This is a genomic window from Streptomyces sp. DH24 (genome assembly GCF_029813775.1).
Taxonomy (GTDB): Bacteria; Actinomycetota; Actinomycetes; order Streptomycetales; family Streptomycetaceae; genus Streptomyces.
Genome location: NZ_JARVKW010000043.1, coordinates 1 through 55,458, shown reverse-complemented (window position 1 = coordinate 55,458; position 55,458 = coordinate 1). Strand labels below are relative to the sequence as shown.

43 protein-coding genes and 2 pseudogenes are annotated in these 55,458 nt (G+C 71.2%); 15 read left to right on the top strand and 30 right to left on the bottom strand.

What is annotated here, in order from left to right; translation table 11 throughout:
- Window positions 1-534: 534 nt before the first annotated feature.
- Both QC282_RS27055 and QC282_RS27050 read right to left on the bottom strand, forming a co-directional pair.
- Window positions 535-1,381, bottom strand: a pseudogene (locus QC282_RS27055) (IS256 family transposase); the annotation flags it as partial.
- A gap of 175 nt (window positions 1,382-1,556) precedes the next feature.
- Window positions 1,557-1,805, bottom strand: a pseudogene (locus tag QC282_RS27050) (helix-turn-helix domain-containing protein); the annotation flags it as partial.
- A 133-nt stretch (window positions 1,806-1,938) separates the two neighbouring features.
- Here QC282_RS27050 and QC282_RS27045 point away from each other — a divergent pair.
- The 3 genes from QC282_RS27045 to QC282_RS27035 all read left to right on the top strand — a co-directional run bounded on the left by QC282_RS27045 (window position 1,939) and on the right by QC282_RS27035 (window position 5,959).
- Window positions 1,939-3,489, top strand: a complete 1,551-nt coding sequence (locus tag QC282_RS27045) for an MFS transporter (RefSeq protein WP_279552186.1) — start codon at window positions 1,939-1,941, stop codon at window positions 3,487-3,489.
- Complete coding sequence (locus tag QC282_RS27040; protein WP_279552185.1) at window positions 3,486-4,127, top strand: TetR/AcrR family transcriptional regulator; 642 nt, start codon at window positions 3,486-3,488, stop codon at window positions 4,125-4,127. The genes QC282_RS27045 and QC282_RS27040 overlap by 4 nt, the downstream gene beginning before the upstream one ends.
- Window positions 4,128-4,681: 554 nt before the next feature.
- Window positions 4,682-5,959, top strand: a complete 1,278-nt coding sequence (locus tag QC282_RS27035; protein WP_279552184.1) for an NAD(P)/FAD-dependent oxidoreductase — start codon at window positions 4,682-4,684, stop codon at window positions 5,957-5,959.
- A 148-nt stretch (window positions 5,960-6,107) separates the two neighbouring features.
- On the opposite strand, the gene QC282_RS27030 is transcribed toward QC282_RS27035, so the two are convergent.
- From QC282_RS27030 to QC282_RS27015, 4 genes are all read right to left on the bottom strand, one after another.
- A complete protein-coding gene (locus tag QC282_RS27030) occupies window positions 6,108-6,779 on the bottom strand; it encodes a response regulator transcription factor (protein WP_279552183.1) in 672 nt (223 codons plus the stop codon).
- 61 nt (window positions 6,780-6,840) lie between these two features.
- The gene (locus QC282_RS27025) at window positions 6,841-7,587 is read right to left on the bottom strand and encodes a sigma factor-like helix-turn-helix DNA-binding protein (protein ID WP_279552182.1); all 747 of its coding nucleotides are present in this window, start codon (window positions 7,585-7,587) and stop codon (window positions 6,841-6,843) included.
- 285 nt (window positions 7,588-7,872) lie between these two features.
- Window positions 7,873-8,172, bottom strand: a complete 300-nt coding sequence (locus tag QC282_RS27020) for a hypothetical protein (RefSeq protein WP_279552181.1) — start codon at window positions 8,170-8,172, stop codon at window positions 7,873-7,875.
- A gap of 191 nt (window positions 8,173-8,363) precedes the next feature.
- Window positions 8,364-9,818, bottom strand: coding sequence for a DUF6851 domain-containing protein (locus QC282_RS27015; RefSeq protein WP_279552180.1), 1,455 nt, complete (start codon window positions 9,816-9,818; stop codon window positions 8,364-8,366).
- Between the two features lie 311 nt (window positions 9,819-10,129).
- Here QC282_RS27015 and QC282_RS27010 point away from each other — a divergent pair, with 311 nt between their 5' ends.
- Window positions 10,130-11,086: an aromatic prenyltransferase gene (locus tag QC282_RS27010; RefSeq protein WP_336621091.1), complete on the top strand. Its 957-nt coding sequence runs from the start codon at window positions 10,130-10,132 to the stop codon at window positions 11,084-11,086.
- A gap of 136 nt (window positions 11,087-11,222) precedes the next feature.
- Here the strand turns inward: QC282_RS27010 and QC282_RS27005 are convergent, their stop codons facing one another.
- The 11 genes from QC282_RS27005 to QC282_RS26955 form a co-directional block, all read right to left on the bottom strand.
- Window positions 11,223-12,590 carry an MFS transporter gene (locus QC282_RS27005; RefSeq protein ID WP_279552178.1) on the bottom strand — a complete coding sequence of 456 codons (1,368 nt, stop codon included), beginning with the start codon at window positions 12,588-12,590 and terminating at the stop codon, window positions 11,223-11,225.
- 249 nt (window positions 12,591-12,839) lie between these two features.
- Window positions 12,840-13,763: an RNA polymerase sigma-70 factor gene (locus QC282_RS27000; RefSeq protein WP_279552177.1), complete on the bottom strand. Its 924-nt coding sequence runs from the start codon at window positions 13,761-13,763 to the stop codon at window positions 12,840-12,842.
- 228 nt (window positions 13,764-13,991) lie between these two features.
- Window positions 13,992-15,512, bottom strand: a complete 1,521-nt coding sequence (locus QC282_RS26995; RefSeq protein ID WP_279552176.1) for an MFS transporter — start codon at window positions 15,510-15,512, stop codon at window positions 13,992-13,994.
- Between the two features lie 65 nt (window positions 15,513-15,577).
- A complete protein-coding gene (locus tag QC282_RS26990) occupies window positions 15,578-16,498 on the bottom strand; it encodes an aromatic prenyltransferase (RefSeq protein ID WP_279552175.1) in 921 nt (306 codons plus the stop codon).
- Window positions 16,499-16,630: 132 nt separating this feature from the next.
- The gene (locus tag QC282_RS26985) at window positions 16,631-17,902 is read right to left on the bottom strand and encodes a cation:proton antiporter (protein WP_279552174.1); all 1,272 of its coding nucleotides are present in this window, start codon (window positions 17,900-17,902) and stop codon (window positions 16,631-16,633) included.
- A gap of 150 nt (window positions 17,903-18,052) precedes the next feature.
- Complete coding sequence (locus tag QC282_RS26980; protein WP_279552173.1) at window positions 18,053-18,706, bottom strand: undecaprenyl diphosphate synthase family protein; 654 nt, start codon at window positions 18,704-18,706, stop codon at window positions 18,053-18,055.
- Window positions 18,707-18,793: 87 nt separating this feature from the next.
- Window positions 18,794-20,380 carry a class I adenylate-forming enzyme family protein gene (locus tag QC282_RS26975; protein WP_279552172.1) on the bottom strand — a complete coding sequence of 529 codons (1,587 nt, stop codon included), beginning with the start codon at window positions 20,378-20,380 and terminating at the stop codon, window positions 18,794-18,796.
- 63 nt (window positions 20,381-20,443) lie between these two features.
- Entirely contained in the window at window positions 20,444-21,592 is a 1,149-nt protein-coding gene (locus tag QC282_RS26970) for a DegT/DnrJ/EryC1/StrS family aminotransferase (RefSeq protein WP_279552171.1), read from the bottom strand.
- Between the two features lie 14 nt (window positions 21,593-21,606).
- The gene (locus tag QC282_RS26965) at window positions 21,607-22,164 is read right to left on the bottom strand and encodes a cupin domain-containing protein (RefSeq protein WP_279552170.1); all 558 of its coding nucleotides are present in this window, start codon (window positions 22,162-22,164) and stop codon (window positions 21,607-21,609) included.
- A 29-nt stretch (window positions 22,165-22,193) separates the two neighbouring features.
- Window positions 22,194-23,210, bottom strand: a complete 1,017-nt coding sequence (locus QC282_RS26960) for a type III polyketide synthase (RefSeq protein ID WP_279552169.1) — start codon at window positions 23,208-23,210, stop codon at window positions 22,194-22,196.
- A gap of 116 nt (window positions 23,211-23,326) precedes the next feature.
- Complete coding sequence (locus QC282_RS26955; RefSeq protein ID WP_279552168.1) at window positions 23,327-24,091, bottom strand: AraC family transcriptional regulator; 765 nt, start codon at window positions 24,089-24,091, stop codon at window positions 23,327-23,329.
- Between the two features lie 536 nt (window positions 24,092-24,627).
- On the opposite strand from QC282_RS26955, the gene QC282_RS26950 reads away from it, so the two are divergent.
- Complete coding sequence (locus QC282_RS26950) at window positions 24,628-25,938, top strand: multidrug effflux MFS transporter (RefSeq protein ID WP_279552167.1); 1,311 nt, start codon at window positions 24,628-24,630, stop codon at window positions 25,936-25,938.
- Window positions 25,939-26,046: 108 nt separating this feature from the next.
- On the opposite strand, the gene QC282_RS26945 is transcribed toward QC282_RS26950, so the two are convergent.
- From QC282_RS26945 to QC282_RS26925, 5 genes are all read right to left on the bottom strand, one after another.
- Window positions 26,047-26,412, bottom strand: a complete 366-nt coding sequence (locus tag QC282_RS26945; protein WP_279552166.1) for a DUF3099 domain-containing protein — start codon at window positions 26,410-26,412, stop codon at window positions 26,047-26,049.
- Between the two features lie 283 nt (window positions 26,413-26,695).
- Entirely contained in the window at window positions 26,696-28,399 is a 1,704-nt protein-coding gene (locus QC282_RS26940; RefSeq protein ID WP_279552165.1) for a ubiquinol-cytochrome c reductase cytochrome b subunit, read from the bottom strand.
- 407 nt (window positions 28,400-28,806) lie between these two features.
- The gene (locus tag QC282_RS26935) at window positions 28,807-30,366 is read right to left on the bottom strand and encodes an NAD(P)/FAD-dependent oxidoreductase (protein WP_279552164.1); all 1,560 of its coding nucleotides are present in this window, start codon (window positions 30,364-30,366) and stop codon (window positions 28,807-28,809) included.
- 241 nt (window positions 30,367-30,607) lie between these two features.
- On the bottom strand, window positions 30,608-32,047 hold the full coding sequence (gene pcaB / locus QC282_RS26930) for a 3-carboxy-cis,cis-muconate cycloisomerase (protein WP_279552163.1): 1,440 nt from the start codon (window positions 32,045-32,047) through the stop codon (window positions 30,608-30,610).
- Entirely contained in the window at window positions 32,044-34,122 is a 2,079-nt protein-coding gene (locus tag QC282_RS26925) for an FAD/NAD(P)-binding protein (protein ID WP_279552187.1), read from the bottom strand. The genes pcaB and QC282_RS26925 overlap by 4 nt, the downstream gene beginning before the upstream one ends.
- A 397-nt stretch (window positions 34,123-34,519) precedes the next feature.
- Here QC282_RS26925 and QC282_RS26920 point away from each other — a divergent pair, with 397 nt between their 5' ends.
- The 10 genes from QC282_RS26920 (at window position 34,520) to QC282_RS26875 (ending at window position 44,168) form a co-directional block, all read left to right on the top strand.
- The gene (locus tag QC282_RS26920) at window positions 34,520-35,146 is read left to right on the top strand and encodes a hypothetical protein (protein ID WP_279552162.1); all 627 of its coding nucleotides are present in this window, start codon (window positions 34,520-34,522) and stop codon (window positions 35,144-35,146) included.
- Window positions 35,143-35,328 carry a hypothetical protein gene (locus QC282_RS26915; protein ID WP_053666114.1) on the top strand — a complete coding sequence of 62 codons (186 nt, stop codon included), beginning with the start codon at window positions 35,143-35,145 and terminating at the stop codon, window positions 35,326-35,328. The genes QC282_RS26920 and QC282_RS26915 overlap by 4 nt, the downstream gene beginning before the upstream one ends.
- Before the next feature lie 489 nt (window positions 35,329-35,817).
- A complete protein-coding gene (gene mvk / locus QC282_RS26910) occupies window positions 35,818-36,825 on the top strand; it encodes a mevalonate kinase (protein ID WP_279552161.1) in 1,008 nt (335 codons plus the stop codon).
- On the top strand, window positions 36,815-37,867 hold the full coding sequence (gene mvaD / locus QC282_RS26905; RefSeq protein WP_279552160.1) for a diphosphomevalonate decarboxylase: 1,053 nt from the start codon (window positions 36,815-36,817) through the stop codon (window positions 37,865-37,867). Before mvk ends, mvaD begins: the two co-directional genes overlap by 11 nt.
- A complete protein-coding gene (locus QC282_RS26900; RefSeq protein ID WP_279552159.1) occupies window positions 37,864-39,018 on the top strand; it encodes a phosphomevalonate kinase in 1,155 nt (384 codons plus the stop codon). Before mvaD ends, QC282_RS26900 begins: the two co-directional genes overlap by 4 nt.
- A complete protein-coding gene (gene fni, locus QC282_RS26895; protein WP_279552158.1) occupies window positions 39,015-40,106 on the top strand; it encodes a type 2 isopentenyl-diphosphate Delta-isomerase in 1,092 nt (363 codons plus the stop codon). The genes QC282_RS26900 and fni overlap by 4 nt, the downstream gene beginning before the upstream one ends.
- Window positions 40,103-41,164, top strand: coding sequence for a hydroxymethylglutaryl-CoA reductase (locus tag QC282_RS26890; protein WP_279552157.1), 1,062 nt, complete (start codon window positions 40,103-40,105; stop codon window positions 41,162-41,164). Before fni ends, QC282_RS26890 begins: the two co-directional genes overlap by 4 nt.
- Window positions 41,165-41,167: 3 nt before the next feature.
- Window positions 41,168-42,337, top strand: a complete 1,170-nt coding sequence (locus tag QC282_RS26885; RefSeq protein ID WP_279552156.1) for a hydroxymethylglutaryl-CoA synthase — start codon at window positions 41,168-41,170, stop codon at window positions 42,335-42,337.
- A gap of 155 nt (window positions 42,338-42,492) precedes the next feature.
- The gene (locus QC282_RS26880; RefSeq protein WP_279552155.1) at window positions 42,493-43,506 is read left to right on the top strand and encodes a ketoacyl-ACP synthase III; all 1,014 of its coding nucleotides are present in this window, start codon (window positions 42,493-42,495) and stop codon (window positions 43,504-43,506) included.
- Between the two features lie 71 nt (window positions 43,507-43,577).
- Window positions 43,578-44,168, top strand: a complete 591-nt coding sequence (locus tag QC282_RS26875) for a malonic semialdehyde reductase (RefSeq protein WP_279552154.1) — start codon at window positions 43,578-43,580, stop codon at window positions 44,166-44,168.
- Window positions 44,169-44,208: 40 nt separating this feature from the next.
- Here QC282_RS26875 and QC282_RS26870 read toward each other — a convergent pair whose 3' ends face one another.
- The 8 genes from QC282_RS26870 to QC282_RS26835 form a co-directional block, all read right to left on the bottom strand.
- Entirely contained in the window at window positions 44,209-44,481 is a 273-nt protein-coding gene (locus QC282_RS26870; RefSeq protein WP_279552153.1) for a DUF6059 family protein, read from the bottom strand.
- Between the two features lie 100 nt (window positions 44,482-44,581).
- Window positions 44,582-44,719: a hypothetical protein gene (locus QC282_RS26865; RefSeq protein ID WP_279552152.1), complete on the bottom strand. Its 138-nt coding sequence runs from the start codon at window positions 44,717-44,719 to the stop codon at window positions 44,582-44,584.
- A 152-nt stretch (window positions 44,720-44,871) separates the two neighbouring features.
- Window positions 44,872-48,603 (bottom strand): condensation domain-containing protein, encoded by a 3,732-nt coding sequence (locus QC282_RS26860; RefSeq protein WP_279552151.1) that lies wholly within the window; start codon window positions 48,601-48,603, stop codon window positions 44,872-44,874.
- 773 nt (window positions 48,604-49,376) lie between these two features.
- Entirely contained in the window at window positions 49,377-50,330 is a 954-nt protein-coding gene (locus tag QC282_RS26855; RefSeq protein ID WP_279552150.1) for an aromatase/cyclase, read from the bottom strand.
- A 203-nt stretch (window positions 50,331-50,533) separates the two neighbouring features.
- Window positions 50,534-51,283, bottom strand: coding sequence for a thioesterase II family protein (locus tag QC282_RS26850; protein ID WP_279552149.1), 750 nt, complete (start codon window positions 51,281-51,283; stop codon window positions 50,534-50,536).
- Window positions 51,284-51,392: 109 nt separating this feature from the next.
- Window positions 51,393-52,214 carry an AfsR/SARP family transcriptional regulator gene (locus QC282_RS26845; RefSeq protein ID WP_279552148.1) on the bottom strand — a complete coding sequence of 274 codons (822 nt, stop codon included), beginning with the start codon at window positions 52,212-52,214 and terminating at the stop codon, window positions 51,393-51,395.
- 365 nt (window positions 52,215-52,579) lie between these two features.
- On the bottom strand, window positions 52,580-53,398 hold the full coding sequence (locus QC282_RS26840; RefSeq protein WP_279552147.1) for an AfsR/SARP family transcriptional regulator: 819 nt from the start codon (window positions 53,396-53,398) through the stop codon (window positions 52,580-52,582).
- 153 nt (window positions 53,399-53,551) lie between these two features.
- The gene (locus QC282_RS26835) at window positions 53,552-54,226 is read right to left on the bottom strand and encodes a ScbR family autoregulator-binding transcription factor (RefSeq protein WP_279552146.1); all 675 of its coding nucleotides are present in this window, start codon (window positions 54,224-54,226) and stop codon (window positions 53,552-53,554) included.
- Between the last annotated feature and the right edge of the window lie 1,232 nt (window positions 54,227-55,458).

The window sequence follows — 55,458 nt, the reverse complement described above, 5'->3', positions numbered from 1 at the left end:
GCCGGGCCCTGCGGCCCGGCCCACCCGCCTTGCTGCGCAAGGCGGGTGACGCTCCGTCCGCTGCGCTCCCGGAGCGGAGCGGGGCGTTGCCCCGCGCGGTGGCCTCCACTGTGCTCCGGCCACATGTGACGCTCTGCGTCACATGGTGAGACCGCGCTTTGCGCGGTCTCACCGCCGGCCTGCGGCCTGAGTAGCGGTAGGAGGGGGTGTGGAAGGGGGCCGCTCGCTCTCTAGGTGACGGTGTGTCAGAGGCTGTGGGTCCATCAGCCTGGGGTGTACCGCACCCCGGGCTGCGGTGTGCATCAAAATGATGTGCGGATCGGAACTGGATCTGGTGAGCCCCACCGATCCGGCCGACCGCCCCGGCAGGAGCCCGGCGGGATCGTCACCAGGACGACCGTGGCCCCCACCCCCGGGCACACGCGGCACCATTCAGTACCAAACCAGCGCCCCAAGTTCAGCGACCCGCCAACCCACCCACCCCTACCAGGCACAACCCAGCACTGAAAACCAGAAACCGACCACCACCAGGACGACCTTGTCCCAGTCCTGGCGGGCGGCATAGCGGAAGGAGTTCCGCAGCAGGTGCACCACGCAGGTCTGCACGATCGCGCGGGCCAGATCGTCTCCACGGCCTCGGGCAGAACCTTCAAGCCGTCGCAGACCAGCATCAGCACATCGTTCACGCCGCGGTTCTTGCAGTGAGGATGTGCAATGCAGTGAGGATGTACATCCAGTGCTTGGCGCCCTCACCACCGTCCCCGACCCACAACCCCACGATCTCGCGCCGGCCCATGGTAATGACGGCCAGAGCCACACAGATGGGCCAGTCGGCGACCGCACCGTCACAGATCTTCACGTGGAAGGCGTCGATGAAGAAGACCGGACAGACAACATCGAGGGATCGACTCTGCCACCCGGCCATCCCCTCAAGGACCTTGTCGGCGATGGCGGAGATGATCTGGCGGGAAACCTCGACACCATAGACCTCGACCAGGCGGGCCTGCACCCCACCGGTAGTCAAACCTCTCACGACCAGCAAGATGACCATCTCATCCACGCCGCTCAGACATTTCTACCGCTCCTTGACGATCTTCAGTTCAAAGGAGCCGTCACGGTCGCGGGACACAGTCATCTCCACCGAGCCGACGTCAGCCAGCACCGTCCTGGAGCATTTGCCGTTGCGGGAGTTGCCGCCGTTCCTGCCAGCCACATCGCGCCTGCCACAGCCGAGATGGTCGATGATCTCGCCCACCAGGACGGACTCCAGCAGGCGCTTGGCCAGCTGCTGCAGCAGCCCGCCCCCACCAATCAAATACAAACCCTCAACCCAGGCACACCCCACCAACCCGCCAATCAACCACCCCCCCCCCCACAACAAAAAAACACACCAAACACCCCACAACCCCAACAAAAAGCGTGTAGGTCGAGGTCATCCGTCGGTGCCAGTGTCCGCAGGCCGCCGGAGGGGTCGTGGGGATCCTTAGCGCGTCCGGCCGGAGTGGTTCGGTGATCACGTCGGGGTGGGGTGTGAGGGGCAAGGGTTGTTAGGCGGTGGGGTATTTCGTTGCCCAGGCTGTGAGGAGGCGTTGGTAGGCCTGGCGGCGTGGGGGGCGGGGGGTGGAGCGGCCGGATTCCCAGTTTTTTACCGTTTGGGGGGTGGCCTGGAGGATTTGGGCCAGGCGGGCCTGGGTCAGTCCGGCTGCCTGGCGGAGGCGGGAGCGTTCTGCGGGGGGCGGCAGTTGGGGTTCGCCTTCCTCCAGTAGTGCTTCGACCGCCGCGAGCAGTTCTTCCTCGGTCGCCATGGTCAGCCGTCACCTCCGGGTTTGTTTGAGTCTAGCGGGTGATTTTAGCTTTCAGTTTGGGGTTGGGCTTGCCTTTGGTTTTTACCTTGAAACTCTCTACTCACTCTCTAATAAGAGGCGCTATCATTTGACTATGGCTCTCAAGAATCGTTGGTTAGCGCTGGTCGGTCTGACGATCAGCATCCTTGTCATCGGCTTCGACCTGACGATCCTGAACGTCGCCCTGCCGACCATGGCCGCCGACATCGGCGCCGACACGGGCGAGTTGCAGTGGATCGTCGACTCGTACGCCGTCGTCTACGCCGCCGCCATGCTCCCGGCGGGTCTTCTCGGTGACCGGTTCGGGCGGCGCAAGCTGCTGGTCACCGGGCTTGTGATCTTCCTGGCCGGCTCCGTCCTCGGAGCGGTCGTGGATACGCCGGGTCCGGTCATCGCCGCCCGTACGATCATGGGCGTCGGCGCAGCGCTGATCATGCCGCTCACGCTGTCCGTCATCCCGACCCTCTTCAAGGGCAAGGAGCAGACCAAGGCGATCGCGGTCATCACCGTGGGCATGTCGGTCGGTATGCCGCTCGGGCCGCTGGTCAGCGGCTGGCTGCTCGACCACTTCTGGTGGGGCTCGGTCTTCGTCTTCAACATCCCGCTGGTCGCCATCGGCATCGTCGCCTGCCTCCTGTTGATTCCCGAGACCCGCGACGCGTCGGCCCCCTCCATCGACATGCTGAGCACGGTGCTGGGCATCCTCGGTCTGGGCGCGCTGATCTACGGTGTGATCGAGGCTCCCGCCGAGGGCTGGGGCGACCCCGTCATCATCGGCTCGATGGTCGCCGGTGTGCTGATGCTCGTCGGTCTGGTCATGCGCGAGCGGCGTCAGAGTCACCCCATGGTCGACCTGGAGCTGCTGAAGAACCCCGCCTACCGGTGGAACACGATCATCGCCACGCTGGCCATGTTCGTCTTCATGGGCCTGATGTTCGTCCTGCCGCAGTACCTCCAGGCCGTGCAGGGGCACGACGCCTTCGGCACCGGTCTGCGGCTGATGCCGCTCATGGCCGGCACCATCATCGTGGCCCGCGCCGTGCCGCCGCTGACCGCTCGCTTCGGTACCCGGCCGCTGGTCGTCGCCGGCGTGGCCCTGATGGGCCTGGCGATGCTCCTCGGCAGCACCACGGAGGCCGACACCGGCTACGGCTTCACCGCGCTGTGGATGACCCTCACCGGTCTGGGCATCGGCTTCGTCCTGGTGCCGGCCCTCGACAGCGCCCTGGCCTCGCTGCCCAGGGGCCGTGAGGGCACCGGCTCCGGCCTGATGACCACCATCCGGCAGGTCGGCGGCGCCTTCGGTATCGCGCTGCTGGGCAGCATGCTCAACGGCTCGTTCACGGACAAGCTCGACACCACGGGCGTACCGGAGCAGGCGGCCGAGGCGGCCAAGGAGTCCGTGGTGGCCGCGCAGACGGTCGCCGCGAAGCTGGACCTCCCGCAGCTGGCACAGTCCGCCGAGTCCTCCTTCGTCCACGGCATGGGTGTGGTGCTCCTGGTCTGCGGTATCGCCGGACTCGCCACCGCCGTCCTCAGCGCCTTCGTCCTGCCGAACGACCGCAAGGAGAAGGAGACGCAGGAAGCAGGTGAGCAGCCCCTGGCCGAGTCTCTGTCCGGGCCGGCCGGCGGTGTCCGACAATGAGTCCCATGCCCTCAGCCACATCCAACGCACCGTCGTCCGAGTCGCCCACAGCCGCCGAGTCCGGTCTGGGTCTGCGTGAGCTCAAGAAACTGCGCACACGTCAGGCGATCCGGGAGGCAGCGCACCGGCTGATCGACGACCGGGGGTACGACAACACCACCATCGAGCAGATCGCCGCGGCGGCCGAGGTCTCACCGAGCACCGTCTTCCGGTACTTCCCCAGCAAGGAACACATCGTCCTCACGGACGACTACGCCACCTCCAGCATCGAGTTCCTCCGCGCCCGCCCCGCGGACGAACCGCCGCTGGTCGCCCTGCGGGAAGCGATGACCGCGATGGTGCGCGCCCTCTCCGAAGAACTCGGCGAGGAATACCGGTGGCGGCGGAAACTGGTGCGTGAGGTGCCCGCAGTCCGGGCGCTGATGCGCGAGAACCAGGACAGGATGGTCGCGGCCGCGAGCGGGGTGCTCGCCGAGCGGACCGGACGGCCGGAGACCGACCTCGAACTCCGCGTCCTCGTGGGCGCCGTGACCGGCAGTCTCCATCAGGTGCTGTGGGGCGACCACAGTCAGGAGGCCACACTGCCGGAAATGATCGAACGGGCTCTGGCAGTGCTGGAACGGGGTCTGACGCTGTAGGGACGGGGCAGGGCCTCCCGGTGACTCGTCGGTGATCCGACGGTGTGCCGGGAGGCCCTGGCTCGTGGGTCCGGGGCCGGAGGGTAACGAGGCTGGTTAGTGGGGGACTTGTGTCCCTGCCTCGTCGTGCTTGGTCTGGAGCAGCTGTCGGCCCGACAGGTGCAGGTACGGGCCGAGGTGCCGGCCTCTGGGCCAGGATCACGGTGCGGTCAGGGTGGCGTGGCGATCGGATGGGCCTACTCAGCGGCTCCGGGGCCTTTCGGCCGGCGCTGTGGCTGCACACGGCGCAGATCAGGTAGTCGCAGGCGAGTGAGCCGCCGGCCGCCACGAGCGCTTCGGTGTTCTCGGCCGTGCTGTCTCCCGCGTTGCACGAGGCCTTTTGCAGGCGGGTCAGACCGGCAAGAGAACAGCTGTGTTTCGTGCTGAGCAATATCGGCGATGACACCGCCTGACCGCTCCCTGCACTCTGGTCTGTGAACGCGCTCCGCGGGAGCGGAAGAAATCTTCACGCGACTCGCGAGTGCCAGCCAAGTCGGAACTGGGGAAGGTCTCGCATGTCGTCCACTCTGTTCGGGTTTCCTGACGATTTCGACGTCATCGTCATCGGCGGCGGGCCCGCCGGTGCGACCGCCGCGGGGCTTCTCGCCAAGCGCGGACACCGTGTTCTGGTACTCGACCGGGAACGATTCCCGCGCTATCACATCGGAGAATCCCTGATTCCCGGCGTCATGGTGCCGATGGAGGAGCTCGGTCTCACCGAACGCATGGAAGCCAAGGGATTCGAGCGCAAGTACGGCGGCACTCTGGTCTGGGGCAACAACGAGGTCCCGTGGAATTTCTCGTTCACCACGGGCGGACGCATCCCGTACGCCTTCCACACCCGCCGTGCCGACCTGGACGCGCTGATACTCGACCGGGCTCGCGAGCTGGGCGCCGTCGTCGTGGAGGACGCCACGGTGAAGGACACCATCGAGGAGGACGGCCGTGTCGTCGGCGTCCGCTACGCCCTGCGCGGCCTCAACGGCAGCCAGGAGGCCAGGGCGCGCCTGGTGATCGACGCCTCGGGTCAGGCTCGTGCGATCGGCCGTAAGTACACCGAGGTCAACTGGAACGAGCAGCTGCGCAACGTCGCGGTGTGGACGTACTTCGACAACTGCCACCGCCTGCCGGGCGACGAGTGGAGCAACATCCTCATCGAGGGCACGCGGGACGGCTGGTTCTGGGGCATTCCGATCGACAAGGGCGTCTTCAGCGTCGGTTACGTGACGCGTTCGGAGCTCGCGAGCGAGTCCGACAAGTCCCTCGAGGACCTGTTCAAGTCCGAGATGAAGACCACCACCAAACTCAAGGAACTCCTCAAGGACGCCACCCAGGCCGCGGGTTACCGTTCAGCGCGCGACTGGTCCTACACGCAGGACCGTTTCCACGGGAACGGCTGGGTGCTCGTCGGTGACGCCGCTGCGTTCGTCGACCCGCTGTTCTCGACAGGTGTCGCGCTGGCCACCCTCGCTGCCAGCACGCTGTCCAAGGTCGTCGACAAGATCCTGCAGCACCCGGAAATCGAAGAGAAGGCACTCGACCGGTACTCCAACGCGTACCAGGAATTCTTCCACGACATCCGTCAGTTCGTGGAAGGCTTCTACGACCGGTCGAAGACCAAGGGCTTCTACTTCAACATGGCCCAGGACGTGATCGACCCGGACAAGAAGAACGACGCGGAAGTCGACTTCGTCAAGCTGGTGTCCGGGCTCAGCGGGCGGTCCGGCGGACTGTTCGAACTCGAGCTCGACGACCTGGTCGCCGACGCCACACCACCGGCCACGGCCGGCTGACAGCAGCGACCGTCCGGGCCAACCGGCCACGGCCCGCTGACAGCAGCGACCGTCCAGGCCAACGATGCGGCAGCCTCCGGGAACACCGGAGGCTGCCGCACTGCTCGGGCGTGGTGCTTGCCGTACCGCTTGTCGTGCGCGTTCGTGGTCAGCGGTTTTCGGGGGCGACCAGGCCCGATGCGTAGGCGAGGCCGACCAGATGGACGCGGCCGCGGGCGCGCAGTTTCGACTTGGCCCGGTCGATGTGGGACTTCACCGTGAGCGGACTGATCACCATGCGGTCGGCGATCTGACTGGTGGACAGGCCTCGCGCGACCAGAGCGACGGCCTCGCGTTCGCGGTCGGTCAGCGCTCCCAGACCCGGCGCGGTAGGCAGAGAGAGCGGCCGCGCGACAAGCCGGTTGATCAGCTTGCGGGTGACGGACGGGGCGAGCAGAGCATCACCGCGGGCGACGACACGCAGAGCGTGCAGAAGGTCGGCGGGAGCGACATCATTGATCAAAAGCCCGGCCGCGCCCGCCCTCAGCGCCTCGAAGACGTGTACATCCGAGCCATCCGAGCCGCCGGCGGTCAGCACGACGACACGGGTACGGGCCAGGGCCGGATCCCCGGTGATACGCCGGATCGCTTCGATACCGTCGACCACCGGCAGTCGGATGTCGGTGAGGACAATGTCCGGCAGATACCGGCGGACCAGCTCCAGGACCTGGCGCCCGTCGGCGGCTTCGGCAACGACTTCGATGTCGTCCTCGGCGTCGAGAAGGACACGCAGACCGCTGCGCAGCAGGGGCTGGCCGTCGGCCAGCAGGACACGGATCACGACAGCCGGTCCACGGGCGGCGCGGCCGGTGCGGTGAGGCCGTCGGGCGGGGTGTGTGCGGTCATGCCGCCTCGCCCTCCCCGCCGGGCTCCCTCTGGTCGATCACCCAGCGGACGGTATGGACACGTCCGTCGAAAATGCCGAACGCCAAGGCGCCGAGGATCGTGCCGTCGCGGTCGCGGAAGACCGCGCCGGGGCCGCCGTCCACGTCCTGCGGGCGCATGGTGACACCGATACGGAGCAGTGCGGGGACGATCGCCGCCAGAACCCGGGCCACGTGGTCCGCTCCGACGACGTAGCCCGGCCAGGGCAAGACCGTGCCGCCACCGCCACCGCCACCGCTGAGCACCGGCACCGAGGCGACCAGCTGACAACAAGCCGTGACCGAGCAGCCCACGGCCGCCGCGATCCGGGCAGGGCCGCATCCGAAAAACTCCTGGAGTACGAAGACGGCACGTTCCAGCGGGGAAAGGCGTTCCATCAGCAGGACAGCCGCTGTCGACAGCGACTGGGCCAGGTCCGGGGGTCGTTCGGGGTCCTGGCCGAGGTCACCCGGCAGCGGCTCGCAGGGCCACGGGCCGGGGTGGCTGTCCCGCCGCAGACGGGCACTGCGCAATACGTCCGCCGAGACACGGATGACTTCGGCCGACAGATACTCCTGAGCCGAGACAGGGACCGCGGGAGCGGACTCGTAGCGCAGCCAGGTCTCCTCGACGGCGTCCTGCGCATCGCTGACACTGCCGAGGATCCGGCAGGCAAGGGAAAGCAGCAGAGACCGCGACTGCTCGAACTCTTCGATCCGGCTCACGCAAGCCCCTCCTTGAACACGACGGACAGCGCCCCTCCCGCTCGCCGGGGCCGCCGCGCTCGTCGTCGTTCACGCAACGAGAAGGCCCCTGCGTCAGTGACATGAGGGAGTGAAGGGCGTTGGGACGAGACCGCCGGCAGGGCACCAACCGACGCGCCCGCCCGCCCGACGGGGGGGGGGATGGACGGGCGGGCGCGACGCCTGCAGAGCCACCCTAGAGGCGGCGTCCTGGCACATCCCCGGTGCGCCAGAGACCTTCGAGCACGACGGGAGCCGTCGTCGAGTTCAGGCAGCCGTGCCGAAGTCACACGCATCCTGCTGCCCGTAGTAGCCGGCATAGACCGCGAGGAAGACGGCCAGTCCCCGTACTCCGTCACCGCCCGGTTCCAGGCCGGTGACGGGGACGGACCGGCCAAGGCCCGCCGACAGCGCACTGTGGGCACGCAGCGCGTCAGCGGCCAGCTCGCCGAACGACCCGCGGCCGGGACCGGGACCGGGGCAGGCCATCGACAGGGCCTCACTCCAGGCCCGCGACACCAACTCGGCGCGGCACGTGTGCCGTTGGAGGTGGGCAGCAGCACTCATCGGCTTCATCTCCCGTCAGTCGGGGTGTCTCCTGCTCCAGAGATAGAAAGTGCCCGGCCGCCGCCCTCGCCGTCAGGCCCGGCCCACGGCCCCACCCGCCCGTTGCTGGGCGCCACCCGTCCGCCGCCCGCCGCCCAGCAACGGGCAGCGCCGCCAACGGCTACGGCTACGGCAACGGCAACGGCAACGGGTCAGTCCCCAACGTCACCGTTGACATGCCGCTGGATGAACTCGTGGGCCAGGTCACCGAACCGCGCACCGAACACCACAGACCTCTCGACCGTCTCCCTGAACGCGACACCCGCCCACACACGGCTCTGGGCACAGTCGCCAACGAAATCGGTCCACGTCTCCCAGCTCAGCTTGAGATCACCGGCCGGGACAAGCCCCGGCTCCGTCTGCGCAGAGCCGGCGGGGAAGGCATGCGTCCAGTCCAGGACATCGTCACCGAGCACCCGCCGGGCCGCCTGCGCCTGAGCCGAGCAGAGCGTAGTGAACGCGGACGGATACTCCGGATGGTTCCCAGCAGGCAGGTAACTGCTCCACTCGTCGGCAGGGATATCGGTGACGGTGCCCTTGCCGGGGCCGCCCCAGGCGGTCACGGGGGTGCTGCCGTACACATGCCGGACCGCACTGAACGGACGCACAGCGTCGTGGGCGTGCTTGTGATGCCAGACGGCGATCAGGTTGTCGAAACGAGCCAGCGACGTCGTGATGAACAACTGCGCCCAACCGTCCAGGTCCAGGTCGTGGGCCAGAGCAGCAGCGCGGGGCGCCCAGGTGAGGGAGACCGGGGAGTGCTCGAAGAACTCCGCCTTGACCTTCTGTTCGTCGGTGAGTGCGGCCGACGCCTTGAGGACGTCGTCCACGGAGCGCTTGTACGTCTCGGCGTCGGTGTGGTCGAGGTGGTCGGGCGGGGCCAGCTCGAACTCGCTGGGATCCTTGAACGTGACGGGCTTGACCAGCCGCAGTTGCGGGGTGGCGAACTGCTGGACGGTGAAGATGCCCTTGTCGCCGGGGCCGCCGCCGACGCGGCGCTGGTGCGGTCCGAGTGCGGGCTGCCAGCGCGAGGGATCGCGCAGTTCGTAGGCGGTGTTCACGGGCGCGTAGCCGGTGTAGTCGGCGTAGGGCCGGCCGTTGTAGACGCGGCCCTTGTCACCGAGATGGTTCATGCCGTCGTGGAGACGGGCCGCGACGACAGCCTTACCCGCGAGGTTACCGATACCGACCGGGGTGGTCGGGTCCTCCGACTCGTCGTCGGGGTTCAGACCGATAGCGGCCATGGCCATCCGCATGACCGGCGCACGCTCCGCGAAAGCAACCTTCACGACCTGATACGAAGCATGCAGGCCGGCGATGTTCTTGTTGCGGTTGGTGGCGGACTCGGCGGCGGGGCGGCGGTCGATGCGGGAGTACACGCCGACCGCGGTCGGGTGGTAGGGCGCCAGCGCGTCGAACCACGACACCTGGAACAGGTAGGTGATCCAGGTGTAGATGGAGGTGTCGCCGGGGGCGATGGCCTCTGCCGGGGGGAAGCCGCCGCCGCCGTTGGTGGTGATCAGGTCACGGATGAAGTTTCCGTTGTCGAAATCGAACTCGATCTTCAGGGCGGCCGGTGCCTCGGCAGAATGGCCGGACGTCGTCATGGGGCATGTCCTTTTCTGGATAACAGGGAGCTACAGTCGTGAACTCCGTCCGGAAACAGCGTGTACCACACCCCCCGGAGGATAACGACCTCCGCTAGAGGCGCGATGGAAAGCCGCTATATTTCCCGGCCAGGACAAATGTCAATGGACAAGATTAGTCAATAACTTGACAGGCTGTGCTCCAGGCGTTGATGCTGCCATAGAGCGGCGAGCAGGGGGCACACTTTTCACGGTGCCGGTGCGGCCCATCCGGACGATTCGCTTCCCATCCGAAGTGCCAATGATCTGCCCCGATTCGCATAGACATTGTGATGGACACTGGAGGACGACGAATGACCGGGACAGAGCAGCTGGAAAGTATTTACTCCGCCATGGAGGAAACAGCTGGGCTGCTGGACATCACTCCCTCTCGCGACACGGTCCGGCCCATCCTGAACGCGTATGCGGAATTCCTTGAGGAGGCCGTGGTCGCTTTCCGGGTGGCGACGCGCGACACGAGCGACCTGGACTGCCGCTTCACGGCGTTCCCGCAGGGCTTCGACCCGTACGCCCGCGCGGTCGAGCGGGGTCTCATCGAGAAGACGGACCACCCCGTCGGGCGTCTGCTGGCGGAGCTCGAGGAGCGCTTCCCGTGTCTGTGCCACGGCGCCGACTTCGGGCTGGTCGGCGGTTTCAAGAAGACGTGGACGTTCCTCCCGGTCAACAACCTGCAGAAGCTGTCCGACCTCGCCGAGTTCCCGTCCATGGCGGGCAGCCTGGCCGAGAACTTCGACTTCTACGCCCGTTACGGCCTGGAAGACAAGCTGAGCATGGTCGGGATCGACTACCCGAGCAGGACGGTCAACGTCTACTTCCTCGGGGCGTCCGCCGAGTGCTACGAGCCGGACACCGTCCGCGCGATGCTGCGCGACATCGGGCTGCCGGAGCCGAGCGAGAAGATGCTCAAGCACGTCAAGCAGTCCGGCGGCATCTACACGACGCTGAGCTGGGACTCCCCCAAGATCCACCGGATCACGTTCGCCTCGCTCCTGCCGGACTTCCGGGACCTGCCGGCGCGTTTCGACGTGGAGCCCAGGATCGAGAAGTTCGCGAAGAACGCGCCGTTCACCTACGACGCCGGCGGCAGGGGCCTCGGTCTCTACAACGTGGCGTCGTACTCCGGCGGGGAGTACTTCAAGCTCCAGACGTACTACCAGATCAGCAAGAGCTCGGTGGAGGGCAAGGCGCTGCTCGGTCCGGGCGCCGCGGCGGCCGCCGGCGCCAAGTAGGCCCGGGACGCGGGCGCGAGGCCTGCCCCCCCCCCGCGAGGCCTGCCCCGCAAACGGAAAAAGAGCCCCGCCCCCCGGTCCGGGGGCGGGGCTCTTGTGGGTGCCGGCGGCGAGGAGGCGTGGTCACACCCGCGGGTCACACCTGTTCGGGTGTGGGGGCCTTGAGCGGCCGGGGCAGGGGCTGCGGCTGGACCTCGTGTTCCAGGCCGCGGCTGCGGGCCCGGAGCACGCGCACGGCCAGGAGGCACAGCCCGACGGGTACGGCGAGGATCACCAGGACGGTGCCCAGGCTCCAGCCCGCGTCGACCATGAGGCCGCCGAGCAGACCGCCGAAGACGGGTCCGAGCTTGCCGACACTGTTGGCCCAGCTGATGCCCGTCGCGCGCGCGGAGGGCGGGTAGGCGACCGCGGCGATCACCTGCAGCGCGGAGTTGGCTCCCGGCAGGCACAGGCCGAGGACGAACGCCCCGGCGAGCAGCGTGACGAACTGCGCGGCCCACAGGGCGGCGGCCACGAGGCCGACGACGGCCAGGGTCCACAGTCCGGCCAGCACCTGGAACCGGTCGAAACGCTTGAGGGCGAAGGACACCGCGAGCTGCCCCAGCAGCCCGCCCCAGCCGAACGCCGCGACAGCCACGCCGGCCTGGGCGGACGTCAGGCCCATCCGCTCGATCAGCATGGGCAGGTAACTGAGGATCAGGGCCACGACCCCGAGACCCACCAGGAAGCACAGCCACAGCAGGACGGTGGTGGACGCGACGCCCCGGGCCAGTACGGCCCTGGACGCGGCCCGGCGGTGCTGCGGCGCCTCGGTGCGGTCCAGGACGACGCCGGACAGGTCCTGGCCCGGGGCGACCGTTGCCAGGGCCTCGCGGAGGTCCGCCACGGGGCGGCCGCGGGCGGCGAGCACGCTCACGGACTCCGGGACGTACCGGATGACCATCGGGATCAGCAGCAGCGGCGCGAGCCCGCACACGGCGAGCAGCGTGGGCCAGCCGAACGCCGGGATGAGGGCCGAGGAGAGGATGCCGCCGAGTGTCGTACCGGCGGTGACGCCGGCGAAGGCCAGCGCGATCATCTGGCCCCGGCGCCGGGCCGGCGTCCAGTCGGCGACCAGGGCCATCATCGTCGGCAGGACGGCACCGAGCCCCAGGCAGGCCACGATCCGCAGGCCGGCGAAGGCGCCGATGCCGTTGGTGAGCGCCATGGCGGCGGTGCCGAGGCTGAAGACGGTGAGGCCGGTGACGGTGACGCCCTTGCGTCCGTAGCGGTCGGCGAGCGGGCCGACGGCCGCACCGCCGACGACCATCGCCAGCACGCTCAGCGTGACGGTGGCGGTGATCGCGTCGTCAGCGGTCCCCCACTGTTTCTCAAGCTTGGGGTAGACGAAGGCCGCTACGATGGCATCGAGGCCTTCGGCGACCATCGTGAGCAGGCCCACGGTGACGATGAGCCACTGGCGGCGGCTCATCGGGTTGCGGTCGATGAACTGTTCTGGACTCACCGGTGCCGGGGCACCCGTGGTCGAGGAATCCGTGGTCACGGACGGACCCTTTCCGTGCGAAGTTACGTTGAAGACGCGCAGACGCGCAGACGCGCAGGCACGCCCGCGCAGACACGCAGCCACGCCCGCGCAGGCACGCGGCGTGCGGACGCGTCAGTGCGTCGGCGTGCGGCTCAGGGGGTCCGCGCGCAAAGGCCGGAGGGCCGCGCGCAAAGGGGTGTTCGCCGGGACGGCGGGACGGCGGGGACGTCAGTCCGCGCAGCGGCGGGCCTGTTTGGCCTCGCGGCTGAGCGCCCAGGCGTCCGCCACCGGGCCCAGGTGGCCGAGCTTGTCGGGGTTGGTCACCGAGCGGACCGTCTGGACCCGGCCGTCGAGTACGTCGAGAGTCCAGGTGTTGAGCACCCGGTGCTCCCGGTCGCGGAAGATCGCGCCGGGCTGGCCGTTGACCTGGCACGGCTCCAGCGTCACGTCCACCCGTGCGAGCAGGGGCAGGAGCGAGGTGAGCAGGCGGGCCACGTTGGCGGCGCCGCTGACGGCCCTGGCGAGCTGCGGGGTCTTGCCGCCGCCGTCCCCGATCATCTGCGCGTCCGCGGCGAGCAGTTCCCGCAGGCCGTCGACGTCGCCCTCGCGCAGGGCGAAGAAGAACCGCTCGGCGAGTTCGTCCCGCTCGCGGCGGTCGGCCTCGTAGCGGGGGCGGCCGGAGGCCATGTGGCGGCGCGCGCGTACGACGAGCTGGCGGCACGCGTTCTCCGAACGGCCCACCGCCGACGCGATCGCCGGGAAGTCGAAGGCGAACACCTCGCGCAGGACGAACACCGCCCGCTCCAGAGGGCTGAGCCGTTCGAGCAGGACCAGGGCCGCCATGGACACCGAGTCGGCCAGCTCGGCGGCGCGCGCGGGATCGTCGTAGGGGTCGCTGAGCAGCGGTTCGGGCAGCCACGGGCCGACGTACTCCTCGCGGCGGACGCGGGCGGAACGCAGCACGTCGATCGAGACGCGGGTCACCACGGCCGAGAGGAAGGACTTGGTCGGCCCCGGCCGGGCCGGGGAGGCTTCGAAGCGCAGCCAGGTCTCCTGGACCGCTTCCTCGGCCTCGCTCACGCTTCCCAGTATCCGGTAGGCGATCGAGAACAGCAGGGGCCGAAACTCTTCGAACTCTTCGATCCGGCTCACCGCAAGCCCTTCCTCGAGCCCGAGCTTGGTTCCAAGCCTCCGGGACGGACAGCAATCTCCCGCCGAGTTCCACCCCGGAGGCCGCGTCGTCCAAGTCCCTGGTTTGCGGCGGGAGTTCGGGCGCGGCTGGAGTGGAAAACGAAGGGAACGACGAAAGCGGCCGGCGCCGTCCGGGGGTGTTCCCCGGGCGGCGCCGGCCGGTGGACCCGTGGGTCCTTCGACGGATGGTCAGGAACGCGCCGGTTCGGCGTCCTGCGACGGCTTCTGGGCGGGCGCCTCGGCCGGCGCGGCCAGCGGGCCGCCGCGCAGCAGCAGTGCGGCGACGACCGCGCCGACGGCGAAGATCGCGGTGCACCACCAGAACACCGTGACGTCGCCGTGGATCGAGGCGAGGCCGAGCTGCTCCGCCGTCGGCTTGCCCTGTACGTGGCTGTCGAGCCAGTCGGTGGCGGCGGTGGCGGCGATCGTGTTGAGCAGGGCGGCACCGACGGCACCGCCGAGCTGCTGGCCGGTGCTGATGACGGCGGAGGCGATGCCCGCCTCCTGCGGTGCCACGCCGAAGGTGCCGGCGCTCAGGGCCGCGCCGTAGATGAGGCCCATGCCGAGGCCGACCAGCACGAGCGGGCCGAGCAGGTGGGTGGCGTAGCCGGAGTCCGCGTCGATGCGGGTGAGCAGGGCCATGCCGATGGCGGTGACGAGCAGACCGCCGGCGATCAGCGGCCGGGGGCCGACCTTGGGCAGCAGCTTGATCGCGCCGACGCTGGTGCCCACGGGGGTGAGCGCGATCATCGGCAGCAGGGCGCAGCCCGACTTGATCGCCGAGTAGCCCAGGTTGGTCTGCATGTAGTAGACGAGGAACAGCAGGATGCCGAACAGGCCGGCGCCGACGAGCAGCACGGTGAAGTAGGCGGCGCCGCGGGTGCGGTCGAGTACGACGCGGGGCGGCAGCAGGGGGTGCGCGGCGCGGGTCTGCCAGGCCGAGAAGGCGATCAGGAGTACGGCGCCGAGGGCGATGAAGCCCCATGTGGAGGCCTCGCCCCAGCCGTTGTGGGCGTTGGAGAAGCCGAGGACGACGGCGAACATGCCGCCGGAGGCGAGCAGTACACCCGGGATGTCCATGCGGACGTCGGCCCTGGGCTGCTTCTGCAGCAGCGCGAGGCCGCCGAAGAGGGCGATGCCGGCGAGGAACAGGTTGATGTACATGCACCAGCGCCAGTTCAGGCCGGAGGTCAGCGCGCCGCCGATGATCAGGCCGAGGCCCGAGCCGCTGGCGACGACGCCGCTGAAGATGCCGAAGGCCTTGGCGCGTTCCTTGGGGTCGGTGAACGTGGTGGTCAGCAGGGCCATGCAGACCGGCGACAGCAGTGCGGCGAAGGCGCCCTGCAGGGCGCGGGCCGTGACCAGCATCTCGAAGTTGGTCGCGGCGCCGCCGATGGCGGAGGCGACCGCGAAGCCGAGCAGGCCGATGAGGAAGGTCTGCTTGCGGCCGATGAGGTCGGACAGCCGCCCGCAGAACAGCATCAGACCGCCGAAGGGCAGCGCGTAGGCGGTGACGACCCACTGCCGGTCGGAGTTGCCGAAGTCCAGTGACTCCTGTGCCGAGGGAAGCGCGACGTTCATGACGGTCAGGTCGAGGCCGATCATGAGGTACGCGGTGCAGATCAGGGCTCCGATCAGCCAGCGCCGCTTCGCGTCCGCGCCCGCCCCCGGGCTCGGCCCAGCCGCGGCGGCTGCGCTCTCTGTTGCCATGATCATCTCCTTGTTCATGTTCCGACGAACGGGCGTGAGGCGCCGTCCCGTCGACGGGACGGACGTCAGGCCGCTGCGGCGTTCGCCGTGAACACCTGCAGCAGGCGAGGGGGGATCTGGTGGTACACCGCGAGGTCGAGGTGTTCGCCGGCGGACGACCACTTGGCCGCCGAGGCGTTGACGCGCTCACCGGCGTACGTGTAGGGGGAGGTCTTGAGGAATTCCACGAGTTCCGGGTCGAGCCGGGCGGGAAGTGCCGTGAGGTCCAGGCCGGGGGACGGCATGGGCGCGAACGAGATCCGGTGGATTTCCGGGGAGTCCCAGGTGAGGGTCGCGTACACCCGGTATGCCTTGGAGGCGTAGGCGAGCATCCGCTCGTCCGGGTCCGGCAGTCCCATGTCGCGCAGCAGGGACCGGATCGTCTCGGGGTCGAGGCGGCCGGCGACGGCGGCGGGCAGCTGGAAGTAGAGGTTCACGGATGGGCGCTGGTAGTTGATTCCGACCAGGGCCACTTCTTCCAGGCCGTGGCGCGCGAAGAGGTCGGCGTTGTCGGCGACCGAGCGCGGCATGGACGGGATGTCGGCGAGTTGTGAGACCTTCTGGAGGCTGCGGGGGAACTGCGCGTACACCTTTTTGAAGCCGTTGGTGATGTCGCAGTCGATGAAGTAGTCGTCGATCTGGACGCGGGTCTGGAGGTCCGTGAGCAGGCTCCCGACGGGGTGGTCCGTCGGCTGGAGGAAGCCGCCGGCCAGGGCCCGGGTGTAGGGGCCCTCGGCCCCGGGGGAGACCTGGACGGTGTATTCGAGTTCGCCCACCTGGCCGGCGTTGATCTGTGCGCTGAAAATGATCGCGCCGTCCGTGAGCAGTGCGTCGCGGAATGCGTCCAGAACGGGCCAGACCTGGTCACGCGAGAAGGATGCACCCACCAGTCGAGAGGTTTCCTCGATGGCTGCGTACAGCTTTTCTGCCTCGGTGCCTTGGGACATCAGAACTCCAGGGTTGTGCGTCAGCCGTTGATCCCACAGGAATCCCGCACTCCGTCGCTCCTCGAAGGTAGCGGGGGGCCGCTTGAGATCCGCTGGACTGTGACGGTGACGGTGACGGGGTTCGGGGAATCGTCAGACGCTGGTGCGCGCGGTTTCCGTGGGGGTCTCGGCCACGCTGTTCGGCCGGGGGGCGTCGTGGTCCTGACCGTGGTTCATGAGCCGGCTCAGCAGCGGGCCCGCCATCGCGGTCGTGACCACGGCCATGACGACCATGAGGGAGTACAGGTCCCGGCCGAGGAAGCCCAGTTGCAGTCCCACGTTGAGGACGATGAGTTCGGTCAGGCCGCGGGTGTTCATCAGCGTGGCGAGCGCGGCGGACTGCCGCACCGGCATGCGGTTCAGCCGGGCGGCGCCGAACGCGCCGAGGAACTTGCCGCCGACGGCGACGAGCAGGATCAGGCCCAGTGCGCCCAGTCCGGCCGCGTCCAGCCCGGACAGGTCGACCTTGAGGCCGGCGACGAGGAAGAACACCGGCAGCAGCAGGGTGCCGGTCAGGTGGCACAGGCGGCCCTGCATGTCGTTGCGGAACTGCTCGGTGCCGGTGCGCGGGAGGATCACGCCGAAGAGGAACGCGCCGAAGATGTAGTGCAGGCCCACCCATTCGGTGACGGCGGCGGACAGCAGCAGGCCGATCAGGACGCTCGCGAACAGGGTCGGGGTGAGCTGGAGGTGGGGCCGCCGCGCGACGTAGCGCCGGAGCAGGGGGCGTACGACGAAGAGCATGCCCAGCAGGTACGGGACGGCGAGCAGGATGCGCCACTGTTCGGGGCCGGCCGAGCCGCTGACGGCGACGACGGCGGCGAGCAGGGACCAGGCGAGGACGTCGTCGATGGAGGCGCAGGCCAGGGCGACCACGCCGAGCGGGGTGCGTGTCATGCCCCGGTCGGTGAGGATGCGGGCCAGGACGGGGAACGCCGTGATGGACATGGCGATGCCCATGAACAGCATGAACCCGGTCTCGTCGCTGGTGCCGTAGTCGTCCATCAGGTACAGCGCGAGGGCCATGCCGAGGCCGAACGGCAGCACGATGGAGCTGAACGACACGGTGGCGGCGAGGCTTCCGCTGCCGCGGATCATCCCGGCGTCCCACTCCAGGCCGACGAGGAACATGAACACGACGACGCCGACCGCGGCCAGGGCGCTGAGCAGGGGCCGGATGTCACCCGGGAACAGGGCGTCGGAGACCGCCCCGTGGAACAGGGTCGGTCCCAGCGCGATGCCGGCGAGGACTTCACCGATCACCGCCGGCTGGTTCAACCGCCGGGCCAGCGCGCCCAGTACGCGCGCCAGGAGCACGATGGCGGCGAGGCCGAAGAGAAGTGACGTGGTCTGGTGGGTGTCCATGGCGATGGGGTCTCCGTGGGTGGGGATCCGGTCCGGGGCGGCTGAGGGACGTCTGTCGTCGGGAAAGCCGAAAAAAGGGGGGAACCCCGGTGACCGCTGTCAGCGCGTCACCGGGGTTCCCCGGGTGTCCGTCCGGTCAGTGCCTAGGGCTCAGGCCGGATAGCCGCCGAAGCGCCGCTCACGCGCGCCGAGGTCCGCGAGGGCGGCGTCGAAGTCGGCTCGCGTCATGTCGGGGAACAGGCACGGGGAGAAGTGCAGTTCGGCGTACGGAGACATCAGCGGGAAGAACGACGACATACGGATCGCGCCGCCGGTGCGGATGAGGTAGTCGACGTGGGTCGGGACGTACGCGTTCTCGAGCAGGATCTCCTCGGTCATCTCCGGGATCTTGCCGTTGAGCTTGTTGAAGATGCCGATGACCTCGTGCGTGAGGGACATCCCCAGGATGTAGTGCAGGGTGAAGTCCGCGTCCTTGTCCGACTTGTCGCGCAGTTCCTCCAGTTCGGCCAGGTACGGGGCGTCCACCAGGTCGAGGGACCCGGAGAAGTCGAACCGGCAGGTGTCGTAGACGCGCCGCACCACGTCGTTGAACGCGTTCATGAACGTGGTCACCGCGGCCTCGGGACGGCTGTGGTTCGCGGCGGAGGAGGCCGTGATGTAGAGGGTCGTGACACCGGCCTCCTTGGCCCAGCCCATGAACTCGATGAGCTTGTCCCCCATCGCCGCGTAGCCGTCGTCGAGGGAGACGCCGTGCGCCTGGGACCATCGGCGCATTCCGTCCGGCAGTAGCATCAGCGTGGTCACCGTGATCTCCTTGGGTTGCGTGTGGGAGCGTTGAATGAGCAGCGGTGTTCAGCGTTCGCGTCGTTCTCGGTCGGCGCGGGGCCGGTGTCATGCCTGCTGCTCGAACCGCTCCTGGAAACGGCGGGCCAGCGCGAGGCGCTGCACCTTCAGGGTGGCTGTCCGGGGCAGTTCGGCGTTGGGGATCTGGACGGGGTCGCCGAGCTGGGGGAAGCCGGCGGCGGCGGTGCGCCAGCGCTTCAGGTCCAGCGGCTTGTCGTCGGCGGTGCAGACCACCGGGACGGGCTGGGAGTCCGGGCCCTGCACGACGACGAGTTCGGTCAGCTCGTCCAGTTGGCTCAGGACGACGTCCTCGATCTCCAGGGAGCTGCGTACGCCGGGGATCATGTCGACCTCGCGGTCGAGCATGTGCAGGCAGCCGAACCTGGTCCGGTAGCCGACGTCGCCGGTGCGCCACCAGTCGCCGTCGCGGTTGATGTCGTAGCGGTCCTGCTCGCCGTAGTAGGTCTTGGCCAGGCCGTCCCAGGCGACCTCGATGAAGCCGGGGTTCTGCTCGGACGGCGGGTTGCCGTCCCGGCTCACCACGCGGACGCGCGCGGCGCCGTTGGGCATGGCCCAGCCGACGCAGCGGCCGTTCGCCTTGTGGGCGGAGCGGCGGAAGTAGGCGCGGCCGACGGCGGGGCCGACCTCGCTCTGCCCGTAGATCTGGAAGAACAGCGCGCCGCGGCGGTGGGACGCCTTGAGGAGCTTGCTCATGGTGCCGGGGTGGATCGCGTCGAAGGTGCTGCTGAAGACCTTCACCGATCCGAACGGCGCGCGCGGGTCCTCGGCCAGTCCCTCCCACTCCATCAGTGAGTTGGGCAGCGCCTCGACGAGGGCGGGGCGGTGCCGGAGGAAGTGTTCGGCGACGTCGGCGGGGTCCGTCTCCCGCATGAGCAGGACCGGGTAGGCCTTCAGCAGGGCCAGGGACATCGCCGCGACCATCCGCGAGTGCACGAACGGCACGTGGATGGCGACGGTCTCCTTCTTCCGCATCAGCGACAGCAGCCGCCACTGCGGTACGAGGCGGATGCCCTGGGTGCGGGGTGTGTGCACGACGAGCTTGGGAATGCCGGTGGTGCCGGAGGTGTGGGTGATGACGGCGGCCTCGTCGATGGGCCGGACGACCGGCTTGACGCGGGGCGCGCCGGCGAGGTCGGCGAGGCAGACGGCTCCCGGCCGGTCGCCGGCCGAGGTGATCACCCGGCGGGTGAGGTCGGCCAGCGGCACGTCGGCGAGGACGTCGAGCTTGGTGCCGTCGGTGAGCAGGGTGGGCAGGCCGACCCGTTGCAGCAGGACGCCGACGGTCGCGGCGTCCAGGGCGGGCGACAGGTTGACGACGACGCCGCCGATGCGGGAGATCGCGGCGGCGAGCATCCAGTGGTCGGCGTTGGCCGTCTTGTAGATGACGACGCGCTCGTCGGGCCGGACTCCGGCCGCCCACAGGCGGGCCGCCAGGTCGTCCACGTGCTCGGCGTACTGGGACACCGTCAGCCGTCGGCCGGCGTCGGGGAAGACGTCGAGGTCGTGGTCGAGGGTGATCGGTGTCGACGGGTTCACGGCCGCGGCCATCTCCGGCAGGAGGCCGATGTGCAGACCGCGCTTCTGTATCGATTTGTAGGCTGTGGAGCCCTTCATGAGGTTGTCTCCTTCGGTGCACGCTGCGAGATCGACGACGTGGCGTGCGGGTGCCGGCGTGGGTTACGCGGCGCGCCGGCCGCTCGTGGCGTGGGCGCGCACGGCGCCGCGCAGGGCCTGCGCGACCTGTGCGACCTGGTCCTGGCCGAGCTCGGCGTGCATGGGGATGGCGAGCTGGCGCCGGGCGAGGTCCAGCGAGACGGGGCACTTCTGCCGCGCCTGGAACACGGGCTGGATGTGGCCCGCGAACGTGCCGTGTCCGCAGCCGATGCCCTTGCCGCGCAGCTCGGTGGCGACCGCGGCGCGGTCCACGCCCGGGTCCAGGGTGACCATGTAGGTCTGCCAGGCGTGGGTGCGGTCCTCGGGCACGTGCGGCAGCGTCAGCAGGTCCTCGTCGCCGAGCAGTTCGGCGTACTGGGCGGCGACGGTGCTGCGGCGCCGGAGCAGTTCGTCGATGCGGCCGAGCTGGACCTGGAGGATGGCCGCGGCGATGTCGGACAGCTTGAAGTTGTAGCCGACCTCGGTGAACGTCGGGATGGGCAGGCCGACGACGTTGCCCATGTCGAAGATGCTGCCGATGCCGAAGGAGGAGCGCAGCCGCGCGTCCTTGCCGATCGCCGGGTCGCGGGCGAGCAGGGCACCGCCCTCGCCGCTGGAGGCGCCCTTGCGTCCGTGGAAGGACAGGCAGCCCACTTCGGCGAGCGCGCCGGCCTGGCGGCCCTGGTAGGTGGCGCCGACCGCGCAGGCGGCGTCCTCGATGAGGAACAGGTCGTGGCGGTCGGCGATCGCCTGGAGTTCGGTGTAGTCGGCGGGCATGCCGACCGTGTCCACGGCGATGATGCCGACGGTGCGCGGGGTGACCAGGTCGGCCACGGCCTGCGGGTCGACGGTGTAGGTGTCGGGGCGTACGTCGGCGAAGACGGGGGTGGCGCCGACGTAGAGCGCGGCCTGGGCGGGGGCGGGGAAGCCGTAGTCGGCGACGATCACCTCGTCGCCGGGGCCCACGCCGAAGGCGAGCATGGCCAGGTGGAGCGCGGCGCCGCAGTTGCTGACGGCGACCGCGTCGGCGACGTCGTACTTCTGGGCCAGCTGGGTCTCCAGCGCCTTGCCCCTGGGCCCCTGGCCGGCCGGCCAGCCGGAGGCGAACACCTCGGCGACGGCGGCCAGTTCGCGCTCGCCCAGGCTCGCGTGAACGAGGGGTATCGAATCCATCGTGCTCATCTCCGTCAGCTCTCGCGCTCGGTTGCCGTCTGGGCGGGAACAAGGGTGGGAGGTTCGAAGCGCAGGGGCGTGAGCTGCTTGACGTCGTAGCGCTTGCGCATCTCCTCGACGGCCGCGGGGTCCACCGCGGTGCCGCGCGACCAGATCTCCGCGATCTCCTCGAAGTAGTCCTCGTGGTCGGGCGAGGGCAGGCACTGGAAGAGCATCTTGGCGGGCTTGTCCGTGGCGTTGCGGAACGCGTGCGGAGTGCCGGGGGGCACGAACATGCAGCTGCCCTCACCCGCCCGGACGACGCGGTCGCCCTTGGGGGACTGCCAGGAGTGCCAGGTGTCCTTCGTGCGTTCGGTCGGCTCGAAGCACAGCAGGTCGAGCTCGCCGTCCAGGACGTAGAAGAACTCCTGGGAGTGGTCGTGCACGTGCGCCCCGACGTCGAAGCCGGGCGGGACGACCACCTCGAAGATCGACACGGAGGATCCCATCTCCGCCGTGGCCTTGAAGGTCACCTCCTGTGCCGGGGTGATCAGTTTCCGCCCCGCACCCGCCGGGAGGATGAGGTCAGTCATACTCGTCGCTTCCTTGTCCGCGCGCGGGTTCAGTCGATGGTCTGGGGCGTGTGGTCGGCCCAGGTGCCGAGCGCCATCTCGGCGGTGATGCCGGGACCGAAGCCCGCGATGAGACCGGTGGCGCCGGGCGCGGGGGTCTCCTCCTCGATGAGCCGGCGGGCGGCTTCGAGGACGACGGCGCTGGCGATGTTCCCGTACTCGCTGAGGGTGGACCAGCTGTGGCGGAACACGCTGCGGTCGACCTCGAGGAACTTGGCGAGGTCGTCCAGGATGCGCGGGCCGCCGGCGTGCACGATGTAGAAGTCGAGCTTGCCGGCGTCCCAGCTGTGGTCCTTGGCGAACTCGCGCAGGACGGGGGCCAGCGGCTCCATCGTGCCCGGCACCCGGCGGTCGAGCTGGAAGTGGAAGCCGGTGTCGCGCACGGAGTAGGAGATCCAGTCCTCGGTGTGCGGGATGAGGTAGGAGGCGTTGCGCTCCAGCTCGATGCCGACGCCGCCGCTGCCGCGCACCACGGCGGCCGCGACCGCGTCGCCGAACAGGCCGTCGGACAGCAGCGAGCCGATGTCGTCCATGTCGGGCTGGTAGCACAGCGAGCAGAACTCGGCGGAGACGATGAGGACGTTGCTGCCGGGGTGGGCCACGCAGAAGTCGTGGGCGCGGTTGATCGCTGCGCCGCCGGCGGCGCAGCCGAGCTGGGCGATGGGGATCTGCCGGGTGTCGGGGCGCAGGCCCATGGTGTTGATGAGCCACGCGGTCAGCGACGGCATCAGGAAGCCGGTGCAGGACACGTAGATGATGGCGTCGATGTCACGGGCCGCGACGTCGGCGTTCTTCAGCGCCTCCTCGACGACCGCCGGGGTGCGCTTCTTGGACTCGGCCTCGTAGATGCGGTTGCGTTCCGTCAGACCCGGGTGGTGGAGGGTCTTCTCGATGGGCTGGACGATGTGCCGCTTCTGCACTCCTGTGTTGCGTATCAGGCGGAGCGCGAGGGGCAGTTGGGGCTTTCCTGCGTGGACCCTCTGGGCGAAGTCCAGAGTCTCTTCCATCGTGATGACGTGTTCCGGCGCCTGCACCGCGGGCTTGCATAGCCTGGGCATATCGGATCCGCTTTCTCTTGAGTCTGCCTTGGGATACGTGCTGTGCGCACAGCGTCCGGCCGGGGTCAGGCCGCCATCGGCTGTGGGTCGAGGTCCATCAGGGCGGAGAGGATCGGTGGCCGGGACCAGTCCGGCGGGGACAGGGTGATGTCGATACGGCGGGCGGTGTCGTCCTTGACCCGCACCGGGCCCGCGGTCGCCGTCAGTGGGACGGGTTCCGTGTCGGCGGCGCTGCCGGCGGGCCGGGCCTGGGCGACCGCGTGGATGTACCAGGTGCCGGCGGGCACCCGGGTCAGGGTGAAGCGCCCCGGCGCGGTCACGCTGCTCCACGAGGCGGGGGTGCCCTGGAGCATGGCGCTGTCGAAGGCGCCGACGTGGACCGGCGAGAGCACGGTGCCCGCGGTGTGCAGCACCCCCGTCACCGTGCCGGAACAGCGGGCCGCCGACGGCGCGGGTGGGGCGGCCGAGGCTGCTTCGGGCCGCGCCGGCTCCCGCTTCTCGCCCGGGGTTTCGAGCGAGAGTCTGCGGTAGTGCGTGGGGGACAGTCCCACCAGCTCGGTGAAGCGGCGGGTGAAGCTGCCGGTGCTGCTGTATCCGACGCGTACCGCGATCTCGGCGACGGTGAGCGAGGTGGTCATGAGCAGGCGCTTGGCCTCCTGGATGCGCACCGCGCACAGGAACCGTCCCGGAGTCACACCGGTGACCCGGGTGAACACGCGCAGGAAGTAGTACTTGCTGACCATGGCGCTCCGGGCCAGCTCGTCGAGGCTCAGCGGTTCCCAGAAGCGTTCGCGGATCGTGGTGACGGCATGCTGCACTAGGTGCTCCATGAAGGGCTCCTGATGGCGATCATGTGGCCGCCGGCGCGGGCCGCTCGAGGGTCGCCGGTCGACGGGACGAGGCCTGCGGCGGACCCACTCGGTCTCCGGTTCGATGGAGACGGGCACGCCTGACAGCCGGGCGGCGAGGAAGTGGAGAACCGGGCCCGCAGCGCGCGGTCACGGCCATGGCCGGAGCCGACGAGCACTCAGGGGGAGAAGCTGCGCCGCGGGCGGCTGCGAGCGGTGTCAGAGCTCGGCGATGCCGGGACGAACGGGAAAGGCGGCGCTCAATCCCCTGCGACGCGAGGCGTTTTCGGGCAGGGGAGGTGTGCCGAAATAGTGACACGGTTGCCGTCGGCGCGCCAAGAGCGCCTCGAAGTGACGTGGATCACGCCAACTTCCGCTGTTCTCGCCAGAGTTCATGTGGCGGACGATAGGCAGCGCGCGAGCCCCGTACGCAGCACGCCAGTCGTACCCGACCGGCTCTGTAGCGCGCTGCTGCCACCATCGCCCCTGTATCCCAACACAACGGACACGGAGGGCGAATGTCTCGCGCCGAGGAAGCCACCGTAAGGAGCAAGCGGTTCCCATCGCCACAGGCGCGGGGCAAGGGTGGTGCCGACGACAGGCTGAAGAAGCTGCGGCGGACCGGGTTTCTCATCACCTTCATGCTCGGCGCCCTGTCCGCGGTGCCGCCGCTGTCGATGGACATGTACCTCCCGGCGCTGCCGGACGTCGCGCACACCTTCGGCTCGTCCGCGTCGAGCGGTCAGCTGACACTGACCGCGTGCCTGGCCGGCATGGCGCTCGGGCAGCTCGTGGTGGGTCCGATGAGCGACCGGTGGGGGCGGCGCCGACCGCTGCTGGCCGGCATGCTGATCTATGTCGTCGCGTCCGTGAGCTGCGCCGTCGCGCCCTCCGTCGAGCTGCTGATCGGGTTCCGGCTGCTCCAGGGCCTGGCGGGTGCGGCCGGGGTCGTCATCGCCCGTGCGGTCGTCCGTGACCTGTACGACGGCGTGGAGATGGCCCGGTTCTTCTCCACGCTGCTGCTGGTCTCCAGCCTCGCGCCGGTCATCGCTCCCCTCCTCGGGGGGCAGGTGCTGCGGTTCACCGCCTGGCGGGGTGTCTTCCTCGTGCTGGCCGCGGTCGGTGTCGCGCTCACCGCGATGGTCTGGCGGCGGCTGCCCGAGACGCTTCCGCTGGAGCGGCGCCGGGGCGGTGGTGTGCTGGGCGCGCTGTTCACCATGCGCGGGCTGGCCGCCGACCGGGTCTTCAGCGGGTACGTGGTGGTGCACGGCTTCACGTTCGGTGTGCTGTTCTCCTACATAGCCGCGTCGCCGTTCGTGATCCAGGAGCTCTACGGGGCGTCCCCGCAGGCCTTCTCCCTGGTCTACGGCCTCAACTCGCTCGGCATGATGGTCGTCGGCCGCGTCAACGGCAAGCTGCTGGTGGGCCGGGTCCGCCTGGACAAGGTCCTCGCGTTCGGGCTCTCCCTGATCGCCGCCGCGGGCGTGGTGATGATGCTGGTGACGAGCGGCGCGTTCGGCGACACGGGTATCGTCCCGGTCGCGTGCTGCCTGTTCGTCGTGACCTCGGCGCTGGGCATGGTGCTGCCCAACACCAACGCGCTCGCCATGATGCGCACCCCGCACGCCGCGGGCTCCGCCTCCGCGCTGGTCGGCACCGCCACCTACACCATGGGCGCGCTGGGCACGCTGCTCGTCGGCCTCGGCGGGAAGGGCTCGGCGGCGCCGCTGGCCGCGGTCCAGCTGGGCAGCGCGGTGGCCGCGATCGTCACCCTGCTGGTCATGTGCCGCCCGTGGGAGAACCTGCCGGCGGAGCGGCCCAAGCACTGAACCGGCCGCCGGCGGACACCGGTCGGCACCTCGCACGACGGCTCCTGCGGATCGCGCCCGGCGATCCGCAGGAGCCGTCGGTGTGCGCGGGCGGCCGGCGGGCCGGTCTCAGGCCGCCTTGTTCCGCTCCGGCGGCAGGATGAGGGTGGGCTCCAGGACGACGCGGGCGGCGGGCTCCTCCCGGGCCTCGGGCACCCGCTCCACCGTGTACCGCGTGCCCCGTTGCTGGCGCCAGTGGGCCTGTGCGACCACCACGGCGGCGTACGGGATGACGACCGCGCCGACCAGGGCGCAGACCGCGAGGACCGGCCACCGGCTCCAGGTGGCTGCCATCACGACCACGCAGGCGGTGCGCACCAGCATGGCCGTGAGGTAGCGGCGCTGACGGCCGTGCAGGTCACGTGTCAGGCCGGTACGCGCCCGGGTGATGGACTCGGCCCGGGGTGCGCCCCGGCGCCAGGGGAATCTGCTCATCGGGCCTCCGTGGACACTCCGGCGCGTACGCCGGACAACCGGAAAGGGAACGGGGCCCGGCCGGCTGGACGGGGCTCCCGCGCGGTGCGGACGTTCACCGACGGGCGGTGACGACGGCGAGCGGCGGAGACGGCGGGCGGGGAGGGCAGCGCGCGGGGGCGGGCGAGGAGGGACGGGGACGGGCGGGGACGGGCAGGGGACGGGTGGAAAGGAAAGCGGCGCGGGTGACCGTCCCCTGATCACCCGCGCCGCCGCTACTTTCCCGGCCCTCTGCTGTGCCGGGTCAGTTCAGCGCCTGGTCCGACTCCCGGCCCTCGGCGGAGCGCTGCGCGCCGATCGCCACGTGTCCGTTGGGCGAGTGGTCGCCGTGCTCCAGGGCCGCGTGCTCCAGCTCCTGCGGTGTCGGCTTCGGGATCTGTCCGCCGTACAGCCAGCGGCTGAGCTTGTAGCGCAGCATCTCCTTGCGGAACCGCGGGTTGGGCACGCCGTTGTGTTCGGCCTCGGGCACCGGCAGGGGCTTGTAGTCCTCCCTGGCCAGCAGGGTGTACTGATGCCAGCGGTCGAGCGGCTCGTGCACCTCGACGAACTCGCCGTGCGGCAGCCTGCGGATCCGTCCGGTCTCGCGGCCGTGCAGGAGCTTGTCGCGCTCCCGCCGCTGCAGGGCGAGGCAGATCCGCTTGGTGATGACGTACGTGAGCGCCGGGACCACGAAGACGCCGATCCGTACCGCCCAGGTGATGCCGTTCAGCGAGAGGTGGAACCGTTCGGCCAGGACGTCGTTGGCGCCGCCGAAGAACAGCACCAGGTACAGGGAGACGAACGCGATGCCGAACGCGGTCCGCGTGGGGTGGTCGCGCGGCCGGTCGAGGAGGTGGTGCTCCCGGGTGTCCCCGGTGACCCAGGCCTCCAGGAACGGCCACAGGGCGATCACCGCCATCATCACCGTGGGCAGGACGACGGCCGGGAGCAGCACGCCCATGTTGACGGTGTAGCCGCCGGGCAGGACGAACTCCCAGGCGGGCATGGCGCGCAGGGCACCCTCCAGGAAGCCCATGTACCAGTCGGGCTGCGAACCCTGGGAGATCTGGTCGGCGCGGTAGGGGCCGTAGCGCCACACCGGGTTGATCTGGGCGATGCCGGCGAGGAGCGCCAGCAGACCGGTGACCAGGAAGAAGAAGCCGCCGGCCTTGGCCGTGTAGTGCGGCATCAGGGGCTGGCCGACGACGTTCTGCTCGGTGCGCGCGGGGCCCCTGAACTGGGTGTGCTTGTGGTAGAAGACCAGGATCAGGTGGACGGTGACCAGGGCGAGGATGATGCCCGGCAGCAGCAGGATGTGGAAGCTGTAGAACCGGCCGATCACGTCGTGACCCGGGTACTCGCCGCCGAACAGGAACATCGTCAGGTACGTGCCGACCAGCGGGATGGCGAGGGTGACGCCCTCGGCGATGCGCAGGCCGGTGCCCGAGAGCAGGTCGTCGGGGAGCGAGTACCCGACGAAGCCCTCCAGGGTGACCAGGACGAGGAGCGTGAAGCCGATCAGCCAGTTGGCCTCACGCGGCTTGCGGAACGAACCGGTGAGGAAGTGCCGCAGCGTGTGGATGCACAGGGCGCCGATCATCACCAGGGCCGACCAGTGGTGCAGCTGCCGGATCAGCAGGCCGCCGCGCACGTCGAAGGTGATCTCGATCGTGGACTCGTAGGCCCGCGACATGTGGATGCCGTGCAGCGGGGCGTAGGACCCCTCGTAGACGGTTTCCGTCATGCTCGGGTCGAAGAACATGGTGAGCCAGAAACCGGTGAGCAACAGCATGATGAAGCTGTAGAGCGCGATCTCACCGAACATGAACGTCCAGTGGTCGGGAAAGACCTTGCGGACCAGGAACCGGAAGTGGTAGATCCCGAGCCGTCCGTCCGCCCAGTCGGCGATGCGAACGCCCTTCGACGCCTCGGTGCGCGCACCCGGCGGCGCAGTTTCGGTCGTGCTCATACCCGCGCACCCTCCCCTCGCCGCTCGATCGTCACAGACACACCCGATCCGGCCGGTACGTGGTCGGTGCTCGGGGTGGCCTGCCGCGGCGCCAGCGGGCCCGTGCCTTGGAGCAGCTGGAACGCTATCGACGCACGTCGTGGCCGGACAACCGCCCTCAAGCCTAAGTGTGGTTTCAACTCAAGTCTTTCTCGAGCGAGTTGCGAGTCAGCAGAGTGCATGTCGCCCCTCTTCTTGCTCAACTGGGCACAGGACGCGGGCCTGTTGTGAGCGCCGTGCGGAAGCACGTCTCTCAAGTCCGCCTCTGCAGGCGCCAGTTGATTCGCTTTTGTCATGAGGGAAGCGTAGGACTGTGCGCTGTGCGGCCTGCGGCCGGGTGCGGCTGCCGGGTGATGCGGCGGCGGAGGTCATGGCTGTCGCCGGTCACAGGCGGACGCGGTGGTCGGCCACTGGGCCGAGGAGCCGGTGGCGGGTCTCCAGCGGGCGGAGCCGGTGGAGACACCGATGGCGGGCGCTTCCGGTGCGACGGCGCGGCGCCGGCGGGCGTTCGGGCCGTGGGTGGTGCTGGGCGGGCCCGCCGGGACGGGGCCGCGGGGCCCTCGGAGGGCGGCGCGGATCGCCGAGGGCCGCAGTGCCGCGGCGGGCGGGGCGGCGGCCTGGAGCTGTTGGAGGAGCAGGGTCGCCGCGCAGGGGTCGGTGGTCGCGGCGGCGGCGAGCCGGGCCGCGTACCGGCTGCCGAGCCGGGCCCGCCATCCGGCCTGCCGGTCCTGGTTCTGGTCCCCCTGTGCGGCGCGCAGCGCGCGGGTGCTCGCCTGCCAGGCGGGGGCCAGCCGGTGGGCGATGGCCCTGCGTAAGCGGTAGCCGAGGCCGACGGCGGTGCCGTGGGCGGCCAGCATCTGGTCGAGGACGAGGGCGCACTGCACCGCGGCCGTCATGCCCTGGCCGTGGGCCGGGTCGAGGGCGGCGAAGGCGTCGCCGACGACGAGGAACTGGTCCGGCCAGCGGCGCAGTTTCTCGTAGTGGCGCCAGCGGTTGCCGGTGGGGCCGCAGCTGTAGACGGGGCCGAGCGGTGTGGCGGCCTCCAGGACGTCGCGCAGCAGGGGGTCGCGCAGGGTGCCCGCGGCGCGCAGCAGTTCGGCGTGGTCGGCCGGCGGGCGTCCGCCGTCGCCGGCGCAGACCGACACCGACCAGCGGCCGCCCTCGATGGGGTTGAGCATGCCCTGGGCCGGGTGGCCGGACGCGGGCATCAGCAGCAGGCTCTTCCAGTCGGCGACGTGGCCGACGGGCGGCGCGAACACGGCGGTGGCGAAGGCGGTGCGGGCGTCGACGACCGTTTCACGGGGTGGCGCGTAGCCGAGTTCGGCGAGCCACTGGGGGGCGCGCGAGCCGCGTCCGGTGGCGTCCACGACGAAGTCGGCGGTGAGCAGGTGCCGGGTGCCCCAGCCGTCGGGCGCTTTGGGGTCCCGGGCGCGCACCCAGACTCCGGTGACGGTGTCCTGGCGGCCGGGTTCCAGGGAGAGGGCCTCGTGCTTCTGCAGGAAGGTCACTCTGGGGTCGGCGCGCAGCCGGTCGCGTATCAGCGCGTCCATGAGGTCGCGGCTGGCGCTGAGCGTCGTCAGGTCGCAGTCCGCGCGGGGCAGCCATCCGCCCGGGCCGAGCAGCAGCATGTCCTCGGTCATGCGGACGAGGACCGCCCCGGCGCCGGTGAGTTCCTTGACGATGCCGGGGAACAGCTGCTCCAGGCCGTGCTGGGCGGCGGTGGTGAGGCCGTGCGTGTGGCGCGCCTGGGGCACGCCCCGGCGTCTGCCGGGTCCGCGTGGCACCCAGTCGCGCTCGATCACGGTGACCCGGTCCATGAAGTTGGCCAGGGCCCGCGCCGCGGTCAGACCGGCGAGACTGGAGCCGATGACCACCGCGTGGCCGTGGCCACCGGCAGCTCCGCCGGCACTGTGCGCATCGTGCGTCATCTCGCCCAACTCGCCCGCCCTCCCTGTGCGTTGTCCTTGCATCATGCGGGGAGCGGTCACCCGGACGGGTGTTGTTCGGCCTGTCCGAGGCGGGAGTTCGAGGGGCTGTCGAGGCGCCCGCGAGGGAGTCTTGAGCCGTGGGAGCGGGGCGCGGGGAGCAGCACGGTACCCCAGGGGCCCCGTCCGCTTCCCGCGCGGCCCGGGGCCGCCCGCCGCGGGCCTGCCGCGGCGGGCGGTCGGGTCACGGCGCCGCGGCGCGTACGCGTCCCGGTGCGGTGAGCGCCCGGTCCACCAGGGGTCCGGCGACGCCGGTGTAGCCGTCCGGGTCGAGCAGGGCGGCGGCCTCGCCCCGGCTCAACGCGCCCGCGAGTTGCGGGAGTTCGGCCAGTACGTCGGCCAACGGCCGGCCGGTCGTGGCGGCGAGCAGCGAGGCCTGGGTGAGCAGTTCCTTCGCGGCGGTCTTGCCGATGCGCGGCGCCAGAACGGCCGATACCCGCTCCGAGACGAGCTGTCCGCCGGTCGCCTCCAGGTTGGCGCGCATCCGCTCGGGGCGGACGGTGAGCCCCCGCACGAGTTCGACGGCGGTGTGCGCGGCGCCGCCGGTGAGCCGCAGGGCCTCGCGCAGCGGCTGCCACTCGGCGTGCCACATGCCGGCCGAGCGCTCGTCCTCGGTGACCAGGCACTGCGTCAGTACGGCGGCCAGCGCGGGCACCTGCACGGACGCCGACCGGATCATGGTGGCGAGCACCGGGTTGCGCTTGTGCGGCATCGCGGAGGAGGCGCCCCGCCCGGCGACCGCGGGCTCGGCCACTTCGCCGACCTCGGTACGGGTGAGCACCAGGACGTCCGCGGCGATCTTGCCGAGTGCCCCGGCCGTGTGGGCGAGGGCGGCGCCGAGGTCGGCGACGGGAGTGCGCAGGGCGTGCCAGGGCAGGGCGGGCACGGCCAGGCCGGTCTCGTCGGCGAAGGCGGCGCCGAGTTCGTCCAGGACGGCCGCGGGGTCGGCGTCCTCACCGGCGTACTGGAGGTAGCCGGCGAGGGTTCCGGCCGCGCCGCCGAGCGACACCGGCAGTCCGCCGCGGGCGACGCGGTCGAGGCGTTCGGCCGCGTCCAGGACCAGCTGGCGCCAGCCGGCCGCCTTGAGCCCGAACGTCGTGGGTACGGCGTGCAGGGCGAGGGTGCGGCCCGCCATGACGGTGTCCCGGTGCGTGGCCGCGAGGTCGGCCAGGGCCGCGGCCACGGCCCGCAGGTCGGCGACGGTCAGCCGCAGCGCGCGCTGGGCCACCAGCATGGCGCCGGTGTCGAGGACGTCCTGGCTGGTCGAGCCGCGGTGCACGTATTCGGCGGCGGCCGGTGAGCGTTCGGCGACGACCGCGGTCAGTGCCTTGACCAGGCCGACGACCGGGTTCGCGGTCTCCCGCGCGGCCAGGGCGAGTTCGCGTACGTCGAGCAGTTCCGCGCGGGCGGCGGCCGTGATGTAGGCCGCCGCACGTGCGGGGACCGTGCCGCAGCGGGCCTGGGCGCGGGCCAGGGCCGCCTCCGCGTCGAGCATCGCCTGGAGCCACGCGGTGTCGCCCACGGCCGCCTCGACGGGGGTGCCCGCCCGGACCGGTGACAGCAGCCCCGCGTCGACGTGGGCGGGCAGCGGTCCGGGCGGCTCGGGTTCGTGGCGGAACGTCATGCGTTTGCCTTCGCGTTCGGAATGCTGAGCGGGGCGGTGGTGCGCCCCGTGACCGGGCGGGGCGCGGGCTGCGGCGTGGCCGGCGGCAGGGCGAGGACGGCCGCCGCGATGGCGTCGGAGTCCTCCAGGGTGACGGAGCCGACGCCGGGTCTGATGCCCGCGGCGGTCACCCAGTGGACGGACTCGGTGGGCACCCCGTAGGCGAAGCGCCGGGGGTGTGGTTCGCCCCGGGCGTCGATCAGGTGGTAGGGCCGCTCGGACACGGCGAGGCCGCCGGTCTCGTAGCCGGCGCCGCCTCCGCGGCCGTCGCCGGTGTCCGGTGCGCCGGGGATGCGGTACGGGCGGCACTGCCCGGTGCGCAGCAGCCGGCCCATCAGCGGGTCGGCGGTGCGCCGCAGGTCGATCTCGGGCAGCCGGGCCTCGATGAGGACGGTGGCGCGCACCCGCACGTCCGGTATCTGGCTCGACGTACCGGCGAAGCAGGGGCCGAGGGAGTCGCGGGCGTCGGCGGTGACGCGCAGGCCGGGGCCGGTGACGTCGAGGACGCCGGCGTCCATGAGCGCGGCCATCTCCTCGATGCGGGACGCCGGCGGGCCGATGGACAGGTAGGCGTTGAGCGGTGTGTACCAGCGGTCGAGGTCGTCGCGGTGGGAGTCGGCGGTCAGGCCGGCGTGGTCGACGGCGAGCCGCAGCTCGTTGCGCAGGTCCCGCAGGACGTCGAGCGCGGCCTTGACGGGTCCGCTGACGTTGCCCTGGCGGGCCAGGCGGACGTCCTCGTCGAGGTGGCCGCGCAGCCAGGTGCGGAAGGCGGCCAGGTCGCGGAAGGCGCGGTGGCCGTAGGGGCGGGCGACGAGGTCCCAGTCCCAGCGTTCGGCCGCGTCGATGCCCGCCTCGTCGAGGACGCGGTCCTCGGCCGCGCCGGGTTCGGCGTGCAGGTACCGCTCGGTGAACTCCTCGGTGAGCGTGCCGGGTTCGCCGCGGGCCGCGAGCAGTGCCGTGTAGTAGACGGCGCACACCTCCTTGGAGATGAGCGGCCACAGGTCGGCGGCGAAGTCGATGGCCGCGCTGCGGGTGTCGCGGGCGCGCAGCCGCGCGATGTATCCGGCGGTCAGGAGCCGGGGGAAGTGGCGGCCGTGGGCGCCCTTCTCGTTCTCGCCGCGCGCCTGGTAGGGCACGCCGCGCCGGGAGCCGGCGTACAGGCGGGGTTCGCGGCCCGAGGGCCGGTAGACCAGGCGGCCGTCGACGCGGGTGAAGACGCCGCCGCGGCCGCGGGTGAACAGGGCCATGTAGTCGAAGAAGTTGAGCCCGAGCCCGCGCAGCAGCACGCTCTCGCCGGGCTGGATGCCGGACAGGTCGACGTCGGCCGGGTTGGCGGGCGGCACGTAGGTCAGCTCGTGCCGGGTGGCGAAGTCGGCCAGTTCGCGTTCGGTGCCGGTGGGCCGGACCGGGACGTGGCCCTGGGCGAGCACGACGGCGGACAGGCCGGTGAGCCGGGTGCCGTCCTCCAGGACGACCGTCTGGGGCCCGCCGTGCCCGCTCGCGGCGTCCGCGTCCTCCAGGGCGACGGCGCGCACCGGGTGGGTGCGTACGGTCACGTGGGCGGCGGTGTTCGCCACGACCTGCCGGAACGCCCAGGTCAGGTAGCAGCCGTAGAGGGCGCGGGTGGGGTAGGAGTCGGGGCCGAGGGCGCGTGCCTCGGTGACGACCTCGTCGGGCCAGGCGGTGTCCGGGCCGGTCTCCAGCGCGCCCGACTCGACGGCCTTGGCCCACTGGTACAGGCTCGGCCCCTCCTCCAGCGGTCCGTCGATGCGGACGCTGGCGTCGGTGTAGACGGTCACCTGGCAGGCGACGGTGTTCATCAGCAGGTGCCGGGACTGGGTGGGGCGCCACACGCGTCCCGCGCCCGGTGGGTCGGGGTCGACGACATGCACGGTGACGGTGTCCCAGCGGGGCGACTTCCGTTCCTGCGCACAGAGCCTCTCCAGTACGGAAAGGCCCCGGGGACCGGCGCCGACGACGCACACCTCCAGGTGTGCCGCGGTGCCTGCCCCGGCCGGCGGGGCGGAGGTGCTGATGTTCGGGTGTCCGCCCGCGAACACCTCACCCGGGGAAAACTGAGCGACCGCCGTCGAGTGCGGCCCTGCGGGGAGTCCGGCGCGCACCGCGCGTTCGCCTCCGTGCAATTCGTCCACAGTTCCTCCTTCCTCGGCAACCGTCGGGCCAAGGGCTCAACCGCAGCTCGGTTCCGGGTGGAAGCGGCCTGGAGAACAGGTGCGGATCGGGTCGGGAAGCCGGTCCCGAACGAGGCTGTATCGGGACTCGAGTCACCGGTCGGGTAATAGGACTGTTCGCCCGGGGCCGACGCAGCAGCCTCACCGGACCAGAGCACAGAGCCAACTGCCGCAATGTGCACGGGATTTGCATGTGATGTACAGCGGTCGTGGGGGCGAGACGCCTCGTGAAGGAGCTTCGATGAAGTCCCATCCATGCCCGAGAAACCACACTCAGGAAAGTCGCGCCGCCGCCGGATCCGCCCTCTGCGCTCCCTGCGTCAAGGGAGTGAAACGCAATCTCCGTGCACTCCCCGTACTGCACCGGGAATGCCTGCACCAGGTGGCGCCGACGGGCCGGCGAACCAATCCGACCAAGGTCTCGGGCAGCCGCAGCAGGGACTACCTGGACATCTCCGTGCTCGACGCCCGCCACAACATCCTCGCCCTTTTGGAGTCATGGTCCGGAATGGTGGTGGAAAAGCTCGCAACAGCCGCACCGGCGCGTACGGTTCCCGCCCTGGCGCAGTTCCTGACGCTGCATCTGGACTGGCTCCTCGGCCAGCCCCCGGCCGCCGACTTCGCGGACGAGATCGAAGGGCTCGTCGAGGAATTGCGCCGGACCATAGATCCTGAACCCAGCACTCTCCACACGCTGATCAGACAGTGCGTCGTGGACAACTGCCCGGGAACGATCAGCGCCCCGCCGGGAATCGGGCGGGCGGGAAGCAGCAGGATCACCTGCTCCTCAGGACATTCATGGGAAATGTGCGAGTGGCTCAGTCTCAGGAAACTCATGGAGCGGCAGCGAAAGGGTGTCAACGCATGATCAAGCCACCGAGCCACCGGCTCGTTCCCACGAAAGTGGCCGCACTCGCCGTGGGGGTGTCCGAAGCGACGATCCGCAAGTGGGTCAGTCGCGGGAAGATCACGCGCTACGGCGCACCGCACCGCCGCTCGGAGTTCGACATCGAGGAGCTGACGGAGATAGCCCTCCAGCGCCGGCCCTGACCCGGTCCCCGTCCGACGTGCCCGCCGCGGCTGCCCCTGGCAGCCGCGGCGGTGCTGCGTTCCCGGAACACCGCCTGGAAGTGACCCACGTCACTTCCAGGCGGTGTTGGCGTGGTGGTGGCCACCGTGTCACTATTCACCCACGTCTCCCCTGCCCAAAAGTTGCTGCGGGGCAGCGGATCGCGTGTCGTACCCGCCCTCTCGTGCGAGGACTGACCGCGTCCAGCGCGTACGACACCACCCCCCACACCGCACCGGTCCGACCACGCGCCCGGGTGCTCGGCGCGTCGATGCCCGACCGGTGAAACCCCTGCTGCGTGCGCCGGTCGACGCTCCGTGCCGTCCGACGTCCCGCGTCGGCCTTTCAGCACATCACCTTCACTGCGTCACCTTTTGCCGCTCACCGCTTTTTGCTCGTCTTCACCGCGCCGGCTGCACCGCACCGGCGCCTTTTCCCATTTCAGTAGAGAACAAAGGGAGCTGAGTGCGTTGACTCTACCGACCTCAGCGGAGGGGGTAACAGAGAGCCGCCGGGCCCGCTCGGTCGGTATCGGCCGCGCGCACGCCAAGGCGATCCTGCTGGGAGAGCACGCGGTCGTCTACGGAGCTCCGGCGCTCGCTCTCCCCATTCCGCAGCTCACGGTCACGGCAAGCGCCGGGTGGTCCTCCCACGCCCCCGACAGCCAGGGCGACCTGTCCTACACGATGACGGGTTCCCCCTCGCGGGCGATGGTGACGCAGGCCTCCGACGGCCTGCGCCGGCTGACCGCGGAGTTCAAGGCGCGGATGGGCATCACCGGCGGGCCGCACCTCGACGTGATCCTCGACGGCGCCATCCCGCACGGCCGGGGTCTGGGCTCCAGCGCGGCGAGTTCGCGCGCCATCGCCTTCGCCCTCGCCGACCTCGTCGGCCGCAAGCTGACCGAGAGCACCGCGTTCGACCTGGTGCAGACGTCCGAGAACATGGCGCACGGCAGGGCCAGCGGCGTCGACGCCAAGGCCGTCGGCGCCTCCCGCCCGCTGCTGTTCCGGGCGGGCCGCACCGAGCCGCTCAAGCTCGGCTGCGACGGCCTGTTCATCGTCGCGGACAGCGGCGAGATGGGCAGCACCAGGGAAGCCGTCGAACTGCTGCGGGCCGGGTTCCGCAGCCGGCCCGGCGCCCAGGAGGCCTTCGTCCGCACGGCGACCGAGCTGACCGAGGCGGCCCGGCAGGACCTCGCCGACGGCCGGGCGAAGGAGCTCGGCACGCGGCTCACCGAATACCACGAACTGCTGCGCGCGGCCGGTCTGAGCACCGACCGCATCGAGGCCCTGGTCGACGCCGCGCTGAGCGCCGGCAGCCTCGGCGCCAAGATCACCGGCGGTGGCCTGGGCGGCTGCCTGATCGCACTGGCCCAGCCGGAGCAGGCCCGGGAGGTCACCCGGCGGCTGCACGAGGCCGGGGCCGTACAGACCTGGGTCGTACCGCTGAAGGGGCTCGACAACCATGCGCCGTGAACACCCGACCGCCGTGCTCGCACCGCTGGAGCAGGACGGCTCCACCACCGCCACCGCGGTCGCGCACCCGAACATCGCGCTGATCAAGTACTGGGGCAAGCGCGACGAACGCCTGATCCTGCCCGTCACCGACAGCCTGTCGATGACGCTGGACGTCTTCCCGACGACCACCCGGGTCCGGCTCGCCCCCGAGGCCGGGCAGGACCGGGTGACGCTCAACGGCGCCCCCGCGACGGGCGAGGCGGGCCGCCGCATCACCGCGTTCCTCGACCTGGTGCGGGAGACGGCCGGCAGCCGGGAACGGGCCGTCGTCGACACCGAGAACACCGTGCCCACCGGGGCCGGTCTGGCGTCCTCCGCCAGCGGGTTCGCCGCGCTCGCCGTGGCCGCCGCCGCGGCGTACGGGCTCGACCTGGACGCCACCGCGCTGTCCCGCCTGGCCCGGCGCGGCTCCGGGTCGGCCTCCCGGTCCCTCTTCGGCGGCTTCGCCGTCTGGCACGCCGGCCCGGACACCGCCGGCGCCGACGCCGACCTCGGCTCCTACGCCGAGCCGGTGCCCACCGCCGACATCGACCCCGCGCTGGTCATCGCCGTGGTCAACGCCGGGCCCAAGCCCGTCTCCAGCCGCGAGGCCATGCGCCGCACCGTCGACACCTCGCCGCTGTACCGGCCGTGGGCCGCCTCCAGCAAGGACGACCTGACGGACATGCGGGCGGCGCTGTCGCGGGGCGACCTGGAGGCGGTGGGCGAGATCGCGGAACGCAACGCGCTCGGCATGCACGCGACCATGCTGGCGGCGCGGCCCGCCGTGCGGTACCTGTCGCCGGCGACGGTCACGGTGCTCGACCGGGTGCTGGACCTCCGGCGGGACGGCGTCGCCGCCTACGCGACCATGGACGCCGGGCCCAACGTGAAGGTGCTGTGCCGGCGCGCGGACGCCCAGCGGGTGGCCGAGGCGGTACGCGACGCCGCACCGGACAGCACGGTGCTCGTCGCCGGACCGGGCCCCGGCGCCCGGCTGCTGGACGAGGGCGGACGATGACGCCGCAGCGGACGACGACCCGGCAGCGCACGGTCGTCCGGCACGCGCCGGGCAAGCTGTTCGTCGCGGGCGAGTACGCCGTGGTGGACCCGGGGAACCCGGCGATCCTGGTGGCCGTCGACCGGCACGTCGGCGTCACCGTGTCCGGCACCGGGGACGTGGCCGGGCCCGGTGAGGCCGACGTCGTGATCTCCTCCGACCTCCTCGGTGCGCGGGCGGTGCCCTGGCGCTGGCACGAGGGCCGCCTCGTCGTCTGCGGCGCGGACGCCGCACAGCAGGCGGGCAAGGGCCTGGCCTACGTCGCGTCGGCGATCGAGACCGTGGGCCGGCTGCTGACCGAACGCGGACTTCCCGTGCCCGCGCTGAGCGTCTCGGTCGGCAGCCGGCTGCACGACAACGGCCGCAAGTACGGGCTGGGTTCCAGCGGCGCGGTGACCGTGGCGACCGTCGCGGCCGTGGCGTCCTTCAGCGGCCTGGAGCTGTCGGCCGACGAGCGGTACCGGCTGGCCATGCTCGCCACGGCGCGGCTCGACCCCAAGGGCTCCGGCGGCGACCTCGCCGCCAGCACCTGGGGCGGCTGGATCGCCTACCGCGCGCCCGACCGTGCCTTCGTGCTCGACCTGGCCCGGCGCCTGGGCGTCGACCGGACGCTCGGCGCGCCCTGGCCGGGCCACGAGGTGCGCAGGCTCCCGGTGCCCGAGGGCCTGTCCCTGGAGGTCGGCTGGACCGGTGAGCCCGCCTCCACCGCGTCCCTCGTCTCCGACCTGCACCGCCGCGACTGGCGGGGCAGCGCCTCCCACCGGTGGTTCGTCGAGGCCACCAACGACTGTGTGAGCGCCGCGGTCACCGCGATCGGGACCGGCGACAGCCAGGGCCTGCTGCGCCAGATCCGCCGGGCCCGCACCGAACTGGCCCGGCTGGACGGCGAGGTCGGCCTCGGCATCTTCACGACCAGACTGACGCGCCTGTGCGACGCCGCCGAGGCGGTCGGCGGCGCCGCCAAGCCCTCCGGGGCGGGGGGCGGCGACTGCGGTATCGCCCTGCTGGACGCCGAGGCGTCACGCGACATCTCACAAGTACGGCAACGGTGGGCCGCGGCCGGGGTGCTGCCCCTGCCCATCCGTCCCGCCCTGGAAGGGATCGAGGAATGAGCGCTCAACGCAAGGACGACCACGTCCGGCTCGCCATCGAGCAGCAGGACACCCACCGCGGGGTCAACCAGTTCGACGAGGTGTCGTTCGTGCACCACGCGCTGGCCGGCATCGACCGCGAGGACGTGTCCCTGGCCACGGCCTTCGCCGGGATCTCCTGGCCGGTGCCGATCTACATCAACGCGATGACCGGCGGCAGCGTCAAGACCGGCATCATCAACCGGGACCTGGCCATCGCCGCCCGGGAGACCGGCGTACCGATCGCGTCCGGGTCCATGAACGCCTTCATCAAGGACCCGTCCTGCGCGGACACGTTCAGCGTGCTGCGCAAGGAGAATCCGGACGGGTTCGTCATGGCGAACGTCAACGCCAACGCGACGGTCGAGAACGTGTGGCGCGCCGTCGAGCTGATCCGGGCCGACGCCCTGCAGATCCACATCAACACGGCGCAGGAGACGGCGATGCCGGAGGGCGACCGGTCGTTCTCCGCGTGGGCCGGGCAGATCGAGAAGATCGCGGCGGCCGTCGACATCCCCGTGATCGTCAAGGAGGTCGGCAACGGCCTGAGCCGGCAGACCATCGAGACGCTGAAGAACCTGGGCGTGTCCGTGGCCGACGTCAGCGGCCGGGGCGGCACCGACTTCGCCCGCATCGAGAACGGCCGCCGGGCGCTGGGCGAGTACGCCTTCCTGCACGGCTGGGGCCAGTCCGCCCCCGCCTGCCTGCTGGACGCGCAGGACGTCGACCTGCCCCTGCTGGCCTCCGGCGGGGTCCGCCACCCGCTCGACGTGGCCCGCGCCCTGGCGCTCGGCGCGAACGGCGTCGGCGCGTCCGGCGGGTTCCTGCGCACGCTGCTCGACGGCGGCGTCGACGCGCTGATCGCCCAGCTCACCACCTGGCTCGACCAGCTGGCCGCGCTCCAGACGATGCTCGGCGCGCGCACCCCCGCCGACCTGCGCCACTGCGACCTGCTGATCCACGGCTCCCTTCGGACGTTCTGCGCCGACCGGGGCATCGAGACCGGGCCGCTCGCCCGGCGTTCCAGCTCCGCCGGGGCCCTCCACGAGACGACGGGAAGCACACGATGACCGACACGCACGCCATTGCCGGGGTCCCCATGCGCTGGGTGGGCCCCGTTCGCATTTCGGGGAACGTCGCCCAGACCGAGACCCATGTCCCGCTGGCCACCTACGAGTCGCCGCTGTGGCCGTCGGTGGGGCGCGGCGCGAAGGTCTCCCGGCTGGCCGAGAAGGGCATCGTCGCGACGCTGGTCGACGAGCGGATGACGCGCTCGGTGCTGGTGGAGGCGACGGACGCGCAGACCGCGTTCACGGCAGCGCAGGCCATCGAGGCGCGCATCGACGAGCTGCGCGAAGTGGTGCGCGGGTGCAGCCGGTTCGCCCAGCTGATCGGCATCCGGCACGAGATCAACGCCAACCTGCTGTTCATCCGGTTCGAGTTCTCCACCGGCGACGCCTCCGGCCACAACATGGCCACCCTCGCCTCCGACGTGCTGCTCAAGCACCTGCTGAACACGGTCCCCGGCATCTCCTACGCCTCGATCTCCGGCAACTACTGCACCGACAAGAAGGCCACCGCCATCAACGGCATCCTCGGCCGCGGCAAGAACGTGGTCACGGAACTGCTCGTGCCGCGCGACGTGGTCGAGAACGTCCTGCACACGACGGCCGCCAAGATCGTCGAGCTGAACATCCGCAAGAACATGCTCGGCACGCTGCTCGCCGGCGGCATCCGCTCGGCCAACGCCCACTTCGCGAACATGCTGCTCGGCTTCTACCTGGCCACCGGCCAGGACGCGGCCAACATCGTCGAGGGCTCCCAGGGCGTCGTCATGGCCGAGGACCGGGACGGCGACCTGTACTTCGCCTGCACGCTGCCGAACCTGATCGTGGGCACGGTGGGCAACGGCAAGGGCCTCGGCTTCGTGGAGACGAACCTGACCCGGCTCGGCTGCCGGGCCGACCGCGCGCCCGGGGAGAACGCGCGCCGCCTCGCCGTCATCGCGGCGGCGACCGTGCTGTGCGGTGAGCTGTCCCTGCTCGCGGCGCAGACGAACCCGGGCGAACTGATGCGTGCGCACGTCCAGCTGGAACGCGAAAACAAGACCGCAAAGGTTGGTGCATAGGGCATGTCCATCTCCATCGGGATCCACGATCTGTCGTTCGCCACCGCGGAGTTCGTCCTGCCGCACACGGAGCTCGCCGCGCACAACGGCACCGAGATCGGCAAGTACCACGTGGGCATCGGCCAGGAGTCGATGAGCGTGCCCGCCGCCGACGAGGACATCGTCACGATGGCCGCCACGGCCGCCGCGCCGATCGTCGCCCGGCACGGCACCGACCGGATCCGCACCGTCGTCTTCGCCACGGAGTCGTCCATCGACCAGGCCAAGGCGGCCGGCGTGTACGTCCACTCCCTGATCGGGCTGCCGTCGGCGACCCGGGTCGTCGAGCTGAAGCAGGCCTGCTACGGCGCGACGGCGGCCCTGCAGTTCGCCATCGGCCTGGTGCGGCGCGACCCCGCGCAGCAGGTCCTCGTCATCGCGAGCGACGTCTCCAAGTACGACCTGGACAGCCCGGGTGAGGCCACGCAGGGCGCGGCGGCGGTGGCCATGCTGGTCAGCGCGGACCCGGCGCTGGTGCGCATCGAGGACCCGTCGGGTCTGTTCACCGCCGACGTCATGGACTTCTGGCGGCCGAACTACCGCGACGCGGCCCTGGTCGACGGGCAGGAGTCGATCGGCGCCTACCTGCAGGCCGTCGAGGGCACCTGGAAGGACTACACGGAGCAGGGCGGCCGCGCGCTGGAGGAGTTCGCCGCGTTCTGCTACCACCAGCCGTTCACCAAGATGGCGTACAAGGCGCACCGCCACCTGCTGAACTACTGCGGCTACGACACCGACAAGGACGACATCACCCGCGCCATCGGGCAGACCACGGCCTACAACACGGTGACCGGCAACAGCTACACCGCGTCGGTGTACCTCGCCCTCGCCGCGCTGCTCGACCAGGCCGAGGACCTGACCGGCCGGCCGATCGGCTTCCTCAGCTACGGCTCCGGTTCGGTCGCCGAGTTCTTCGCGGGGACCGTCGTCGCCGGGTACCGGGAGCACCTGCGCACCGAGGCGAACCGCGAGGCGATCGAGCGGCGCAAGCCGGTCGACTACGCCGAGTACCGCACGCTGCACGAGCACAGGCTCCCGGCCGACGGCGGCAACCACTCCAACCCGGAGCAGACCAGCGGCCCGTTCCGGCTGGCCGGGATCAGCGGCCACAAGCGCATCTACGCCAAGCGCTAGGCCGGGTCCGACTCCGCACAGCACGCCAGGAGCACCTTCCGGGCCCGTACGCGGGCGGCCCGTCACGGCCGCCCGCGTACGGGCCCGACGTGGCCGTGCACCCGCCGGCCTTGTCGCACAGATGATCACCGACCATGTGAGGGGAGGGCAGCCGAATGGACAACGGAACGATCTACCGCACCGGCAGCCCCATCAGGGAAGTCAGGATCCTCGGTACGGGTGCCTGTGTGCCGGACCGGATCGTCTCGAACGACGAGGTCGGTCGGCCGGCCGGAGTCGACGACGCCTGGATCACCCGTAAGACCGCGATCAGGGAACGCCGTTGGGCCACCCCCGACCAGGCCACGTCGGATCTGGCCACGGCCGCGGCGCGGGCCGCGATGAAGTCGGCCGGCATCACCGCCGAGCAGCTGTCCGTGATCGCGGTCGCCACGTCCACGCCGGACCGGCCGCAGCCGCCGACGGCCGCCTACGTCCAGCAGAACCTCGGCACCTCCGGCACGGCGGCGTTCGACGTCAACGCGGTGTGTTCCGGCACGGTGTTCGCGCTGTCCGCGGTCGGCAGCGTGATCCTGCGGCGGGGCGGCTACGCGCTGGTCATCGGCGCCGACGTGTACTCGCGCATCCTGAATCCGGCGGACCGCAGGACGGTCGTGCTGTTCGGGGACGGCGCGGGCGCGCTGGTCCTCGGCCCGACCACCGAGGGCCCGTTCGTGCGGCATGTCGCGCTGCACACGTTCGGCGAGCTGTCGGGCCTGATCCGGGTGCCCGCGGGCGGCAGCCGGCAGCCCCTGGACCACGCGGGTCTCGACGCCGGTCTCCAGTACTTCGCGATGGACGGGCGCGAGGTGCGCCGTTTCGTGGTGGAGCAGTTGCCGCAGCTGGTCAAGGCGTTCCTGCACGAGGCCGGCGTGGAGGCCGCGGACGTCGACCACTTCGTCCCGCACCAGGCCAACGGCGTGATGCTCGACGAGGTCTTCTCGGGCCTGGCCCTGCCCCGCGCCACCATGCACCAGACGGTGACGCACTACGGCAACACGGGTGCCGCCTCCATCCCGATCACCCTGGACGCGGCCGTCCGCGCGGGCGACATCCGTCCGGGCGAACTGATCCTGCTGGCCGGCTTCGGCGGTGGCATGGCCGTGAGTTTCGCCCTGGTCCAGTGGTGAGGCGGGCCCGCACAGGGCCGCTTCCCGCCAGCTGAATGCCGCTTGTCCCGAAGTCGAAAAGGTTGTCCCGCATGTCACTCGCCCTCGACCCCGCCGCCCAGGATCTGCTGTTCCGCGAGGCCCGTACGGCCAACACGTTCACCGACGAGCCGGTGACCGACGAGCAGATCCGGGCGATCCACGACCTGGTCAAGTACGGCCCGACCGCGTTCAACCAGTCGCCGCTGCGCATCGTCCTGGTCCGCTCCCCCGGGGCCCGCGAGCGTCTGGTGCAGCACATGACCCCGCCCAACCGGGCGAAGACGGCCGCCGCGCCGCTGGTGGCGATCCTCGCCGCGGACAACGAGTTCCACGAGGAGCTGCCCCGGCTGTTCCCGCACTTCCCGCAGGCCAAGGACGTGTTCTACGCCTCGCGGGAGGTGCGCGAGAAGTCGGCCCACCTCAACGCCGCGTTGCAGGCCGCGTACTTCATCATCGGCGTCCGCGCGGCCGGCCTGGCCGCCGGGCCGATGAACGGCTTCGACCACGCCGCCGTCCAGAAGGAGTTCCTGGACGACGACCACACCCCGCTGATGGTCGTCAACATCGGCCGGCCGGGCCCCGACGCCTGGTTCGCGCGCTCACCGCGCCTGGGCCTCGACGAGGTCGTCACCACCGTCTGAGAACCGCCGCCGCACCGGGGTGCCGGCCGGGCCGGCGCCCCTACTTGCCGTCGGGGGTCCGGTGTTCGGTGTGCGCGGGCCACAGTTCCCGCAGGATCCGCAGTTCCTCCGCGGTGAGCGGGACGTCCTCGCGCAGGCGCTCGGGGTGGGCGGGCGGCGGCCCTCCGGGGCGCTGCCGCGGCGGCTGCTCGTCCTCGGCGTACTGGGCGGCGAAGGGGTCGTGCGCGGCGCCGAACGCCACCAGGGACTGCCAGAGCCGTCGTACGAAGTAGTCGGCCAGCGCCCGTCGGCCGTTGCGCAGCCACCGTCTCATGTTCGCCTCCTCCGCACCGTCGCCGGTCGCGTCCTCCACAGGCTTCCAAGGCCCGCTCGCGGATCGCTCGAGGACGGCACGGGTGCGGTTGCGCTCGGCGTCAGTCGATGCCTCGTACGAGGTGGGACTCCAGCTCGTCCTCGTCGATCCCGGCGAGGAGCAGGGGTGGGATACGGAACAGGGAGGTGCCCGCCGGCTCCTCCGCCGGCCTGCCGTCCTCCTCTTTGGTGTCGTACACCTGGTCCTCCCGCTGGTTCGTCGTCAGTAGGGGTGGTGGTACGGCGCCCGCCGCGGGTGCGGTGCCGGCGGCCGGGCGGGGTCATCCATGCCACGGTGCAGGACGGCGAACGAGGAATCCTGGAGCTGGGGATGAACGGCGGTGGAACCGCGTCACGTCCCGGCCGCGGTGGCGTCCTCCAGGGCCCGGGCGAGATGGCGGGCCCGCTCGTACTCGTCCGCGGACGCGCCGGCGAGCACGACCCGCGGCGGGCGGCCGCCGTCCGCCGCGATCCGCCGGGCGATCTCGCAGGCGAGGACACCGGCTCCGGAGTAGCCGGCGAGCAGCAGGGAGGTGTCGGCGCCGGGTGCCGCGAGGGCGGGCCGTGCGCCCTCGGCGTCGGTGCCGGCGGCGAGCACCAGCAGTTCGTGCGGGCCCGAGTAGGTGCGGGCCAGCAGGTCGTAGCAGGTCTCGGGGGTGTCCGGCGGCGGTATCAGGCAGATCCTGCCCGCCCGGTCGCGGCGTGCCTCGCGCAGGGTGACCAGCGGGCCGCTGGTCCGCTCGCCCGCGGGCGGCGCCTCGGCCGGGCGCGCCGCCACGCTGCCCTTCAGCAGTTCCAGGGCCTCCCCGACGGTGGTGGACTCGCCCGCCGACAGCGGCAGTGAACGCAGCAGCAGGGCGCTCTGCGCGAGCAGTTCGGCGGCCTCGTCCTCGTCGAGCAGGGAACGGTCGTGCACTCCGGTGAGGACCAGGCCGCCGGTGGTGTCGTGGTGGGCGAGCAGACCGATGGGCAGGGAGGAGCGGGCCGGCAGGGTGCCGGGGAACTCGGCGTGCAGGCCGTGGGCGGCGAGTTCGTTCTCCAGGCCGTCCACGGGATGCGGCGGGTCCTCGAAGACGATGACGGTGTCGGCGTCCGTGCCGCCGCGGTTCCAGGCGCGGATCCAGTCGGCGGGCACCCATTCGTAGGCGGCCATGTCGAGGGCGCGGTCGCGCAGTTGCCGCAGCAGCCTGGGGACGGTGCCCGCCGGGTCCACCTCGACGGACATCGGCAGGGGATTGCGCAGCGGTCCGGGCAGCCGGGCCGCGCCGTCGAGCGGGATGCCCCGGCCCGACACGGTCACCGCGAAGCAGACCGGGGCCGGTCCGGTGGCGCCGGAGGCCCAGTAGATCAGCATGGCCCAGACGGCCTGGAGCACGCTGCTCTCGGCGGTGCCCCAGGTGCCCGCCCAGCGCGCGAGGCGGCTGGTGTCGACGGGGTCCAGGCGCAGCCGGGCCCGGCCGATGCCGGTCAGGCCGGTGGTGCCGGCGGACCGTCCCGGCCGGGACGCCGCGCCGTCGGGCGGCGCGCTGCGCGCCCAGAACCCCCGGGCGGGTTCGGGGTCCTGGGCGGCGATCCAGGCGGTGTAGTCGCGCAGGTCGGGGCGGCGCTCACCGCCGGGCAGGGTGCCGCCGGCGAGGTAGGCGCGGTAGAACTCGCGCAGCAGGATGTGCGCGCTCCAGGTGTCGAGCAGGGCCCGGTGGTAGGTGACCAGGATCCGGGTGGGTGCGGCGGTCCGGGCGGACGGGGTCTGCTCGGGCTCCAGCAGGGTGAGGCGCAGCGCTCCGGGGCGGCTCAGGTCGAAGCCGCGCAGCCGGTCCTGTTCCAGGAGGGGGGACCAGTCGCCGTTGCGGACGACGCGGCGGGTGATCTCGGGCGCGACCCGGTCGTGCACCACGAGGAGGGGTTCGGAGCCGCCGGTGAACGCGGTGCGCAGCACCGTCTCGCAGTCGAAGACCGACTGCCAGGAGGCGGTGAAGCGCCGGGTGTCGAGCGGGCCGTGCCAGACCCAGACGAGCTGTTCGACATGGCGTCCGGTGCCGGGCTGTGCGTCGCCGCCCGTGTACAGCGCCGACTGCTGGGGGGTGGCCCGGAAGGCGAGCGGCACCGGGGCGACGGGTACGTCGGCGAGTTCCTTCAGCAGTCCCCGCAGCAGGTGTTCCAGGGTGGCCGCGGAGGTGTCGGTGACGCCGTCGGGGTGGCCGGTCACCCAGTCGATGCCGATGTGCAGCCGGCCGCCGGCGATCCCGGCCCGCACCTCGACGGGGTGGGTGGGCCGGCCCGGTGCGGGCAGGGCGGCGCCGGGCAGTGGCTCGCCGGTCTCGTCCAGGGTCAGACAGGCCCGGGCGGGCGGCAGGTCGCGCAGGGCACGGCGCAGCGACGGGTCGGGGCTCCACTCCCGGCAGGCCCCGAAGCCCGCGCCGCCCCCGGCGCGGCCGGCGCAGGCGGCCAACGGCCCTGCGAGCGCCGTGAGTTGGCCGAGCAGGTCGCGGCCGGTGTCCACGGTGAGCTGGACCGGGTAGGGGTCGGTGAGCCGGCCCACGTGGCGTCGCAGGCTGCGGCGCCCGGCCCTGGGGTCGCTGCGTACGTCGAAGCCGACCTCGCCGGATTCCTGCCAGCGGGCGAGGGCAAGGGCGAACACACCGGTCAGGACCTGTCCGGTGGTCAGCGCGAGCCGCCGGGCCAGGCCCTGGGCGATCCGCTCGGTCGCGTGCTCGTCGAGGGTGAACGCGGTACGCCGCTGCCGCCGCCCGCCGTCACCGCGCACGCCTGCCACAGGGCCGCCGTCACCGCGTACGCCTGCCACAGGACCGACGTCACCGCGTACGCCTGCCGCAGGGCCGTCGGCGGCGGCCTGCCCGTCCCCGGGTACGCCTGCCGCACGGCCATCGGCGGCGGCCTGCCCATCACCGCGCACCGCTGCCGCAGTGCCGTCGGCGGCGGCCTGCCGCCCACCCGGCCCGGTGTCCGGCGCGTCCACCGGGACGGTGCCGGACACGTCACCCGGTACCGGCCCGGCGCCGGCCCCGTCATCAGGCGACGCCGCTGCCTCGGTCACGGCGTCGGTCACCGCACCGTGCGGCCCGGGTGTCCGGGCGGGCCCGGAGAACCCGGCCGCCCGGGACCTCAGTTCGGCGACCAGGCTCCAGTGCTGGGCCTCGGCGGAGTCGCGGGCCAGTTCCCGCAGTTCGGTGACCCAGTCGGCGAGGCCGTCCGGCACGCGCCGCGCCCGCGCCCGCGCCGGGAGACGACCCGCGTCCGCCCCGCGGGTGTCCGCAGCGGGGGCCTCCGCACCGAGGGCGGCCGTACCCAGGGCGGCCGTACCCAGGGCGGCCGTACCGAGCGCGGTGGTCAGGTCGTCGAGCAGGACGCGCCAGGACGCGGCGTCGACGGCGAGTTCGTGGGCGAGCACGACGAGCCGGTCGGCACGCGGTCCGGCCGGGCGGCGGTCCCTGGCGAGCAGGGCCCGCAGTTGGACACCGGCGTACGCGTCGAGCGTGCGGCCGGCCGCGTCCAGGAGCGCGGCGAAACCGGCCTCGTCGGTGAACTCTCCCTCCACCAGCGGGTCCTGCCCGCGCCCGGCGTCGTCCCCGGACCTGGTCTCCGCCGTGCGCCAGCCGTCCGCGTGATCGAGGCGGGCGTGCAGTTGCGGGTGGGCGGCCGTGACGGTGCGCAGTGCCTCGCGCAGCGTGCCCGCGTCCGGCACCGTCTCCCGTTCGACGAGTACCGCCTCGTACCGGTCCCCGGCGCCGCGCGCGAGCGCCGCGCGCTGGGCGGGGGTCAGCGGACGGTCGGCGGGCGGCGGCGGTTCGGTGAGCCGGTCGGCGACGCGGCCCGGGACGGAGGCGGTGGGCGCGCCCTGCGGTGCGCAGAACCGCAGGGTGTGGTGGTCGGGCCCGTGCCGCAGCAGCCGGTGCTGCCAGGCGGTCGGGTCCGGGTCGCCGGCGGTGAGCTCGACCAGGAGGTGTTCCAGTGCGGCGGCGTCCAGCGGCCCGCGCAGTTCGAGGTCCCACGGCGTCGCGTGCGGAGGAGGGCCGGGGCTGACGACCACGGAGATCGGCGCGTGCGGGAAGCGGTGAACAGTCATGGTGTCCGGGTGTGCGGTCCGCTGCGGGTGGCCGGGTCCCCTCTCTCCTTTCTGCGGGCGCGGAACGGGCTTTCGGGTTTCTCTGGAGCGGCTCTGGCGCCGTGCCTACGGGCGGCCTTCCGGGTCCGGCCGGTGGGGCCGTGGCGGAGGGCGAAGCCGCGCCCGGGGCCCGGGCGGGGCCTGGCAGGACGTCATGTTCGGGCCCGTTGGGGCCGGAGTGGAAGAAGCGAATGCGACACGACCGGACGGCGGGACGCACCAGGGCCTGACCTGGCCGTGCTGCCTCTCTCCCATGACGGCCTCCGCGCCTGCCGGTGTCCACAACGGTCGGGCTGAGCACGCTAATGGCAGTACGTGCCCGAAGTCCGTTTTCCCAAGTGGGTGTGCAGCGGTGTCCGAGCCGTGCCCGAGAACGGCAGGCGTCGGCGCCGCGCCGCGGCGGGTTCAGGGGGCGTCCGCGTCGAACGCGGGCCGAAGCCGTCGTGGATCTGCTGCTGGGCGCGGTGTGAGAGGGCGCGGGTCTCCAGGACGGTCGCCCGCCGCGCCCCGGGCGGCTCTCGGCGGCTCGTCCGGGCCGGGAAGAGCACGGCAGGAGTCCCGGACGGCACCGGCTCAAGGGTGCCTGTGCCGGTGACCACCGCGCGGTTGCCTGCCGTGTCCGGACCGGAGCCACGGTACTGGGCACGCGACGAGCCGCCGCCGGCGACTGGATCGGGGCTCGACCCGTTCCCGAGTGGTCGGCGGCACGTCCGGCGGACCCGGCCGTACGGCCGTCACAGCATGCGGACGGCGCTCTCCGCGTGCAGCTTGGCCAGGGACAGCAGGGCCAGGCAGTGGTTGCCGAGGGCCTCGCGCGCGTACCGGCGGGCGTCCGTGAGGCCGGCGTGCTCGCCCAGCACCGCGGTGATGTGGTCCTCGCGCAGCACGACGTTCTGCCGCGCGGCGACGGTCACGCCCGTCTCGTCCGGGACGACGGACCATTCGCCGGTGTGTGCCGCCAGCAGTTCGGGGGTCGCGGTCTGCTTCCAGACGATGCGGCCGGCGTGCGGGAAGCAGATGCGCACCGATTCGGTGCTGTGCGCGCCGTACTCGTTCAGCGTCTGCATGGTCATGCGCTGCACTCCGGGGGTGTCCTCGGTGAGGCCGACCCGGGTGACGTGCGGCACCAGCTCGGGCCAGTCGGCGGCCCGGTACAGGAAGTCGTAGGCCAGCTCGGCCGGGCCCTTGATGCGGATCGAGTCCTCGAAGGAGAGCATCAGTTCGTCCAGGCGCGTCCACTGCTCGGCGAAGTGCTTGAGGTCGGCGAGCTGGGTACGGCTGTACCGGTCGGCGCCCCGCTCGCCCCATGTCACGTCGTCGGGCAGGTCGTCGGTGACGCTGAAGTCGTACCGCAGTCGCAGCTCGGTGTCGTGCGGGCCTTCCTCGCGGACGCTGAGGACGCCGCCCGGCGCGTGCAGCGAGGAGACGGGCAGTTCCTGCCGGAATTCGACGCGGCGCTCCACCGGGTCCAGGTGCCGCCAGGTGGTCCACGACTTCAGCGGGCCGTCCATGATGCACCACATCCGCAGGCGTTCCCGCTCGCCGTCGAATTCCAGGCGCTCCACATGGACATTCGGGGAGAAGTAGAGCGGCCACTTCGACGCGTCCGCTATCAGTGCGTAGACCACACCGGCGGGCGCCGCCACCTTTATTTTGCGCGTCGCCCTGCCCACACGCTCACCAAACATCTGAACACCTCTCTCTTCACCTGGCCCCGGCCGGGCCGCGAACAGAATTCAGACGACGGAATGAGAACCGCTGGAGCGGGAGCGGAATGAGGGTCGAATGAAGCGCTGAGCGAGCAGACGTGAACCGGCGCGCGACGGAATGTTGTTCACGGCTCCACCGGGGGACGCCCGAGGGAACGGGGCCGGTGGGCCGGAACGCGGGATCAGCCGACGGGCGCGGGTTCTCGGACCAGCCGGCGGGTGACGCGACAGGCGCGGCCCAGGAGCCGCGGCAGTTGCCGGCCGCGTACGAAGAAGTGGTGGCCCGGGACGGTGCGCAACCAGATGGGGCCCACGGTCCACTGGCGCCAGCTGTCGGCCGTGGAGGGCGGGGCCAGCGGGTTCTCCCGCGAGGCGACGACGAGCACCGGTGTGGTGAGCGGGCCGGCCGGGGAGGGCCTGCGGGCCGCCTCGTCGAGGGACTGGGCCAGCTCCAGGTCGGCGCGGAGCACCGGCAGCATGGTCCGCAGCCAGATCCCCTCGTCGCTGGTCGGCGGCACGGCGCCGGCGCCGCTGAGGACGTGCAGCAGTTCGGCGTCCGTCGCCCCGCGGGCGTCGGTCAGTTCGGCGGGCGCGTGCGGCGGCGAGTAGGCGCCGACGGCGAGGAGCGCCGGGCCGGGCAGGCCGGCCTCGTGCAGGGCGCGCGTCACGGTGAGCGCGATCATCGCGCCGAGACCGTGCCCGTACAGGACGTACGGGCCGGGGTTCGGGTCGGCGAACCGGGGCAGCACTTCGGCGAGCAGCGCCTCGTGGGTGGTGACGCGGGGTTCGGTGCGCCGCCCTGGCGAGCCCGGCATGTGGACCGGGACCGGTTCCACGCCGGGGCCGACGTGCGCGGCCCAGTCGTCGAAGGCGGAGACGCCCTCGGCGGAGTGGGCGAAACAGTGGAGTCGCACCGGCTGTTCGTCAGGCATGGCATCCTCCTCTACCGCCCTGGTCCCGCACGGGCGGATTCGAGGATCGCCGGACCGCCTCGAGTCCCGCTGGAGACCGGACCGAGGCCGCCCGTCGGCGGTACGCGGCCTAGGCCGCGTACCGGTCGAAGGTGGAGCCGCGGCGCGGGCCGGCCACCACGTCGAGTTCCGGATCGACCGCGAGCATGGCCTGGTGCAGGCGCTGCAGCTGCGGGGAGGGTTCCACGCCGAGGTCCTCTATCAGGCCCTCGCGCAGCTTGCGGTAGACGTCCAGGGCGGAGGCCTGCCGCCCGGACCGGTACAGGGCCACCATCGCCTGCGCGTGCAGGCCCTCGTGCTGGGGGTGACGGGCGATCAGGTCGGTGAGCTCGGCGATCAGTTCGGCGTGCCGGCCGAGCCGCAGGTCCGCGTCGATGCGCCGCTCAATAGTCACCAGCCGGGACTCCTCCAGGCGCATGACCTCGATCTCCAGGACCGGCCCGAGCCGTACGTCCACCAGCGCGGGCCCCTGCCACAGGGCGAGGGCCTGCCGGAAGCAGCGGGCGGCCCGTTCGTCCTCGCCCTCCTCGAAGGCCTCCTGGCCCTCGGCGACCAGGCGTTCGTAGGTGTGCACGTCCACCGACTCCGGCGGGATCTGCAGCAGGTAGCCGCCGTGCCGAGTGGCCAGAACGTTCTTCGCCGCACCCGGTGCGTCCGGCCCCATCGCGGTTCCGAGGCAGCGGCGCAACTGCATGATGTACGTCTGCAGAGTCGTCATTGCGCTCTGCGGGAGTTCCGTCCCCCAGATCTCCTCCATCAGCGTCGAAACGGGCATGACGCGGCTCGGATACAACGCAAGCAGGGCCAGAATCTGTCGGGGCTTCCCGGCGGTCGGGACGATCGACCCCCCGTTCACGGCGGCACACAGCGGACCCAAAACCTGAATCTCCATGGTTCCCTCCGTTCGTCGTCGGGCACTCCCGATGGCGGAAAGTCGTCGGCGAACTTGCACGCTAGCCGTACCCGCGGCGGAGGAATCGGTTCCTTCAGCGATGTTTGAGCAATCCTCAAAGAACAAACAAAAGAGGTAAACCAAATTCAAAGAATCGCAAAAGCGAGACGAAAGACAGGCTCGCTGGAGAATCGACCGAAAAAGCACACTGAAATACTTGAAAATCCTTCTCCCCGCACTCGACCCCCACCGGCCGGGCCACCGGGCCGCGCACGGCTACGACCGTGCCGCCGACGGCCGGGCCAACGGGCCGGCCGACGGGTCCACCGCTCAGCCGCCCCTCAGCCGCCCCTCAGCCGCTCCGCTCAGGCACTCGCGGGCGTCGCCCGCTGCTCCGGCGCGGTCTCGGGTCCGGCCATGAGGATCAGGCGCTGTATTCGCCGCAGCTCGGCCGACGGTTCGAGCCCCATCTCCCGTACGAGGGTGGCCCGCAGCCGCTGGTACGCCTCCAGCGCCTCGCTGCGCCGCCCGGAGCGGTGCAGGGCCAGCATGTACTGGCCCCGCAGGGTCTCGTGCGTGGGGTAGCGGTTGACCAGGACGGTGAGTTCGGCGAGCAGGTCGCGGTGCCGGCCGAGCCTGAGGTCCGCCTCGATGCGCTGGTCGAGCGCGAACAGCCGGGTTTCCTCCAGGCGCCGGGCCTCCGTCTGGAGCTGCTCGCCCGCCTGCACGTCGGCGAAGGCGGGCCCGCTCCACAGGTCGAGGGCCCTCCTCAGCTGCCGTGCCGCGCCCTGGAGGTCTCCGGCGTCCATCGCCCGGTAGCCCGCGCCCGCGAGCTGCTCGAACTCCCGCACGTCGCTGGTGCCGCCGCCGCTGTCGAGGAGGTAGCCGCCCGGCAGGGTGACGAGGACGTCCTTGGCCGTGCGCCCCGCCCCGTCCTTCGGCCGGCCCGCTTCCAGGGCGGCCCCGATGAGTTCGCGCAGCTGGAGCACATACGTCTGCAGCGTGGTGCGGGCACTGCGCGGCGGCGTGAGGCCCCACAGTTCCTCGGTGAGCGACGCGACGGAGACCACCTGGTCTGCGTGGAGCGCGAGCAGGGCGAGCACCTGGCGCGGCTTCGGCGCGGTGGGCATCACGGAGACGCCGTTCTCCCTGACGTCCAGGGTGCCCAGTACCTTGATGTTCACGGGGTTTCCCCTATCTCGTGCCCGAGTACTCCGGCCGTCCCGCGGCTGCCGGCTGCGACGCCGACAACGACCACATTAAAAACAGCGCAACCGGTCTGTCAAAACCAAACCGCACGGTTCGTATTTTTGTACCAGAGCCGGAGTCTCGGTTCCCTACCGCTCGGAGGCGTCCGCGGCAACCGTGCCCTGTGCGGTTTCGGGTGCGGCGGTCGGCGGCCGGGAACCCGCGCACACCAGCGTGGCCAGGTCCTGCCGGTCGACGAGCCTCGGCAGCAGCAACTCCCAGAAGCGGGTGATGTTCTGCCGGGCCAGCCAGGAGGCGTCCGCGCCGCCGAGCACTTCCAGACCCACGGTCGCGGCGACGATGACACGGGCGGCGTCCGACGAGGACACCCCCTCCGCGAGCGCGCCGCTGCGCTCGGCCCGGCCCAGGCTGTCCTCGACCCATTGCCGCCACTGGGCGCGCAGCGGGGACTTCGTCCGGCGCGTGATGTCACTGGCCAGCTCGAAGCCGCCGCGGACGACGACGTCCTGGACCAGGCTGCGCATCAGGTCGTGCGTGGCGTCCACCACCGTCTGCAGGGAGTCGCCCTGCCGGGCCCGCGCCGCCTCGGTGAGCCGGCGAACGGCCTCGGTGGCCTCCGCCTCGACCGCTTCGGCGAGCATGCTCTTGTTGGCGAAGTGGAAGTGCAGCGCCCCGTTGCTGACACCGGCCCGTTTGCTGATGGCGCCCAGCGACGCGGCGACGAAGCCCTCCTCGGCGAACACCTCGGCCGCGGCCTGAATCAGCGAACGCCGCGTTCGGGCAGCTCGTTCCTGTTTGACCATGTGCTGTCTCCTGGGCAACGGGACGTCGTAAAGTCGGCAGAAACACCGACATCTCGCGCCGCTTGCAAAGTACACCTGACGTGGGGGTTCGCCGTGTTCACGAGACGGCGGTTCGGTGCGCTTGCTGTGCAGCACCGTCGGCGACGCATGAAGGGCAGGGTCGGGGCTCGGAAGCGGTCGCTGACCTCGGCCAGGCGCCACTCGACCGCTCGGCAGGGGGCATCAGCTCCGCCCGGCGCTCCTCGGCCGTACGGGCCCGGGGAGCCTCGAGGCCCTCGGTCCCGGCGGTCTGCCGGCGGAGGACTCCGACGCCGGCGCACCGACCGTCTCCGGTACGGCCGCACGGCCCCGTGCGTCGGTCGACTCCGTATCGCGCGCGGAGGGCTTCCTCACCACCGCCATGACAGCCCCCTTTCCTGGGTCGGCGCGGGCACGGTCATAGAAACCGCGTGCTCAGAGTAACAAACCGCGTGGGCGGTTTCCATATGGCGGACGGACATGGCCGGTCACTGATGCCGACCCGATATCACTCGCGATGTCCGCCACTGCGCGACGGCTGGTGGACCCCGGTGCGTCCGGCCGGTGCCGGCAGGTACGGCTCAGTCCCCGCTGCCCGCTTCGCGGTTCTGTACGTGCCCGGCGACCAGCGAGAACAGCGTCACGGTAAGTACGGGCCGGGCAGCCTTGTCGCCGTCGCTGTCATGGGTCCTTCCTCGCCTCCGGTCCACGGTGCACGGCGGGGCTCGAACCACGCTCAAGTGACCTTGGGGTGCCCGGAACGCCGTATGAGCCACGAAGGGCTGTGTCCCCCAAGGCAGGGGTCAGGACCGTCCTCGAAGGCGCTGAGCAGCGGTCACGGGCAACGCGTCGACAATAGCGGCCGACCGCGGCACGGCGGCGCGGGGCGGCACTGGGCAGCGTTGGGGCGGCGCGCTGCGGCGCGGGGCAGCGCGTCGGCCGGGCTTCGCGCCGCCTGGCGGCAACCGGCGGACTGCCGCCGGGAACTGACTGAGGGGCCGCCATGGGGGCGGCCCCTCAGTCAGTCCCACAACGCTCGCTGGTGCCGTACCGCGCTGCTACTGCGCGGGTTCGGGCTCCGGTGTGTTTTCGGTTTCCGTCGTGTCCGTCGGGTCGGTGGGGGTTTTGACGGAGTCGAGGAGGAGTTGGGCGACGTCGACGACCTGGATGGTTTCCTTGGCTGTGCCGTCGTTCTTCTTGCCGTTGACGGAGTC

What these genes read in the sequence shown, in the direction of transcription:
- QC282_RS27040 (WP_279552185.1), top strand. Translation starts at nt 3,486, where the DNA reads ATGAGTCCCATGCCCTCAGCCACATCCAACGCACCGTCGTCCGAGTCG.
- QC282_RS26890 (WP_279552157.1), top strand. Translation starts at nt 40,103, where the DNA reads ATGACCGACACGCACGCCATTGCCGGGGTCCCCATGCGCTGGGTGGGC.
- QC282_RS26860 (WP_279552151.1), bottom strand. Translation starts at nt 48,603, where the DNA reads ATGACTGTTCACCGCTTCCCGCACGCGCCGATCTCCGTGGTCGTCAGC.
- QC282_RS26885 (WP_279552156.1), top strand. Translation starts at nt 41,168, where the DNA reads ATGTCCATCTCCATCGGGATCCACGATCTGTCGTTCGCCACCGCGGAG.
- QC282_RS26990 (WP_279552175.1), bottom strand. Translation starts at nt 16,498, where the DNA reads ATGTCCCAAGGCACCGAGGCAGAAAAGCTGTACGCAGCCATCGAGGAA.
- QC282_RS27010 (WP_336621091.1), top strand. Translation starts at nt 10,130, where the DNA reads ATGGACACTGGAGGACGACGAATGACCGGGACAGAGCAGCTGGAAAGT.
- QC282_RS26955 (WP_279552168.1), bottom strand. Translation starts at nt 24,091, where the DNA reads ATGGAGCACCTAGTGCAGCATGCCGTCACCACGATCCGCGAACGCTTC.
- QC282_RS26970 (WP_279552171.1), bottom strand. Translation starts at nt 21,592, where the DNA reads ATGGATTCGATACCCCTCGTTCACGCGAGCCTGGGCGAGCGCGAACTG.
- QC282_RS26950 (WP_279552167.1), top strand. Translation starts at nt 24,628, where the DNA reads ATGTCTCGCGCCGAGGAAGCCACCGTAAGGAGCAAGCGGTTCCCATCG.
- QC282_RS26965 (WP_279552170.1), bottom strand. Translation starts at nt 22,164, where the DNA reads ATGACTGACCTCATCCTCCCGGCGGGTGCGGGGCGGAAACTGATCACC.
- QC282_RS26850 (WP_279552149.1), bottom strand. Translation starts at nt 51,283, where the DNA reads ATGCCTGACGAACAGCCGGTGCGACTCCACTGTTTCGCCCACTCCGCC.
- QC282_RS26855 (WP_279552150.1), bottom strand. Translation starts at nt 50,330, where the DNA reads ATGTTTGGTGAGCGTGTGGGCAGGGCGACGCGCAAAATAAAGGTGGCG.
- QC282_RS26995 (WP_279552176.1), bottom strand. Translation starts at nt 15,512, where the DNA reads ATGGCAACAGAGAGCGCAGCCGCCGCGGCTGGGCCGAGCCCGGGGGCG.
- mvaD (WP_279552160.1), top strand. Translation starts at nt 36,815, where the DNA reads ATGCGCCGTGAACACCCGACCGCCGTGCTCGCACCGCTGGAGCAGGAC.
- QC282_RS26960 (WP_279552169.1), bottom strand. Translation starts at nt 23,210, where the DNA reads ATGGAAGAGACTCTGGACTTCGCCCAGAGGGTCCACGCAGGAAAGCCC.
- QC282_RS26975 (WP_279552172.1), bottom strand. Translation starts at nt 20,380, where the DNA reads ATGAAGGGCTCCACAGCCTACAAATCGATACAGAAGCGCGGTCTGCAC.
- QC282_RS26900 (WP_279552159.1), top strand. Translation starts at nt 37,864, where the DNA reads ATGACGCCGCAGCGGACGACGACCCGGCAGCGCACGGTCGTCCGGCAC.
- QC282_RS27035 (WP_279552184.1), top strand. Translation starts at nt 4,682, where the DNA reads ATGTCGTCCACTCTGTTCGGGTTTCCTGACGATTTCGACGTCATCGTC.
- QC282_RS26940 (WP_279552165.1), bottom strand. Translation starts at nt 28,399, where the DNA reads ATGAGCACGACCGAAACTGCGCCGCCGGGTGCGCGCACCGAGGCGTCG.
- QC282_RS27015 (WP_279552180.1), bottom strand. Translation starts at nt 9,818, where the DNA reads ATGACGACGTCCGGCCATTCTGCCGAGGCACCGGCCGCCCTGAAGATC.
- QC282_RS27020 (WP_279552181.1), bottom strand. Translation starts at nt 8,172, where the DNA reads ATGAGTGCTGCTGCCCACCTCCAACGGCACACGTGCCGCGCCGAGTTG.
- QC282_RS26835 (WP_279552146.1), bottom strand. Translation starts at nt 54,226, where the DNA reads ATGGTCAAACAGGAACGAGCTGCCCGAACGCGGCGTTCGCTGATTCAG.
- pcaB (WP_279552163.1), bottom strand. Translation starts at nt 32,047, where the DNA reads ATGACGTTCCGCCACGAACCCGAGCCGCCCGGACCGCTGCCCGCCCAC.
- QC282_RS26915 (WP_053666114.1), top strand. Translation starts at nt 35,143, where the DNA reads ATGATCAAGCCACCGAGCCACCGGCTCGTTCCCACGAAAGTGGCCGCA.
- QC282_RS26870 (WP_279552153.1), bottom strand. Translation starts at nt 44,481, where the DNA reads ATGAGACGGTGGCTGCGCAACGGCCGACGGGCGCTGGCCGACTACTTC.
- QC282_RS26920 (WP_279552162.1), top strand. Translation starts at nt 34,520, where the DNA reads ATGAAGTCCCATCCATGCCCGAGAAACCACACTCAGGAAAGTCGCGCC.
- QC282_RS26945 (WP_279552166.1), bottom strand. Translation starts at nt 26,412, where the DNA reads ATGAGCAGATTCCCCTGGCGCCGGGGCGCACCCCGGGCCGAGTCCATC.
- QC282_RS26985 (WP_279552174.1), bottom strand. Translation starts at nt 17,902, where the DNA reads ATGGACACCCACCAGACCACGTCACTTCTCTTCGGCCTCGCCGCCATC.
- QC282_RS26935 (WP_279552164.1), bottom strand. Translation starts at nt 30,366, where the DNA reads ATGACGCACGATGCGCACAGTGCCGGCGGAGCTGCCGGTGGCCACGGC.
- fni (WP_279552158.1), top strand. Translation starts at nt 39,015, where the DNA reads ATGAGCGCTCAACGCAAGGACGACCACGTCCGGCTCGCCATCGAGCAG.
- QC282_RS27045 (WP_279552186.1), top strand. Translation starts at nt 1,939, where the DNA reads ATGGCTCTCAAGAATCGTTGGTTAGCGCTGGTCGGTCTGACGATCAGC.
- QC282_RS26880 (WP_279552155.1), top strand. Translation starts at nt 42,493, where the DNA reads ATGGACAACGGAACGATCTACCGCACCGGCAGCCCCATCAGGGAAGTC.
- QC282_RS26875 (WP_279552154.1), top strand. Translation starts at nt 43,578, where the DNA reads ATGTCACTCGCCCTCGACCCCGCCGCCCAGGATCTGCTGTTCCGCGAG.
- QC282_RS26845 (WP_279552148.1), bottom strand. Translation starts at nt 52,214, where the DNA reads ATGGAGATTCAGGTTTTGGGTCCGCTGTGTGCCGCCGTGAACGGGGGG.